40 protein-coding genes and 1 pseudogene (2 of these 41 running past the window's edge) are annotated in these 57,671 nt (G+C 74.2%); 25 read left to right on the top strand and 16 right to left on the bottom strand.

Annotation, left to right across the window (positions count from 1 at the left end; all coding sequences use genetic code 11):
* The 5 genes from lanKC to ACOBQU_RS02980 form a co-directional block, all read right to left on the bottom strand.
* Positions 1–1,690, bottom strand: the 5' portion of a protein-coding gene (gene lanKC / locus ACOBQU_RS03000) for a class III lanthionine synthetase LanKC (RefSeq protein WP_423634217.1). Its footprint begins 560 nt before the window's first position; the window shows 1,690 of its 2,250 coding nt (coding positions 1–1,690); the start codon lies at positions 1,688–1,690; its stop codon lies beyond the left edge, outside the window.
* The gene (locus ACOBQU_RS02995; protein ID WP_423624335.1) at positions 1,687–2,076 is read right to left on the bottom strand and encodes a hypothetical protein; all 390 of its coding nucleotides are present in this window, start codon (positions 2,074–2,076) and stop codon (positions 1,687–1,689) included. Before ACOBQU_RS02995 ends, lanKC begins: the two co-directional genes overlap by 4 nt.
* Before the next feature lie 703 nt (positions 2,077–2,779).
* Positions 2,780–3,364, bottom strand: a complete 585-nt coding sequence (locus tag ACOBQU_RS02990) for a hypothetical protein (RefSeq protein ID WP_423634215.1) — start codon at positions 3,362–3,364, stop codon at positions 2,780–2,782.
* Positions 3,365–6,001: 2,637 nt separating this feature from the next.
* The gene (locus ACOBQU_RS02985) at positions 6,002–6,613 is read right to left on the bottom strand and encodes a hypothetical protein (RefSeq protein ID WP_423624334.1); all 612 of its coding nucleotides are present in this window, start codon (positions 6,611–6,613) and stop codon (positions 6,002–6,004) included.
* A complete protein-coding gene (locus ACOBQU_RS02980; protein WP_423624333.1) occupies positions 6,610–7,098 on the bottom strand; it encodes a radical SAM protein in 489 nt (162 codons plus the stop codon). Before ACOBQU_RS02980 ends, ACOBQU_RS02985 begins: the two co-directional genes overlap by 4 nt.
* A gap of 304 nt (positions 7,099–7,402) precedes the next feature.
* Between ACOBQU_RS02980 and ACOBQU_RS02975 the strand changes: the two genes are divergently transcribed.
* Positions 7,403–9,436 carry a sensor histidine kinase gene (locus tag ACOBQU_RS02975; RefSeq protein WP_423624332.1) on the top strand — a complete coding sequence of 678 codons (2,034 nt, stop codon included), beginning with the start codon at positions 7,403–7,405 and terminating at the stop codon, positions 9,434–9,436.
* Positions 9,437–9,455: 19 nt separating this feature from the next.
* Entirely contained in the window at positions 9,456–10,127 is a 672-nt protein-coding gene (locus ACOBQU_RS02970; RefSeq protein ID WP_423634213.1) for a response regulator transcription factor, read from the top strand.
* Between the two features lie 88 nt (positions 10,128–10,215).
* Here the strand turns inward: ACOBQU_RS02970 and ACOBQU_RS02965 are convergent, their stop codons facing one another.
* Positions 10,216–12,144, bottom strand: coding sequence for a collagenase (locus ACOBQU_RS02965; RefSeq protein WP_423634211.1), 1,929 nt, complete (start codon positions 12,142–12,144; stop codon positions 10,216–10,218).
* 342 nt (positions 12,145–12,486) lie between these two features.
* Between ACOBQU_RS02965 and ACOBQU_RS02960 the strand changes: the two genes are divergently transcribed.
* The 8 genes from ACOBQU_RS02960 (at position 12,487) to ACOBQU_RS02925 (ending at position 18,337) form a co-directional block, all read left to right on the top strand.
* Entirely contained in the window at positions 12,487–13,014 is a 528-nt protein-coding gene (locus ACOBQU_RS02960) for a GNAT family N-acetyltransferase (protein WP_423624331.1), read from the top strand.
* Between the two features lie 601 nt (positions 13,015–13,615).
* Positions 13,616–14,836, top strand: coding sequence for a cytochrome P450 (locus tag ACOBQU_RS02955; protein ID WP_423634209.1), 1,221 nt, complete (start codon positions 13,616–13,618; stop codon positions 14,834–14,836).
* Entirely contained in the window at positions 14,836–15,096 is a 261-nt protein-coding gene (locus ACOBQU_RS02950) for a ferredoxin (protein ID WP_423624330.1), read from the top strand. The genes ACOBQU_RS02955 and ACOBQU_RS02950 overlap by 1 nt, the downstream gene beginning before the upstream one ends.
* A gap of 176 nt (positions 15,097–15,272) precedes the next feature.
* Entirely contained in the window at positions 15,273–15,779 is a 507-nt protein-coding gene (locus tag ACOBQU_RS02945) for a GNAT family N-acetyltransferase (RefSeq protein ID WP_423624329.1), read from the top strand.
* Between the two features lie 163 nt (positions 15,780–15,942).
* A complete protein-coding gene (locus ACOBQU_RS02940; RefSeq protein ID WP_423624327.1) occupies positions 15,943–16,422 on the top strand; it encodes a hypothetical protein in 480 nt (159 codons plus the stop codon).
* A gap of 184 nt (positions 16,423–16,606) precedes the next feature.
* The gene (locus ACOBQU_RS02935; RefSeq protein WP_423624326.1) at positions 16,607–17,191 is read left to right on the top strand and encodes a DoxX family protein; all 585 of its coding nucleotides are present in this window, start codon (positions 16,607–16,609) and stop codon (positions 17,189–17,191) included.
* A gap of 103 nt (positions 17,192–17,294) precedes the next feature.
* Positions 17,295–17,984, top strand: a complete 690-nt coding sequence (locus ACOBQU_RS02930) for a TetR/AcrR family transcriptional regulator (protein WP_423624325.1) — start codon at positions 17,295–17,297, stop codon at positions 17,982–17,984.
* Positions 17,981–18,337, top strand: coding sequence for a DoxX family protein (locus ACOBQU_RS02925; protein ID WP_423624323.1), 357 nt, complete (start codon positions 17,981–17,983; stop codon positions 18,335–18,337). The genes ACOBQU_RS02930 and ACOBQU_RS02925 overlap by 4 nt, the downstream gene beginning before the upstream one ends.
* A gap of 10 nt (positions 18,338–18,347) precedes the next feature.
* Here the strand turns inward: ACOBQU_RS02925 and ACOBQU_RS02920 are convergent, their stop codons facing one another.
* Positions 18,348–19,376 carry a LacI family DNA-binding transcriptional regulator gene (locus ACOBQU_RS02920; RefSeq protein WP_423624321.1) on the bottom strand — a complete coding sequence of 343 codons (1,029 nt, stop codon included), beginning with the start codon at positions 19,374–19,376 and terminating at the stop codon, positions 18,348–18,350.
* Positions 19,377–19,638: 262 nt separating this feature from the next.
* Between ACOBQU_RS02920 and ACOBQU_RS02915 the strand changes: the two are divergent.
* Positions 19,639–20,480: pseudogene (locus ACOBQU_RS02915) on the top strand (nucleoside hydrolase); the annotation flags it as partial.
* A 101-nt stretch (positions 20,481–20,581) separates the two neighbouring features.
* Positions 20,582–22,030 carry an MFS transporter gene (locus ACOBQU_RS02910; RefSeq protein WP_423624319.1) on the top strand — a complete coding sequence of 483 codons (1,449 nt, stop codon included), beginning with the start codon at positions 20,582–20,584 and terminating at the stop codon, positions 22,028–22,030.
* 94 nt (positions 22,031–22,124) lie between these two features.
* On the opposite strand, the gene ACOBQU_RS02905 is transcribed toward ACOBQU_RS02910, so the two are convergent.
* On the bottom strand, positions 22,125–25,730 hold the full coding sequence (locus ACOBQU_RS02905) for a thioester reductase domain-containing protein (RefSeq protein ID WP_423624318.1): 3,606 nt from the start codon (positions 25,728–25,730) through the stop codon (positions 22,125–22,127).
* A gap of 260 nt (positions 25,731–25,990) precedes the next feature.
* Between ACOBQU_RS02905 and ACOBQU_RS02900 the strand changes: the two genes are divergently transcribed.
* Together ACOBQU_RS02900 and ACOBQU_RS02895 are read left to right on the top strand one after the other, a co-directional pair.
* Positions 25,991–26,518 carry a hypothetical protein gene (locus ACOBQU_RS02900; protein ID WP_423624316.1) on the top strand — a complete coding sequence of 176 codons (528 nt, stop codon included), beginning with the start codon at positions 25,991–25,993 and terminating at the stop codon, positions 26,516–26,518.
* A gap of 193 nt (positions 26,519–26,711) precedes the next feature.
* Positions 26,712–27,410: an alpha/beta hydrolase gene (locus ACOBQU_RS02895; RefSeq protein ID WP_423624314.1), complete on the top strand. Its 699-nt coding sequence runs from the start codon at positions 26,712–26,714 to the stop codon at positions 27,408–27,410.
* Here ACOBQU_RS02895 and ACOBQU_RS02890 read toward each other — a convergent pair.
* The gene (locus ACOBQU_RS02890; RefSeq protein ID WP_423624313.1) at positions 27,350–28,291 is read right to left on the bottom strand and encodes a LysR substrate-binding domain-containing protein; all 942 of its coding nucleotides are present in this window, start codon (positions 28,289–28,291) and stop codon (positions 27,350–27,352) included. The two genes, ACOBQU_RS02895 and ACOBQU_RS02890, sit on opposite strands and share 61 nt — an antisense overlap.
* A gap of 230 nt (positions 28,292–28,521) precedes the next feature.
* On the opposite strand from ACOBQU_RS02890, the gene ACOBQU_RS02885 reads away from it, so the two are divergent.
* From ACOBQU_RS02885 to ACOBQU_RS02875, 3 genes are all read left to right on the top strand, one after another.
* Positions 28,522–28,989, top strand: a complete 468-nt coding sequence (locus ACOBQU_RS02885; protein ID WP_423624311.1) for an XRE family transcriptional regulator — start codon at positions 28,522–28,524, stop codon at positions 28,987–28,989.
* A 70-nt stretch (positions 28,990–29,059) separates the two neighbouring features.
* Entirely contained in the window at positions 29,060–29,590 is a 531-nt protein-coding gene (locus ACOBQU_RS02880) for a hypothetical protein (protein ID WP_423624309.1), read from the top strand.
* Positions 29,587–30,864: an MAB_1171c family putative transporter gene (locus ACOBQU_RS02875; RefSeq protein ID WP_423624307.1), complete on the top strand. Its 1,278-nt coding sequence runs from the start codon at positions 29,587–29,589 to the stop codon at positions 30,862–30,864. Before ACOBQU_RS02880 ends, ACOBQU_RS02875 begins: the two co-directional genes overlap by 4 nt.
* 93 nt (positions 30,865–30,957) lie before the next feature.
* Here the strand turns inward: ACOBQU_RS02875 and ACOBQU_RS02870 are convergent, their stop codons facing one another.
* From ACOBQU_RS02870 to ACOBQU_RS02860, 3 genes are all read right to left on the bottom strand, one after another.
* Positions 30,958–31,836 carry a class I SAM-dependent methyltransferase gene (locus ACOBQU_RS02870; RefSeq protein WP_423624305.1) on the bottom strand — a complete coding sequence of 293 codons (879 nt, stop codon included), beginning with the start codon at positions 31,834–31,836 and terminating at the stop codon, positions 30,958–30,960.
* A gap of 158 nt (positions 31,837–31,994) precedes the next feature.
* On the bottom strand, positions 31,995–32,423 hold the full coding sequence (locus tag ACOBQU_RS02865) for a hypothetical protein (RefSeq protein WP_423624303.1): 429 nt from the start codon (positions 32,421–32,423) through the stop codon (positions 31,995–31,997).
* A gap of 48 nt (positions 32,424–32,471) precedes the next feature.
* Positions 32,472–34,295, bottom strand: a complete 1,824-nt coding sequence (locus ACOBQU_RS02860) for a hypothetical protein (RefSeq protein WP_423624301.1) — start codon at positions 34,293–34,295, stop codon at positions 32,472–32,474.
* A 376-nt stretch (positions 34,296–34,671) separates the two neighbouring features.
* Between ACOBQU_RS02860 and ACOBQU_RS02855 the strand changes: the two genes are divergently transcribed.
* A complete protein-coding gene (locus ACOBQU_RS02855) occupies positions 34,672–36,252 on the top strand; it encodes a M20/M25/M40 family metallo-hydrolase (RefSeq protein ID WP_423624300.1) in 1,581 nt (526 codons plus the stop codon).
* Positions 36,253–36,361: 109 nt separating this feature from the next.
* Positions 36,362–36,778: a hypothetical protein gene (locus ACOBQU_RS02850; protein WP_423624298.1), complete on the top strand. Its 417-nt coding sequence runs from the start codon at positions 36,362–36,364 to the stop codon at positions 36,776–36,778.
* Positions 36,779–36,846: 68 nt separating this feature from the next.
* On the opposite strand, the gene ACOBQU_RS02845 is transcribed toward ACOBQU_RS02850, so the two are convergent.
* From ACOBQU_RS02845 to ACOBQU_RS02830, 4 genes are all read right to left on the bottom strand, one after another.
* On the bottom strand, positions 36,847–39,423 hold the full coding sequence (locus tag ACOBQU_RS02845; RefSeq protein ID WP_423624296.1) for an ATP-binding protein: 2,577 nt from the start codon (positions 39,421–39,423) through the stop codon (positions 36,847–36,849).
* A gap of 29 nt (positions 39,424–39,452) precedes the next feature.
* Positions 39,453–39,869 carry a hypothetical protein gene (locus ACOBQU_RS02840; RefSeq protein ID WP_423624294.1) on the bottom strand — a complete coding sequence of 139 codons (417 nt, stop codon included), beginning with the start codon at positions 39,867–39,869 and terminating at the stop codon, positions 39,453–39,455.
* 226 nt (positions 39,870–40,095) lie between these two features.
* Complete coding sequence (locus ACOBQU_RS02835) at positions 40,096–40,857, bottom strand: calcium-binding protein (RefSeq protein WP_423624292.1); 762 nt, start codon at positions 40,855–40,857, stop codon at positions 40,096–40,098.
* Between the two features lie 252 nt (positions 40,858–41,109).
* Positions 41,110–41,523, bottom strand: a complete 414-nt coding sequence (locus tag ACOBQU_RS02830) for a DUF6299 family protein (protein ID WP_423624290.1) — start codon at positions 41,521–41,523, stop codon at positions 41,110–41,112.
* Between the two features lie 642 nt (positions 41,524–42,165).
* On the opposite strand from ACOBQU_RS02830, the gene ACOBQU_RS02825 reads away from it, so the two are divergent.
* From ACOBQU_RS02825 to ACOBQU_RS02800, 6 genes are all read left to right on the top strand, one after another.
* Positions 42,166–45,870, top strand: a complete 3,705-nt coding sequence (locus ACOBQU_RS02825; RefSeq protein WP_423624289.1) for a hypothetical protein — start codon at positions 42,166–42,168, stop codon at positions 45,868–45,870.
* A 2-nt stretch (positions 45,871–45,872) separates the two neighbouring features.
* Positions 45,873–50,012: a hypothetical protein gene (locus ACOBQU_RS02820; protein WP_423624287.1), complete on the top strand. Its 4,140-nt coding sequence runs from the start codon at positions 45,873–45,875 to the stop codon at positions 50,010–50,012.
* Between the two features lie 489 nt (positions 50,013–50,501).
* A complete protein-coding gene (locus ACOBQU_RS02815; RefSeq protein ID WP_423624286.1) occupies positions 50,502–51,662 on the top strand; it encodes an ATP-grasp domain-containing protein in 1,161 nt (386 codons plus the stop codon).
* A 298-nt stretch (positions 51,663–51,960) separates the two neighbouring features.
* Positions 51,961–54,708 carry an alpha/beta fold hydrolase gene (locus ACOBQU_RS02810; RefSeq protein ID WP_423624284.1) on the top strand — a complete coding sequence of 916 codons (2,748 nt, stop codon included), beginning with the start codon at positions 51,961–51,963 and terminating at the stop codon, positions 54,706–54,708.
* A 56-nt stretch (positions 54,709–54,764) separates the two neighbouring features.
* Positions 54,765–55,760 carry an NAD-dependent epimerase/dehydratase family protein gene (locus ACOBQU_RS02805; RefSeq protein WP_423624282.1) on the top strand — a complete coding sequence of 332 codons (996 nt, stop codon included), beginning with the start codon at positions 54,765–54,767 and terminating at the stop codon, positions 55,758–55,760.
* 108 nt (positions 55,761–55,868) lie between these two features.
* Positions 55,869–57,671, top strand: the 5' portion of a protein-coding gene (locus ACOBQU_RS02800; RefSeq protein WP_423624280.1) for an aminotransferase class I/II-fold pyridoxal phosphate-dependent enzyme. 42 nt of this gene lie beyond the right edge of the window; only the first 1,803 of its 1,845 coding nucleotides appear in the window; its start codon is at positions 55,869–55,871; the stop codon falls past the right edge of the window.

Raw genomic sequence — 57,671 nt, 5'->3', positions numbered from 1 at the left:
CGAGGTCCCGGGCGAGCGCGGTCGCCGCGAGCCTGAGCCACCGGTGGTCGTCCGACGCGGCGTGCAGCCGGGTGAACAGCAGCGCCGGACCCGACCAGCCGTCCATCAGGCCCACCGCGTCCGCCGGGCCCGGCAGGTTCTGGCCGCCGGTCAGCACCCGCGCCAGGCGCTCGCCCGCCTCCTCGGCGGCGGCCGCGTCACCGAAGTGCAGCCGCGTCAGGCCGATGCCCGCGAGCCCGCCGAACAGGCCCCCGCCGCAGCCGTCGAGCGGGATGCCGTCGAGGCGGGCGAGCGCCTCCCGGGCGTGCGTGGGCCGCCCCAGCTCGGCCAGCACGTACGCGACGCCCGCGAGGCCGTCGTACAGGCCGGGCCGCGGCCAGCGGACGCGCCGGGCGGCGCGCACCAGCCAGTCGACGTGCTCCTCGAACGCCGGGTACGCGGCCCGGCCGGTGATGTGCAGCGCGTGCAGGACGCCCGCCGCGCCGAACGCGAGGGACGCGCCCTGGTGGTCGAACTGCCGTACGTCGCCGGGGAACAGCCGGTCCTCGCGCTCCGGGGTCGCGCTGAGCAGGATCGCCTCGGCCATGGAGTCCAGGGCCGCGCGCCCGTCGGCGCCGGGCACCTCGGGCCACGCGGAGTCGTCCGGGGGCGTGTCGTCGCCGGGGTGGCGCCAGTCCGGCGGGGGCGCGAGCCGCTCCCGCAAGTGCGCGGCGAACTGCGGCGGCAGCGGGAAGCGGCGCTCCGCCCAGGCCGTGAGCTGCGCGTACTTGGTCCGGTCGAAGCGCAGCAGCGGTGTCAGCGGACAGAACAGGGCGAGGCCCACGGCCGCCAGCGCGTAGCGGTCCACGGCGCGCCCCGAGCGGGCCCACCCGGCGGTGAACCCGGCCGTGCCGAGCGAGGGCGCCCGGTCGTCGCCGTCCTCGACGGCGGTCTCGAAGTCGACCAGGCACACGCTGCCGTCCGGGCGCACGATGACGTTGCCCGGCTGGAGGTCGCCGAAGACGACGCCCCGCGCGTGCAGCGCGCCCACCGCCTGCCCGATCCGGCCGAGGACGTCGCGGGCCCAGCGGGTGTACGCCGCGAGGTCGGCCTCGTCCGCGCCCTCGCGGAACAGCGGGTGGCGTCGGCCGATCGCCTCGTGCAGCGTGTCGCCCTCGACGAACTCCTCGACGAGGAAGTGGTGTTCCCAGTGCCGGGTGCGCGCGTACAGGCGCGGGACGCAGGGGAGCCCGGCGAGCCGCTCCAGCATCGCCTCCTCGTGGGCGAGGCGGGCCACGGCGTCCGCGCCCCGGTCGTCGAGGCCCGCGTGCGGCCGCGCCTCGCGCAGCACCACGCGGCGCCCGGTGCCCTTCTCCACCGCGCGGTAGACCCCGCCGCCGTTGGAGAAGTGCAGCGCCTTCTCCACCCGGTACGGGAAGCCCCCGGACGCGGCGCGGAACGCGTTGATCCGCCCGGCGAGGAACGCGGGCGGCTCCACCCACGGCGGCACCCGGAAGGACGTGCCCCGCACGTCGGGCACCAGGGTGCCGTCCGGGCCCTCCATGGCGGGAACGTACCCGCCGTCCGGCGCGAAGCAGTAGGCGAGGGCGAAGCCGCCGTAGCGCACGTACAGCGGACCGTCGTCCCAGCGCAGGTCGCTGAGCACGTACGGGCCCTGGACGCCGCGCAGCAGCGGCGCGAGGCCGGTCAGGGTCTCCTCCAGCTCCCGCTCGTCGGCGGGGTAGACGGTGACCAGTTTGCCCCGGCGGGGCGCGGCGCCTGCTTGCTGTTGACGTGGTGCAGCAGGACAGGGCCGCGCAGGAACTTGAAGCAGACGCCGCGCCGCGTGCAGTACTCCCAGACGGTCTCCACGACGTCCTCCGCCCGGTCGGCGGTGGCCGAGGCGTGGATCTTCCAGCCCTGGCGGGGCAGTGCGGCGTCGGCGCGGTGGATGTTGACCCAGCCGCCGCGCTCGGTGCGCAGCCAGCCCGCGGGCGGCGGGCTCGAGGCGCGTGCGAAGCGCTGTCCGGCGTCGTCGACGCGGTCGAGGGCGTCCACGAAACAGGGGTCCGCGACGAGGTGGCCCTGAGCGAGCATGGTGAGTGTTCCTCCCGGAGGTCCCGGTCCCGGTGGGGGCGATCGCCCACCGGCCGCGGAGAGGCCGCGACCGGCGGGCGTCGGGGTGGTGGACGGAGCGTCACGCGACGCCGCGCGCGCTCTCATAGCTGTTGGCGCAGGGCCACAGGGAGGTCGTCTCCTCCTCCAGCTCCTGCAGTTCGAGGATCTCCGCCATGTGCGTCACCTCCTCTCTCCGTTCTCCGGTCGGTCGTGCGGCGCCGAACCCGGACCGTTCGGTGCGTCAGGACACGCCGAGGCTGCTGTGGTTGCTGTTGGCGCAGGGCCACACGGAGGTCGTCTCCTCCTCCAGCTCCTGCAGTTCCAGGATTTCCGCCATGGGTGTCACCCCCTTCCTCTCTTCCTTCGCCTTGCGGTCAGCCATGAGGTGGCTGCGGCGCTGAACCCGGACCGTTCGGCGCGTCAGGACACCGCGTGGCTGCTGTGGATGCTGTTGGCGCAGGGCCACAGGGAGGTCGTCTCCTCCTCCAGCTCCTGCAGTTCGAGGATCTCCGCCATGTGTGTCACCCCCTTTCTCCGCTGTCCGGTCGACAGTGAGGCGCCGACCCAGACCGTTCGGCGCGTCAGGCGACTCCGTCGGTGCTGTGGTGGCTGTTGACGCACGGCCACAGCGCGGGCGTCTCCTCCTCCAGCTCCTGGAGGTCGAGGATCTCCGCCATCCGAATCACCTCCCCTCGCCGTCTCGTGGGGCCGGTGGCCGCGGGTCGAGGTAGGGCAGGACGGGCCCGCCCTCCCCGAGCGCGGAGTCGAGGGCGAGCAGCACGCCCGCCGCGCCGGTCGCGAGGTCCGCGGACAGCCGCCGCATCCGGAATCCCGGGAACGCGAGGTGCCCTTGGTAGCCGCGCGCGTACCAGGCGAGGCGGCGCACCTGGGTGCGTACGGCGTCCTGGTCGCCGCGGCCGCGAGGGTCATCGCAGGCGTGGGCGCTGTCGGCGCTGTCGGTGGCGGCGAGCACGGCGATGCCGCCCGCGCGGCCCCGCAGGAGGCCCGCGTTGCGCACGTACAGCGCCCGGCTGGTGTGCCGCACGGCGGCGAGCACGGCGGCCCTGCCCTCGTCGGGCCGGTGCCGCAGCAGCGCCCGCAGCGGGAAGGCGAGCCCGCCGCTGCCGCCGTGCAGGTACGGCAGGTGGTGGCTGCCGTCGAAGAGCGTGAGGGCCCCGTCGGGGCCGGTGGCGCACCGGTCGGTGTCGTGGCCGAGCGCGCGGTCGGCGAGCGCCAGGTAGCGGGCGGCGCCCGTCTCCTCGTACAGGTGCAGGAAGAGCAGCGCGATGCCGGAGCCGCCGTGCAGCAGGCCGTACGGCGGGGAGTGCCGGGCCGTGGGGTGAGGGGGCCGTCCGTGACGAGGGCGGCGAGGCCGTCGGCGGTGCGCAGGGCGGCGTCGTGCGGCGCGGTGTCGCCGGTGGCGTGCGCGAACCGCAGCAGGTTCAGGGCGATTCCGGCCCTGCCGCCCGCCAGGTCCGGGCGGACCACCCGGGCGTCGAGCGGGCGGGAGCGGTCGAGGAGGGCGAGGGCCCGGTCCCGGTGGCCGAGCAGGTCGAGGGTGAGGGCGACGCCGTGCAGCCCGTCGTAGAGGCCGGGCCGGGGGTCCGCGTCGCGCTCGGCGGTGTCGGCGAGCCAGGTGACGTACGCGTCGGGGACGGCCGCGCCGACCCGGTGGAGGGCGTAGAGCACCCCGGCCGCTCCGTACGCGAACGACGTGCCGCCGAGCGCGGTCGGGCCGTACGGCGTGCCGGGGAAGAGCCGGTCGGTGCGCTCGGGCGTGGCCATGGCGTGGATCCCGGCCACCAGCGAGGCGCGCAGGGCGGGCCAGTCGGGGCGCTCCGCGGTGAGGGCCCGCACGGCGGCGTCGCCGCCGTCGTTCCCGTCTCCGCCGTTCGCCCCCAGGCGCCCCAGCAGGGCGGCGCCGAACCCCTCAGGCACCGGATAGAGCTGGTCGACGGCGCTGGTGAGGACCCGCAGCGGCGCGGTGCCCCGGTGCGGCACGGGCAGCAGCAGCCACAGCCGCAGCGCGTCGAGGAGGTGGGCGTGGGCGGCGGCGGCCCCGAGCCCCGCGGGGGCGACGAAGCCCTCGTCGTCCTCGTCGGCCACACCCGGCGGCTGGTCGTCCGCCACCGGGGCGGCCGCGTCGAGGCGGGTGAGGACGACCCGGCCGTCCTGGCGGAGCGTGATGTGCTCGGGGTGGAGCGCGCCGAGGCGCACGCCGCGGGCGCGCAGCGCGTCCAGGGCGTCGGCCACCCGGTCGACGACGCCGAGCGCCCACTCCGCGTAGTCCGCGGCCTCCTTGTCCGCGCGGTCCTGCGAGGTCAGCGGGAACGCGGCGGCCGCGGCCCGGGCGAGGCTGTGGCCCCGCGGGTGCTCGACGGCGAGGAAGTGGTGCCCCACGCGGACGTGGCGGCCGAGCACGCGGGGCACGCAGTCCAGTCCCGCGAGGCGGTCGAGCAGCGCGCGCTCCCGGTCGAGCCGGGTGATCGCGTCCTCGCCGCGCGTGTCGAGCCCGGCGTGGGGGCGCGCCTCGTGCAGCAGGACCTGCCGCCCGGTGGCGGTGTCGACGGCGCGGTAGGTGCCGCCGCCGGTGGTCAGGGACACGGCGCGCACACCCCGGTAGGGGAAGGGGGTGTCCGGCGCGGTGTGCAGCGCCACCAGGTCGGCGGCCAGGACCTCGGGCAGCGCGACCCAGTCGGGGAGGCGGAACACCGGGCGCCGGTCCTCGGGCACGAGCGTGCCGTCGGGCCGTTGGAGCGCGGGCACCAGGTCGTGCTCGTCGCCCGGGGCGGCGGGGTGGCCACCGGCGGGGTGGCGCCGGTGCTCGGCGGCGGCGTAGCGCACGTACAGCGGACCGGACCGATGCCGCAGACAGCCCGGCACGTACGGGCCCGGAAGGGGTTCGAGGAGCGCGGTGAGGTCGGCCAGGGCCGTGGTGAACGCGGCCTCGTCCGCCGGGTACAGGACGATCAGGTCGGCGCTGGTGAGCCGGTCGGCGCGGACGTCGGCGAGGGCGCGGGCCGCGGTCAGGCTCCGTACGAGGTCGCAGGGGACGCCGTGGCGCACGCAGTACTCCCGGACGATCTCGGCCGCCCGCTCAAGCCGCGGCAGCGTCACGGACACGTGGATCCGCCAGCCCTGGCCGGGCGGCTGAGCCGCGCTCGGCCGCAGCCGCACCCACCAGCCGGTGTCCGCGCGCTCCCAGCCGCGCGGCGGCTGGCGCAGGACGGCGGAGAGCCGGTCCGGGGCGTCGGCGAGCCGCTCGGGGAATTCGAAGAACGTCGGATCCGCGCGGTAGAAGCGGGCGTAGTCCTGGAGTTTCATCACGGTGCGGTACCTCAAGGCGGAAGAGGGCCCGGGGAATCGGGCAGCCGGGAGAACCGGACGGAATGCGGACCGGTACGGGCGGGGGGAGGTCGGGATTCGGACGTGCGGGGCACAGGAATCGGAACAGGGCCACGGAGAGCCGGTCGGTGTGGAACGGGGGAGTTCTCAGGGCCGGGGAGGGGAGGAAGCGGAGGAACGAGTGGAGCGGAAAGGCGGGAGTCGGGAGGCCAGAAGTCGAACAAGCGGGACGTCGAACAGACGAGGCGCCGAGCGAACAGGACGTCGGGTGAACAGGACGTCGGGCGGACGGCAAGTCGCGGAGCCGGAAAGCTGGAGAACCGGAGAACCGGAAATCCGAGCGGTCGAAGAGCCGAGCGGTCGCGGAACCGGAAGTGCCGGGTAGCGGATGGAAATTCGGAGAAACGGAGGGCGCGGAGCTGACGTTCGCGGGGCTGACGTTCACGGAGCCGACGACCGCGCGGCCGACGCGTCACGGCGGGTGGTGTCTCACGGCGGGCCGTGCGTCATGACCGGTGGTGCGGAGCCGGAGGGGCGCGGGAGCCGTCGCGCGGACGGCTCAGGCCGAGGTGTGCCGCCGCGGCCCCGGCGCGGCCGCTTCCACCGGCATGACGAACTCCGGTGGGTTCGTGCGGACCGTGCGCCGCTCGAAGCGGGCGAGGTCGTCGGGGGTGCCGAAGTGCCGGTCCATCCGCCGGACGGCCCGCGCCCACGTCTGCATCGAGCGCACGGAGGACAGGGTCTCCACCACGAACGGGTCCTCAAGGCGCTCCAGGGTGCGCTCCCACAGCACCTGCCCCGGCTCCTCGAGGAGGCTGCCGACCGTCCCCTCGTACACGGGAATGCCCCGGACCCTGCCGTCCGGCTCGACCTGCATCACCAGCGTGTCCACGCGCTGGGCGACCCGCTCGGGGTGCATCACCAGGTTCTGGTTGTCGGTGGTGTGGACGGACACCGACGGGGGCGCGAGCTGCCGCAGCCGGGCGCGGAACTCCTCGCTGACCAGCTCGGCGACCTGGTCGTCGTCGAGCAGCTCGGCCGCGCAGAACTCCTCGCGGCTGGCCAGCCCCTCGGGCACCGCGACGTTGAAGCAGAGCGTGCTGAGGTGCGGGAAGCGGTGGGCGATGTCCGACGCGAAGTCCGGCACCTCGGGGAAGTTGCTGCGGATCACCACGCAGTCGATGCCGAGGCGCGGCCGCCCCGTCCGGCCGCGCCCCGCTCCCCGCAGACCTCGTCGAGCACGGCGAGGGCCGCGAGCACCCGGCCGAAGGAGCCCTGGCGGCCCCTGATGCGGTCGTGCACCTCGGCCGTCGCCCCGTCGAGGCTGACGATCACCTCGTCGAACCGGTCCGCGAGCCGTTCCGCCAGGGCCCGGGTCATCACCCAGCCGCTGGTGTTGATCGACAGGTTCACCCCGGCGGCCCGCAGCCGGTCGGCGACCTCGAACAGGCCGCGCACGACGAGGGGTTCGCCGCCGGAGAGGGCGACCACGCGCGGCCGGAGCGCGATGAGCGCGTCGGCCACACGCAGCATGTCCTGCGGACCGAGCTGCCGCGACGGCCGCCGCCCCGATTCCGAATAGCAGTGCGAACACCGCAGAGGGCAGGCGTACGTGGTGTCCCAGACGACCACTTCCGGGCCGGAACAGCGAGTCATGGCAGCCACCCGTTCTCGAAGAATCAGTCCTTGCGAGTTCCGTTCAGAGTGTTCTGCCTGCCGCCATTCCGGGGGACCCGGGCACCCCCCAACTCCGACTGGAGGTTTTCCTCCAGAGGCGATGGCGGCCCCATTCCATAGACGCCCGTCGCGGGCGCCGCCGATAATGTCGCGCGTGACCGGCAGAAGCAGGGCCACCGGCGGAAGCACGGCGACCGGCGGAAGCGGGATGACCGGCGGCAATGCGGCCACCGGTGGAAGCGGGGCGACCGGCGGATATGCGGCGGTCGGCAGAAGCACGGGCATGCGTCTCGTCGCCGTCTTCGGCGGAGCGTGCATGCTCTGGGCAACGTTTATCGGGACGACCCAGTTGGAGAACCGCTTCGTTCTGCCGTGGGTCCTGGGATCCGTACTCCCGTGCTATTTCGCCGGACTCTTCACCTGGTGGCACGCCCCGTCGAGCCCGGTGGCCCGGCGGCTCCTGCTGCTCGGCGCCTGGCTGTCCATCGCGCTGGCCATCCGCCACACCACCAACCTGATGGTCCGTCAACTCGGCTGGTATCTACGCCCGCGGATCGTCGGCTCCGCCGTGCCGCTCGACATCGCCCTCCAGTGCGTCCACCAGGTGTGCAACCTGGTGGTGAGCGTGCTCATCGTGCGGCTGCTCGCGCTGCTGCCCGACGGCCGCCCCGTCTTCCGCTACGAGCGCTGCCTCCTGGGCGCGCTGTGGGGGCTGCTGGCGCTGCCGGTCGTGCTGCCGCTCGCCGGTCTCTCGGAGCGCGCCGTCTACTACGTCGTCTTCTACTACCCGGAGGCCTGGCTGCCCGGCGTCGGCGCGGCGCTGCTCGCCGTGCGCTGCCTGCGCGCCCGCGCCACCGGCCGCGCCAACGTGGCCGCGCTGCTGCCCGTCGCCGCGATCGGCGCCGTCGCCCTGCTCGGCCGGGGCTCCGCCCGGCTGTTCCGGGCCTGGCAGGGCGAACAGGGCGTGCTCTATCTGATCGGGGCGCTGCTCGGCGCCCTGCCCTATATCTCGGTGTCCGTCACCCTCGTCTACGCCGCCTTCCGGCACCGGCTGCTCGGCGTCGACATCGTGCTGCGCCGCTCGGCCGTGTACGGGTCGCTGTGGCTCATCATCAACAGCTGGTACCTCGGCATGGCCCTGACGCTGGGGCTCACCGCCGGGCTGTTCTTCCCCGTGGGCCTGTCCCTGCTGGTGGCCGTCGTGGCCACCGCGCTCTTCCGGCCGCTGCGGGACCGGCTCAACGCCCTCGTCGAGCGGCGGGTGTTCGGCAAGCGCCTGAGCAGGTTCGAGCTGCTCGTCCAGTTCAGCACCACCCTGGAGCACGCCTACGCCCTCGACCGGCTCGCGCCGCAGCTCGCCACGGGCCTGCGCGACGGCCTCGACCTGGAGTGGGTGCGCGTCCGGCTCGGCGGCGCCGGGCTGCCGGTGTCCGCCGCGGAGTCCGGCGAGCCGCCGCCCGACGCGCGGCCCGTCGCGGAGTTCCCGCTGTTCTACGGGGCGGACACGCTCGGCGTGATCGAGTACGGGCCCAAGGCCGCGGGCCGCTGCACCCCGGAGGACCACGCCATCGGCGGCACCCTCGCGCGGTCCGCCGCCCTCGCCGTGCACAACGTGCGGCTCGCCGCCGAACTGAGCGCGCACGCCGACGAGATGCAGCGCCAGGCCGCCGAACTCGCCGCCTCGCGCGCCCGCATCGTGCACGCCCAGGACACCGAGCGCCGCCGCATCGAGCGCCGTCTGCACGACGGCATCCAGCAGGACCTGGTGGCGCTGGTCGCCAAGCTCGCCCTGGCCCGCAACCGGCTGCACCGCGGCAAGGACATCGACACCTCCCTGACCGAGATGCAGGACGACGCCTACCGCGTCATCGACGAGCTGCGCGAACTCGCCCACGGCATCCACCCGCCCGTCCTCACCGACCAGGGCCTGGTCGCCGCCGTGACCTCCTGCGCCCGCCGGATGCCCGTCCCCGTCACCGTCCAGAGCCAGGACTCGCTGACCGGCGCGCGGTTCGCCCTCGACATCGAGGAGTCCGCGTTCTACCTGGTCTCCGAGGCCCTGACCAACGTCCTCAAGCACGCGGGCGCCAAGCACGTCACCGTCCGCCTCACCCGCGACGCCGGGCGGCTCCAGGTCGAGGTGGCCGACGACGGCGCGGGGTTCCCCACGGCCACCACCCACGGCTCCGGTCTCACCGGCATGCGCGACCGCACCGAGGCCGTGGGCGGCGAACTGACCATCACCAGCCGCGCCGGCACCGGCACCGTCATCCGCGCCCGCCTTCCGGAGCGCGTCCGAGAGGAGACCCGTGCCTGACCCCGCGAGCACCACCCCGCTGCGCGTCGTGATCGCCGAGGACCACTACCTGGTGCGCGAGGGCACCCGGCGGCTCCTGGAGGACACCGGCGAGGCGGACGTCCTCGCCGCCGTCGGCACCGCCGAGGAACTCCTCGACGCCGTCGCGCGGCTGCTGCCGGACGTCGTCGTCGCGGACATCCGCATGCCGCCGGGCCACCACACCGAGGGCATCGCCGCCGCCCACGCCATCCGCGCGGCCCACCCCGGCATCGGCGTCGTCGTGCTCTCCCAGCACGCCAACGAGAACTACGCCTTCGACCTGTTCCGGCGCGGCACCGACGGCCTGGCCTACCTCCTGAAGGAGCGCATCGGCGAGGTCGACGAGCTGGTGCGCGCCCTGCACGAGGTCAAGGCCGGGCGCTCCGTCGTCGACCCGCGGATCGTGGAGGTCCTGATGGGCAGCCACGCCCGCGCCGCCGACGCGCCGCTGTCCCGCCTGACCCGCAGGGAGCTGGACGTCCTGCGGCACATGGCGGAGGGCAAGACCAACCGCGCCATCGCCGCCTCCCTCCAGCTGTCGGAGTCCACGATCGAGAAGCACGTCAACTCCACCTTCGCCAAGCTGGGCCTCGCCGAGATACCACAGCTCCACCGCCGCGTCAGCGCCGTCCTGGCCTATCTGCGGCACACCCCGCCCGGCCCGGGGTGAGCCGCGCACCGCCGTCGCCACCGCCGTCGTACCAGGAGGCAGGGGGCGGGCCCCGTCGAGCGGGGCCCGCCCCTGGCGCTGGGGGAGGTCAGCGCGTCGCGCCCGGCAGCGTGCCGCAGTCGCCGCCGTGGCAGCGGCGCAGCCAGTCGGCGAAGTCGGCGTCGTAGCGGGTGCCGATGGTGCGGGTGAGCAGGTCGCGGGCGGCGGCCCAGTCGCCGCTGCGGTAGTGGCCGAGGAGGGCGGCCACGTCCTGCGGGTGGTACTGGAGCAGATAGCGCACCGCGAGGTAGCCCCACCGGTAGGTGCGGTTGGTGTCGGTGTTCTCGTAGGTGGTGTCGAAGAGAGTGCTGAGCTTGTAGGTGTTCTTCCCCGCCTCCTCGATCGCCGCGTCGTAGGGGACGCCGCGGTAGGAGTAGGAGATGTACTCGGCGAAGCCCTCCACCCACATCACGGTGGGCGTGGTCATGTTCTGCTCGAAGTCGCCGTACATGTTGTAGCGGCCGTCGAGGTAGTGCGTGTACTCGTGGTTGAGGTTCCAGATCTGGGCGTCGGCGGCCTCGTAGGCGATGAAGCGCGGCAGGTTGCCGACGCGTGACGGGTCGCCCTCCAGGTACATGCCGCCGTTGTTGGTGTCGATGCCGTACACGATCCCGGCGTAGGTGCGGTAGTCGTCGGCGGAGTCGAAGGCCACCACTTCGAGGGTGGTGTTGTGGTCGTCGGCGACCGGCCCGCTGTCCTTGGCGACCTGGTGGAAGTAGGCGTCCTGCCGCTGGAGGCTGGAGCAGGTGGCCGACAGCTGCGCGGCGGTCAGCTCCTGGGCGACGATCTTCAGGGCCGGGCTGCAGGTGTGCCGGACCGTCAGGACGGCGTCGCGGACCCGGTTCTGGAGGTCGCAGGTGCCGTAGGACGAGCAGTTGGCCTTGTCGTACGCGTCGGTCATCTCGGCCACGCCGATCCACAGGGCGGCGGTGCGGCCCGTGAGGGAGCTGCGGTCGAGGAGTTGCTTGGCCAGCGGGCGGACGGTGGGCGCGAGGTCCGCGTGCTGCAGGAAGCGGCCCAGCTCCCGGCCCGCGTTGGACGTCAGGTACGACCGGTCGGTGCCGAGCAGGTCGCCGTGGGCGACGGCGAAGTCCCGCAGCACGGTGAGCACGCTCGGGTCGGACCGCACGGCGGAGACGAACTCCGGCAGGTAGTGGCCGCGGAACAGCACGGTGTAGGTGTTGTTGACCGCCGAGAGCATCCAGTAGAAGCGGTCGTACGAGGAGTCGTACGACGTCAGCAGCTTCTTGACGACGCGCAGGTAGCGGGCGTTCTCGCCCGAGCTGTCGATCAGGGTGACGGACTCGGCGAGGATCTCGCCGTTGCCGTCGTTCACGTCGTAGGCGCGGGGCGCGGCGAAGAAGGCGTCGAGGGCGGGCCTGACGGCGCGCTTGAGCGCCGTCCCGTAGGCGCCCACGTCGCCCGGGTAGGCGTACTGCACGTAGTAACCGGCGCGCAGGTACAGCACCAGCTGGAGCGTGGATGTGCTGTTGTCTCCCGGGTACTTGGCGGCGGTGGCGCGCAGGGCGTTCGCCACGGTCACCATCTGCGGTTCGCGGAACAGGGCCCGCGCGGTGGCGCCGGACTGGCTGAACAGCGTGTAGACGCAGGTCTTGTCGACGGACTTGATCTGCTGGATCAGGGCGGTGCCGGTCTTCGAGGCGAAGTCGTCGACGCTGCACCGCGGCGCCTTCCCGGGCCGCGCGGTGGCGGTGATCCGCTCGCGCTGGGCGGCGTCAGGGGTGGCCTGGCGCGGCGGTCGCTGGGCGATGCCCACCGTCGGGTCGGCCACGCGCCCGGCGTCGGGGGCGAGTTCGGCCGCGACCGCGGCGGGAGTAGCGGGCCGCGGCGCGACGCCCGGCCGTGGCGCTGACGCCGGGGCGTCCGCGCCCTGCGCGCGCCCGGCGGGCACGAGCAGCGTGATGCCCAGACAGGCGGCGAGAACGGCGGTGAGGAGAGGCGAGAACCTTCTCCTCATGGTCCCCGTGGGGGTGTCGGTGGGGGTGTTGGCAGTCAAGGTGGCCCTCCGGCCGGTCGGCTGCCGTGCTGAGGCACGGCGATGGGGGGTGCGGACCGTGTGAGGTACGGGAGTTCGACCCGTGCATGTCATGCACACGGTCAATGTGTGACATGTACCATTGCACACATCACATTGCTTTGAGAACCCTTCGGTTGCCCCGAAGGGGGAGGCCGACGACTTGACGGCCCGTCACCTCCGTGAGCGCTGCGGCTCCTGGCCGCCGCGGGCGGTCTTCCGGCCACGTCGCGCCGAGCGGAATACCGGTTGCGCGACGGCGAGACGGGCGGCGACAGTCGCCCCGTGGGACGCAACGTGCAACCGGAGCTGTCGGACGGCGTGATCGCCCTGACCCCCCTGACCCTCGACGACCTCGACGCGCACCTGGCCGGTGAGGACGACCAACTGGTGCGCTGGCTCAGCGGCGGACCGAGCACGCGCGACGGCACCGCGGCCTATCTGCGCCACTGCATGGACCAGTGGGCGCACGGCGGCACCCTGCGCGCCTTCGGTGTCCGCGCGGGGGAGCACGGCACGCTCGCGGGCACCGTCGACGTGCGCCTCGCCATGCCCGGCTGGCCCACCGGGGAGGTCAACATCGCCTACGGCCTCTACCCGCGGTGGCGCGGGCAGGGCCTCGCCACCCGCGCCGTCGCGCTCATCGGCCGCTACGCCGCGGCCGAGGGCGCCAGCGTGGGCGTGATCCGCGTGGAGCCGGGCAATCCGGCGTCGGCGGCGGTGGCGCGCCGCGCCGGATTCGGCCACGCGGGACAGGAGCGCGACAACGACGGTGTCCTGCTCGAACGGTACGTACGGGCCCTGCGGCCCTGACCCGCACGGCACCGTCGCGATCGGGCCAATCGGGGCGGGAGGCGGCCGGGGTGGATACGGCGGTGGGGCGGCGTGGGGCCCCGGTGAGTGCGAGGTGGTGGAGTTCCCTCGCGATGCCGTTGACGTGGTCAGGCCAGCATGATTCGGCCGTAACCGGGCTACTGCGGCCACGCGTGGCCAAGTTGGCCGAACCCGGCATGGTTCGGATAGCTGCAAGGGGCATGAAGTGGAGATCGGGACACGTCGCCTCGGGCTACCGGGAGCCGCTGGACCCGCACGGCAGCACGCCGTCGGCCACCGAGACCGGCCCGCACGGCCCTGGGGCGGCATGTCCGCACGGCGTACGAGGCGTACGTGTACGGAGGCGTACGTGTACGCGGCGTACGCGGCGTACGAATCGACCAGCGTGACGCACGACCGCACGACCGCACGACCGGACCACCGCACGGCGCACGACGCGCACGAGCGCGAGGGCGCGACCACACAGCGCGCCACCCGCGCCACCCGCGCCACCCGCACCACCCGCACCACCCGCACCACCCGCACCAAGGCAACGGCACCACCGCACGGCGCTACCCGTACCAGTGCTCCGGAGGCCCCCATGGCGCATGCCGCCCCCTTTCCTCAGGACCGCACCTGCCCCTACCACCCGCCCACCGGATACCGCCCGTTGAGCGAGCAGGGCCCGCTCAGCCGCGTGACCCTCTACAACGGCACCGAAGCGTGGCTGGTCACCGGCCACGCCGAGGCGCAGGCCCTGCTCAGCGACCCCCGGCTCTCCGCCGACCAGCTGCACCCCGCCTTCCCGAACGTCGCCGCCCGCTTCGAGCGCATCCGCAAGGAGCCGGTCGCCCTGCTCGGCGTCGACGACCCGCTGCACAACAGACAGCGCCGCATGCTGATCCCCACCTTCGGGGTCAAGCGCGTGGCGGCCATGCGCCCCGGCATCCAGCGCGTCGTCGACGAGCTGCTCGACGACCTGCTCGCCCAGGGCCCGCCCGCCGACCTCGTCAACGCCTTCGCGCTGCCCGTGCCGTCCAAGGTCATCTGCGAACTCCTCGGAGTGCCCTACGCCGACCACGAGTTCTTCGAGGACGCCTCGCGCCGCATCCTGCGCGGTGACACGCCCGACATCGCCGAGGAGGGCCGCGACGACCTCAAGGCGTACCTCGGCGAGCTGATCGACCGGAAGCAGAAGTCCGCCGCCGACGGCGCGGAGCCCGGGCCCGACGAGGGCGTGCTCGACGAACTCGTCCGCGATCGGCTCGGCACCGACGAGCTGGACCGCGAGGGACTGGTGCGGCTCGCCCTCGTGCTGCTGGTCGCCGGGCACGAGACGACCGCCAACATGATCTCGCTCGGCGCCTTCACGCTGCTCGAACACCCCGACCAGCTCGCCGCCCTGCGCGCGGACCCCGGCCTCATTCCGGGCGCCGTGGAGGAACTGCTGCGGTACCTGGCGATCGCGGACGCCATCTCGCGGTTCGCGACCGCCGACATCGAGGTGGCCGGGCAGACCATCCGCGCCAACGAGGGGGTGCTGCTCGCCGCGTCCGCCATCAACCGCGACGACGCCGTCTACGCCGACGCCGACGACCTGGACGTCCAGCGCAACGCCCGCCACCACCTCACCTTCGGGTTCGGCATCCACCAGTGCCTGGGGCAGAACCTGGCCCGCGCCGAGCTGGAGATCGCCTTCCGCTCCCTGCTCGCCCGCGTCCCCGACCTGCGCCTGGCCGTGCCCGCGCGGGAGGTCCTGTTGAAGCCGGGCGACAGCATCCAGGGCCTCATCGAACTGCCCGTCACCTGGGGGCGCGGCTGATGCGCGTCACCATCGACGGCGACCGCTGCATCGGCGCGGGCCAGTGCGTCCTGACCGCCCCGGGCGTCTTCACCCAGGACGACGACGGCTTCAGCGCGCTGCTGCCGGGGCGTGAGGACGGGGCGGGCGACCCGATGGTCCGCGAGGCGGCCCGCGCCTGCCCGGTGCGGGCGATCACCCTCGTCGACGAGTCCGAGTCCGAGTCCGGGGCCAAGTCCGAGTCCGAGGACCGGGCCGAGCTGGTCGACACGGGTGACTGAGGGCGACTGAGCGGCGACTGACGCGTGCGGGCGGGGTGCCTCCCGCCGCCCCACCCGCACGCAGGCCGCCCAGGCCGGGCCGCCCCCGGGAGCACTCCGGCCGTCAAGGGAGCGCCCGGGAGCGCCCGGGGCGTAAAGGAAGCGCGTCGGCCCGGACCGCGCGGCAGAATTGGATCATGCGCATACGACCGGCACACGCCGACGACCTGCCCCTGCTCCAGGACCTCGAACGAGCGGCGGGCCGCTGCTTCCACGACGTCGGCATGCCGGAGATCGCCGACGACGAGCCGCCCGCCCTCGACGACCTCGCGGCCTACCAGCGCGCCGGGCGCGCCTGGGTCGCGGTGGACGACGCCGACCGGCCCGTCGCGTACCTCCTCGCCGACCACGTCGACGGGGACCTGCACGTCGAGCAGGTCTCGGTGCACCCGGACCACGCCCGCCGGGGCATCGGCCGCTCCCTCCTCGCGTACGCCGCCGACCGCGCCCGCGAGCAGTCGCTCCCGGCGTTGACCCTGACCACGTTCACGGACGTGCCGTGGAACGCGCCGTACTACGCCCGCTGCGGTTTCGCCGTGCTCGACGAGTCCGCGCTGGGCCCCGGCCTCCGGGCCGTCCGCGCGAAGGAGGCCGAGCACGGCCTGGACCGGTGGCCGCGGGTCTGCATGCGGCGCCCGGTGTGAGCAGCCCGACGCGAGCGCCCCGACGCGGGAGCCCCGACGCGAGACGTCCAGCCTGCGACGCCCGGCCTGAGACGTCCGGTCTGAGACCCGGTCGCCTTCCGGGGCGGATGTGGCCAGTTGGGGTCTACAGGGCGGGCTTGGTCCGGACCTAGGATCGGTCGGTATGGGCGGGCGAGACCTCCGCGGGCCGCCGCTCCGGAGCCGGGGCGGCCGGACCGGGGGCGCTGCCCGGCGCACCGCCGCGGTCGGCGCGGCCCCGCGCCTGCTGGCGCTCGCCGTCTGCCTGCTCACCCTGCTCAGCGCCGGGACGGCGTCGGCCGCCGCCGTCGCGCCACCCCCGAAGCCCGCCGCCGTCTCGGCGGCGCCGACCACCCGGGGCGCCGGGCCGCCCGTCGGGAAGGCGACCGTGCCGCCGCCCGTCGACGCCGTGCTGCGGCCCGGCGACAGCGGCTGCCAGGACGGGGGCGTGAGCGGGACGCCCCGCGGGGCCGCGGTGCCGTGCCCCGAGCAGCCCGGCGCGCCCGACCCCCGGCCCGCGCCGCCGGGCCACGCCCCTGACCCGGCGCCCGCCGTGCCACGCGGCACCGCACCCGCGGACGCGGCGTCCGCCGACCCCTACCGAACCCGCGTCATCAGAACGTAGAGGGGCGCTCTCCACCCTCGCTCCGTTCCGCCGTCACGTCCGCGTACTCCCGTACTCCCGTACGCCTGTACGCCCGCGTCCGGCGCCCTCCGCTCCGCCGCGACGCTCCCCGAGCACCTCCCGGCCCCACCGGCCGACCCCCACCCAAGGCCCCACCCACGGCCCCACCCAAGGAGAGATCCGCATGTCGTCCTCCTCCCGTCCCCCGGAGTCCTCCCAGGCCCCGCCCACGCCCCCCGCCCCCGCCACCCACCGCGCCGACCCCGGCGCCGCCGCCGTCCAGCCGGGCACCGACCTCGGGCTCCTGCTGCTGCGCGGCACGGTCGGCCTCACCATGGCCGTCCACGGCTCGCAGAAGCTCTTCGGCTGGTTCGACGGCGGCGGCCTCGACGGCACCGCCGACCACTTCGCCGCGGACGGCTACCGGGCCGCCAAGGCCATGGCCTGGGTCGCCGGGCTCACCGAGACCCTGTGCGGCCTCGGCCTCGCCCTCGGACTGCTCACCCCGCTCGCGGGCGCGGGCATCCTCGGCATCATGCTCAACGCCACCGCCGTGAAATGGGACGGCGGGTTCTTCAGCCCCGAGGGCGTCGAGTACGACCTGGTGCTCCTGGCGGCCGCCGTGGCGCTGGCCCTGACCGGCCCCGGCCGCGTCGCCGCCGACCACCTGCTGCCGGGCCTGCGCGCGCACAGCTTCGCGCGCGGCGTGGCGGCCGTCGCGCTGGGGGCGATCTCGGCCGCGTTCGTCCTGGTGGTCCTGCGCGACTGAGCCCGGCCGCTCGCGAGCGCCCGGGGCGCACCGTCTCGGGCGCACGCCACCGCCGCCCCACCATTATGGAACCGCCAGTCTCGATAACTGATATTGTGAGACCATGAGTTCCGTAAATGAAGACGATCCGCCCCGCCCGGGGCGGCCGCGGTCCGCGGGCGTCGACCGGGCCGTGGGGCGGGCGACGCTCGAACTGCTCGCGGAGACCGGGTACGCCGGGCTGCGCATGGACGCGGTGGCGGCCCGCGCCGGTGTCGGCAAGGCCGCGCTGTACCGCCGCTGGCCGTCCAAGGCCGCCCTGGTCCTGCGCCACCTGGTCGCCGACCTGGCTCCGCGCACGCCGGTGGACACCGGCGGTCTCCGCGGCGACCTGCGCGTCCTGGCCCGCGACACCGTCACGCGCATGACGCACCCGCGCGTCCGGCCCGTGCTGCCCGAACTGCTCACCGAGCTGGTGCGCGACCCCGCGCTCCAGCAGGTCTTCGCCGACGCCTGTCTGATCCCGGAGCGGGACGCCGTGCGCGCGGTGGCCGAACGGGCGGTGGCCCGGGGGAAGTTGCGCCGGGCGCCGGACGTGGAGTGGGCGCACGCGCAGCTCACCGGGCCGGTGTTCGTCTGGCTGCACCTGCTGCGCGAGCGGGCCGACGAGGCGACGGCCGACCGCCTCGCCGACGACGTGGCCGCCGCGTGGCTGGCGCGGGAGGGGCGACAGGCACCGCAGGGCCGGGCGAACGGCCGGGCGGAAAGGGCCGAAGCGGAGGCGACGGCGGAGACGGAAGGTGACGCGCGGTGAACGGGTGGCTGTGGGCGGGGCAGGTCTTCCTTGCGGTGGCGTTCGCCGGGACGGGCCTGTGGAAACTGGCGGTCCCCAAGGAGCGGCTGCGCACCCCCATGCCCTGGGTGGACGACCTGTCCCAGCGGGCGGTGCACGGGATCGCGGCGCTGGAGGTCGTCGGCGCGGTCGGCGTGGTCCTGCCGTGGGCGCTGGACGTCGCGCCCGTCCTGACGCCGCTGGCGGCGGTCGGCCTGGCCCTCGTGATGGTCGGCGGGTTCGCCACCCACATCCGGCGGCACGAGTACGCGCGGTCCCTGTCGAACGTGCTGTTCCTGGTGGTCGCCGTACTGGTCGCGGCGGGCCGCTTCTAGCCGCCGCGGGTCAGGGCGCGGCGTCCGCCCCGGTGTGCCGCGCGCGGCACGGCCCGCTCGATCCCCGTACCACCAGCTCCGGCGCGAGCCGTATCGTCCGGCTCGGCCGGGCCGCGTCGCCGTCGAGGCGGCGGGCCAGCAACCGCGTGGCCTCGGCGGCCAGTTCGGCCACCGGCTGGCGGACCGTGGTGACGCCCGGCGCGGACAGGGCCGCCATCGGGATGTCGTCGAAGCCCGTCACGGCGACATCGCCGGGCACGTCGGCGCCGCGCTCCTGGAGGCGCTGGAGGGCGCCGATCGCGATGAGGTCGTTGGCGCACACCAGGGCGTCGGGCCGCTCGTCCCACACCCGGTCGACGGCGGCCCGCCCCCACGCCACGGAGAAGTCGCCGAGCACGGCCCGCCCGGCGGCCTCCGCGCCCAGGGCCCCGGCCGCGAACGCCGCGCGCCGCTCGGCCGCCGCCGACGCCGTGCCGCCCGCGCCGACGAACCAGACGCGGCGCCGCCCGGCGGCGGCCAGGTGGTCGAGGACCAGGGCCATCCCGGCGGCGTTGTCGACGGCCACGGAGTCGGCCACGCCCGGACCGCAGCCGCGGTCGAGGAGCACCAGCGGCACCCGGGCCGCCGCCGCGGCCACCGCCTCCCGGCTGCGGCGCTCGTCGGCCGGGACGACCAGGAGCGCGTCGACCCGGCGGCTCAGCAGGTCGTCGATGTGCCGGGCCTCCGCGGCGGGGTCGTCGTCGCAGTCGGCGAGCAGCACCGCGCGGCCCCCGGCGTGCAGGGCGTGGGTGAGCGCGCGGACCAGGGCCGGATAGAACGGGTTGGTGATCTGCGGCAGGACGAGGCCGACGGTGCCGGTGGCGCGGCCGCGCAGGGCGCGGGCCGCGTGGTTGGGGCGGTAGCCGAGCGCGGCGGCGGCCTCGCGGACCCGGCGCGCGGTCTCGGCGCCGACGGGGCGCGTCCCGGCGAGCACTCGCGAGACGGTGGCGACGGAGCAGCCGCAGGCCCGGGCGACATCCCGCAGTGTCACGTCAGCCACCCCTGGGCCCACCCCTTCGCCGCGTTTCGGAGAACGTTATCAGCGGGCCCGGCCGTCGCCAGGGTTCTCACGGAAGCGCGCGAGCGCGCGGCCGGTGCCGGGAACAGGCATAAAAGCGCTGGTCAACGCCCCACTTCACGCTGGTGGCGAGGAGCTTCACGGATCGTTGACATAATGCGCACCTGTGCACAAAGGCATCGGAGAACGTTTTCCCGAGGTGCCGCACCGCCACAGCAATCCAGCCGAACGAAGAGGTTCCGCGATGGCCAGAAAGATCATCCTCGACTGCGACCCCGGACATGACGACGCGATCGCCATGCTCCTGGCGCACGGCAACCCCGACGTCGAGCTGGTCGCGGTCACCACCGTCGTCGGCAACCAGACCCTGGAGAAGGTCACCCGCAACGCCCTGTCGGTGGCCCGTGTCGCGGGCATCACCGGCGTCCCCTTCGCCGCGGGCTGCCCCGGCCCCTCGTGCGCGACATCGAGGTCGCCCACCAGATCCACGGCGAGAGCGGCCTGGACGGGCCCGTGCTGCCCGAGGCCCTGCTGGAGCTGGACGAGCGGCACGCCGTCGACCTCATCATCGACACGGTGATGTCCCACGAACCCGGCGAGATCACCCTCGTCCCCACCGCGGGCCTCACCAACATCGCGCTCGCCGTGCGCAAGGAGCCGCGCATCGCCGAGCGCGTGCGCGAGGTCGTCCTCATGGGCGGCGGCTACCACACGGGCAACTGGAGCGCCGTCGCCGAGTTCAACATCAAGATCGATCCCGAGGCCGCGCACATCGTCTTCAACGAGCGCTGGCCCGTCACCATGGTCGGACTCGACCTCACCCACCAGGCCCTCGCCACGCCCGAGGTGCGCGAGCGCATCGCCCGCGTCGGCACCCGCCCGGCCGCGTTCGTCGGCGAACTCCTGGACTTCTTCGGCGCCATGTACCTCCAGGCCCAGGGCTTCGAGGCGCCGCCCGTGCACGACCCGTGCGCCGTCGCCTACGTCATCGACCCGAGCGTCATGACCGTCCGCAAGGCCCCGGTGGACGTCGAGCTCACCGGCACCCTCACCCTCGGCATGACCGTCGCCGACCTCCGTGCCCCCGCCCCCGCCGACTGCCACACCCAGGTCGCCGTCCAGCTCGACCACGGGCGGTTCTGGGACCTGGTCGTGGACGCCCTGGAGCGCATCGGCGAGGTGCCCGCGTGAACGCCTCCTTCACCGAACCCGCCGCGCCCGCGGGCACCCCGGGCCGCCGCCCGGTCCGCGTCTGGGTCCTGGTCGTCGCGCTCCTCGCGGCGTGCTTCGCCTTCCAGCTCAACGCGAGCATGCTCAGCCCCGCCCTGAAGAACGTCGAGGACTCCCTCGACGCCACCTCCGCCGAGGTCGGCCTGACCCAGACGGCGTTCTTCACCTCCGCCGCGCTCTTCTCGCTGTTCCTGCCCCGCCTCGGCGACCTCGTCGGCCGCCGACGCGTGCTCGCCGCGATGATGGTCCTCATGGCCGTCGGCTGCGTGGTGGCCGCGCTCGCGCAGAGCGTGCCGATGCTGTTCGTGGGCCGCGTCATCCAGGGCGTGTCCGGGCCGACGGTCCCGCTGTGCCTGATCATGCTGCGCAACGAGGTCCACGAACCCAAGCGGTACGGCACCCTGCTCGGCGTCATCACCGCCGTCAACGGCGGCATCGCGGGCGTCGACTCCATCGCGGGCGGCTCCCTCGCCGACCACTACGGCTTCCAGTCGGTGTTCTGGGTGATGGCCGTCGTCGCCGGTCTCGCCGCGGTCCTCGTCGCCACGCTCACCCCGGAGTCCACCGCCGCCACCGCGGGCGACACCCGCATGGACTGGCGCGGCGTGGCCCTCCTGGTGGTGTCCGTCGGCGCCGCCCTGATCGCCCTCAACGAGGCCGGGAAGCTCGGCGCGGCGAACTGGCCGCTCGTCGCGGGCCTCGCCGTCGTCGCCGCGCTCGCCTTCGCCGCGTTCTGGCGCGCCGAGGACACCAGCCGCCACCCGCTGGTCGCCACCCACCACCTGCGCCAGCGCTCCACCTGGGCGCTGCTGCTCACCACCGTCCTCACGATGACCGGTGTGTTCGCCGTCATGAACGGCATGATCCCCGCGTTCGCGCAGAACGCGGACGCCGGATTCGGCATGACCGCCGAGCAATCCGCCTGGTGGACGCTGACCCCCTACGCCCTCGCGGGCCTCGCCATGGGCCCCCTCGCCGGGCGCCTCGCCGCCACCCACGGCTACGGCAAGGTACTGCGCTTCGGCCTGATCGGCTCGGCCGCGACGGTGGCCCTGATGCTGATCACGCTCCAGGCCGACTCCCGGCCGCTGCTGCTGGTCTCGTCGGTCCTGATCGGCGTCGCGTACGCGGGCGTCGCCAACATCGTCCTCAACGGCCTCGGCATCGTCCTGTCCCCGAAGGAGAACCCCGGCTTCCTGCCCGGCCTGAACGCGGGCGCCTTCAACCTGGGCGCGGGCCTGAGCTTCGCCGTCCTGTACGCCGTGCAGACCGCGGCCGAACCGGCGGACAAGACGTCGTCGGCCGGGTACGCGGCGGGCATGATCGCGGGCGTGGCCCTCATCGCCGTCGCCTTCGCGACGTCGTTCCTGATCCCCAAGCCGGTGGCGGCGGAGACCGACGACTGACCGGCCACCGGCGCCCTGCGCCGGTCGCGCGAGGCCCCCGTCCGCCCGGCGGACGGGGGCCTCGTCGTGCGCGTACGAGGGCGCGGGCGGCCGGTCAGGGGAGCTGTCCGGCCTGGCCCAGGCGCTGCCAGAAGCGCCGGATCATCCGCTCGTCGAGGTCGGGGACGGCCACGCCGAGCCGGTCGAGGGCGCGCAGGGTCCGCTCGTTGCGGAAGGTGTCCGACGGCGGCTCCGCGGCGCCGCCCAGGACGTCGCCGCGCCCGTCGGCGTCCTCGGCGTACTCGAAGTACTCCTGGAACACCGTCAGGTACGGCAGGAACGGCAGCTCCCGCCCGGCCTCGGCCGCCCGCCGCAGCCGCCCGAACCACTCCACGACCGGCACCGGCTCCGAGCGCGTGCCGCGCAACTCGTCCAGGACCCGCAGGAACGGCGCCGGGCCGGTCTGCCGGGGGTGGTGCACGTGGTGCGCGGCGCCCGCGCCGGGGCCTTCGGCGCTGAGGGCGAGGGCCACCAGGGCGCGGGCCGCGACGTCCGCGGGCAGCAGGTCCGCCGAGAGCACCGAGCCCCGCGGATGGCAGCCCAGGGCGGCGCAGCTCACCAGCAGACGGCAGAACATGTCGTCCGGGTTGACGGCGCCGCGCTCCGACTCCGCCCACACCCGGCCGAGCCGGTACACCCGCGCCGACGCGCCGCGCGCGGCGGCCTCCCGCACCATCAGGTCCGCCACCCACTTGCTCGCCCCGTAGCCGTCGGCGCGAGCGTGCCGCGCGTCCGCGACGGGGGAGTCCTCGGTGAGGGTCCGGGGCGTGTCGGCGGAGCCGAAGACCCCGAGCGTGGACACGTGGTGGAAGCGCTTCGGCGTCCCCTCCGCCGCGAGCCGCAGCAGCGTGCGGGTGCCCGCCACGTTGGCGGGCTTCAGACGCTCGTACGACGACAGGTGGTGCACGTACGCGCCCGCGTGGACGATCGTGTCGACCCGGTCGCACAGCCCTCGCCAGCGCGCGGCGCCGACGCCGAGCCGGTCGTGCGCCAGGTCGCCGGGCACGATCCGCACGCGCCCGCCCCCGCCGTTCGTGCCGTCCGTGCCGTCCGTGCTGTCTGTGCCGAGGGGCGCGTCGATGCCGTACGAGGCGAGCACGGCCCGCAGGCGGTCGCGGCCCGCCCGCTCCGAGTCCGCCCGCACCAGGCAGTGCACGTCCGCCTCGGTCCGCCGGAGGAGTTCGCGCAGCACGAAGGCGCCGACGAAACCGGTCGCGCCGGTGAGCAGCACCTGACGCGGCCGGGCGGCGAAGCCCGGGGCGCCCGGGAAGCGCAACTCGGGCGCGAGCCGCGCCTCCGTGACCGGCACCACCGCGGCGCCCCCGCCCGCCGCCCCGCGCTCCACCAGCGCGGAGAGGCCGCCCGGGTGCGGGGCGTCGAGGAAGTCCCGCACGTCGACGCGCGCGCCGAGTTCCGCGGCCACGCGGGCGAGCAGGCGCACGGTCAGCAGCGAGTGCCCGCCCAGGGCGAAGAAGTCGTCGTCGACGCCGACCCGCGCCACCCCCAGCACCTGCGCGAACAGCGCGCACAGCGCCTCCTCGCACGGCGTGCGCGGCGCCCGGTACGCGGCGCCGCCGACGGCCGGGCCGGGGTCGGGCAGCGCCCGCTGGTCCAGCTTCCCGTTGGGGGCCAGCGGCAGCCGGTCCAGGGCCACGAAGGCCGAGGGCACCATGAAGCTGGGCAACCTGCCGGACACGTACGCCCGCAGCGCCCCGGTGTCCACGGCCGCGCCGGTGACGTACGCGAACAGGCGCGTGCCCGAGGGCGTGGCGCGGGCGACGACGGCCGCGCCGGTCACGTCGGGGCGGGCGGTGAGGGCGGCCTCGATCTCGCCGGGTTCGACGCGGAAGCCGCGGATCTTGATCTGGGAGTCGGCGCGGCCCACGCACTCGATGACCCCGTCGGCGCTCCAGCGGGCGAGGTCCCCGGTGCGGTACATGCGGCTGCCCGGCGGACCGTAGGGGTCGGGCACGAAGCGGGCCGCAGTCAGGCCAGGGAGCCCGTGGTAGCCGCGGGCCAGGTGCCCGGCGACGTACAACTCGCCGACGACCCCCGGCAGCGCGGGGGTGAGGGCGGGGCCGAGGACGTAGGCGCGCATGTGGGGCAGGGGAGCGCCGATGGGGGCGCTGCCCGTGCTGGTGCCGGTGGGACGGCCGGTGGTGGATGTCATGCGGGAAGGACTCCGTCTCGCCGTGGACGTGGACGTTCCGGGCGTACGGGAAGGCCTCCCGGACCTGGTGCGCGGCCGGGCGCGGAACGCCCGTCGGCAGCGATCAACGGCCGCCCGTGGAAAGGCAGTTAACGAAGGAGTGATCCCCCGTGTCCAGGCGGACGCGCTCTGCGGCAGGCGCGGGAGCGCGGAGGGACGCCGGGCTGTGGCGGGCGGGCAGCGAGGGGTGTCCTGGCGGCGAGACACCGGACCGCCGCCCGGTGCCCCGACCCGCGCCCGCCTAGTCCACCAGGCGGTCCGCCAGATAGCGCTGGAACTGCCACAGGGGCGCTCCAGATGGGAGAAGCGCCCACCGGACGGCGCCGGTCCGGTGGCCAGGCCGCGCTGCACCCCGCGCACGGCCACCAGGTCCTCGTCCTGGATCGCCGCGAGCTGCTCGCGGGAGGCCGCCACGTACGCGTCGAAGTCCGGCCGCTCCCTGGCCGCCGCCGGGACGAGCACCGTGAACACGGCGTCGTGCGTGTCCGGGCCGGTGGGCAGCCAGCGGGCGAGGGTGACGCTGTCCGGCAGCAGGGCCATCGCCAGGTTCGGGAAGACGCCCGCGACCGTCATGCCGGTGAGCTGCCGGGCCCCGAGGCCCGGGATGAGCGGGCCCGCCACCGGCCCCTCGCCGTCGAGGCCGGTCAGCGCCTCGGCCGCGAACGGGGTGTACATGCTGAACCCGCGCCCCTCGCACTCGTCCACCCTGGTGTCCTTGCCGGGGACGACGCGGTCGAGGGACTGCGCGTGCGTGCCCATGTGGTGGTAGTTCTCCGAGCCGTTCTCGAAGGCCACCTTCCAGTTCGCGGGCACGCCGTCCCACCGCATCGTGTACGCCACCTCCAGGTCCGCGAGGCGGTACGGCGCGATCCGCGCGCCCAGGTCCGTCAACTGCCCGGCGAGCGGCGGCACGTCGGGGTCGCCGCTGACCATGAGCAGCCCGTGCCACACCTCCAGGCGGTACCGCGGCAGACGGCACGCCGCCCGGTCGAAGGCGACCTGGTTCATCAGCGGGGCGCCCGCGAGCTGCCCGGCGTACTCGCCGTTCAGGCGGTACGTCCAGGTGTGGTACGGGCACGTCAGGCGCTTCAGGGTCCCCTGCTCGGGGTGGGTCTCCGGCGGCAGGACGTCCATGAAGCGGTGCCTGCACACCCGGGACAGGGCGTGCAGGTCGCCGTGCTCGTCGCGCGTGACGACCAGCGGCTCGCCGAGCGCGTCCGTGCGCAGGTAGTCACCCGGCCGGGCGACCTGGGAGACATGGCCGACGCAGAGCCAGTCGCGGCGGAAGACCCGGTCCAGCTCCAGGCGGTGGAAGGCCGCGTCGGTGTAGGCGCGGGCGGGCAGGGTCTCGCCGCGCTCCAGGGGCAGCGCGGCGATCCGGGCCAGCTCCCCGAGCAGCGGGCCGAGGGCGGCGCCCTGGGCGGGCGTCGCGTCGTAGGTGTCGTACAGCATGGTGCTACCGCTTTCGTTCGAAGGCCGGTGAGGCGGGCGGGAGCGGACGTCCGCCTTCCATGCTGGTCCGCCGCCGGGGCGGGCACATCGTGCGCCGTGCCGAGCCCGTCGCTACATCGATGGGTCTACTGCCCGGCGCGCGCTCTCCTCCCGGAGGCCGGGTCCGGGCAGCCATGCGCTTGACCTCAAGCGCGGTTGACGTCACAGGATCGCGGTACGTCCCGCGACATCGCGGTACGCCTCGTGAAAGGAGGGCGGGCGTGACCACGCACCACTCGCCGTACCGGCCCCGCGGACCACGGGAAGGCGGTGACGGCGCCCCCGCGGCCGACCCGCCCGGCGCCTCGGCGGACCGGGAGGCCGCGCGCCGCGCCATCGCCCTCGTCGGCGCCTATGTCCGCGAGGACGCCGCGGCCGTGAGCGCGGCCCTGGACGGCGCCGGACCTGCCGTCGCCGCGCGGCTCGTGTGCGTCACCGGTGACCTGCTGCGCCTGGTCGTCGGCATGGTCCTGGCGGGACCGCGCACCCTCACCCCGGCCGACGTGGTCCGCGCCGCCGACCGGATCGCCGCAGCGGGCCCGCCGCACCATGAACTCGCCGCCTCCCAGGCCGTCCGCGCCTGGGCGGACCGGGACGACGCGGGCCTGCGCGCGCACTGGGCGGACGCCGCGGCGGGCGCCCACGGCACGGCCGTCCTCGCGGCGGCGCTCGCGGTGGGCGCGTGGGGGAGGGAGCCCTTCCTCGGGCTGCTCGGCACGTTCGGGGAACTGGCGGGGCGGCACGGCTGAGAGGCCGCGGCGCGGACCTTTCCGGGCGGTCGGTCCGGGCCCCGCCGGGCGGTCGGTCCGGGCCCTGCCGGGCGGTCGGCCCGGGCCCCGCCGAGTCCACCGCGCCCGGGTCGCGGAGCCCCGGCGCTCCGCTTAGCGTGGGACCGGACATCGTTGACAGAGGGGGGTGCACACACGGATTGGTGTGATCTCCATGGCAGGAAAGCCCGCCGTCGTTCTGGTGCACGGGTTCTGGGGCGGCGCCGCCCACTGGGCCAACGTGATCGTCGAGCTGAACCGGCGCGGCTTCGACGACCTGCACGCGGTGGAGAACCCGCTCACCTCGCTCGCCGACGACGCCGAGCGCACCCGCAAGATGATCCGGCAGATCGACGGGCCCGTGGTCCTGGTGGGCCACTCCTACGGCGGCGCCGTCATCACGGAGGCGGGCGACCTGCCGGGCGTCGCCGCGCTCGTCTACATCGCCGCCTTCGCGCCGGACGCGGGGGAGAGCCCCGGACAGATCAGCCAGGAGAAGCCCCCGGCCGCGTTCGACAACATCGCGCCGGACTCCGACGGCTACCTGTGGATCAGGCAGGACGCGTTCCACGAGAGCTTCGCCCAGGACCTGACGCCCGACGAGGCGCTGGTCATGGCCGTCACGCAGAAGGCCCCCCTCGGCTCGACGTTCGGCGACACCGTCACCGCCCCCGCCTGGCGCGCCAAGCCGGTCTGGTACCAGGTCTCCACCCAGGACCGCATGATCCACCCGGACAACGAGCGGCGCATGGCGCAGCGCATGAACCCGCGCAAGACCATCGAACTCGACGCGAGCCACGCCTCGCTGGCGTCTCAGCCCGGCGCGGTCACCGACCTCATCGAGGCGGCGGCGGACGAGGTGGCGGGCGGCTGAGCCACCGCCCCGCGCGCCGCGAAGGGGTAGGAGCGCAGGGCCGCGCGGACGGCGTCCAGGGCCGACCGCGCGTAGTCCCTCGGCACCCGGGACGACACGGCGAGGCCGGTCGCGACGGGCCCGGGCGGCGCGGGCAGCAGCGGGTGGACGGCGGTCGGCAGCCCCCACGTCGCGTCGGCGTTCGCCACCAGGCAGCCGATGCCGAGGCCCGCGTGCAGCGCGGCGCGCACGCCGAGCAGGTCGGCCCCCTCGTACGCGCTCGTCCAGGGCACCCGGGCGGTGGCCAGGGCGGACAGGGTCTGCCCGCGCAACCGGCTCGGCTCGGTGAACAGCACCAGGGGCAGCGGCGCCCCCCGCCCGACCGCCGGGCGGCCGAACCAGCCCAGCTCCAGGCGTCCGATGCCCACCACGTGGTAGTCGGTGCCCGCGACCGGGTCCAGGAGCAGGGCGAGGTCCAGGCTGCCCGCGCCGAGCTGCTCCGTGAGCGCCTCGCTCGGCCCGGTCCGCAGTGTCACCCGGGAATCGGGCGCCACCCGCTTGAGCCCGCTCAGGACGTCCGGCAGGGCCTCGCTGAGCTGGTCGCAGATGCCGAAGGAGATCCGCAGGCCGTCGCGGGGCGGCTTGAAGCGCGCGACCGCCTCGTCGTTGAGTGAGAGCATCTTGCGCGCGTAGCCGAGCAGTTCCTGGCCCGCGGGGCTGAGCCGCAGGTTCCGCCCGGTCGCGGCGAAGACCGGCTCCTTCAGGAAGGAGTCCAGGCGGCGCATCTGCTGGCTCACGGCGGGCTGCGACAGGTGCAGCGCCTCGGCGGCGCGGCTGAAGCCGCCCAGGTCCACGATGGCCGCGAGCGTCCGCAAGGTGCCGATCTGAAGGTCGTGGTTCACCCGTTACCCCCGTGTCCCCCGTGCTCGTGTCCGGAGCCCACCGTCGCCCCGCCTCCGGTCATCGACTGGTGAACGATGGATCCGCACAACCGTCGTACATGAGTCAAGACTCGTCTGTCCGGGACTGTAGGCAGGGCGCGCAACGGGTGTCAACTGACGTACGATGCGCTCCAATTGGGCTTCCACGCCAGTGTGGAGCCGGTGGACGTCCGGAGGATGGAGGCGTGGTCGTGACCGACGCACACGGCGCGGCAGGGGGCACGCTGGCGGCCAAGCTGAACCATTTGTTCGCCTCGGTGGTCCCCGCGGGCCGCGGCCCCTACAGCTCGGAGGAGGTGGCCCGCGCCATCACGGCCGACGGCATCCCCATCTCGGGCAGCTACATCTGGCTGCTGCGCCGGGGCCAGCGGGACAATCCGACGCTGCGCCACTTGGAGGGCATGGCACGGTTCTTCGGGGTCCCGCCCGCCTACTTCTTCGACGACGAGGTGTCCCAGAAGGTCGACGCCGACCTCAAGCTGCTCTCCGCCCTGAAGGACGCCCGGGTGCAGCAGGTCGCGCTGCGCACCGTGGGCCTGTCCGCGCAGACGCTCAGCTCGATCACCGAGGTGATCGAGCGGGTCCGGGAGCTCGAAGGGCTCCCCCGCACCCCGGACGACGGGCCCGCCCCGCCGCCCCCGGGCACACCAGACTCCTGAGCGCCGGGCCCGTCGGACTCCTGAAGTCCGGGCCCGGCGCGACCCGCATCCGAATACGGGGGAAAGATCCGTGAGTTCTCGTGCGCTGAGCCGCCGGTGCCGCGCTCTCGTCCGCGGCCTCGGCATCACCGGCCCGTTGACCACCCGGGACCTGTGCGACCGCGTGGCGCGCCACACGGGCCGCCCGGTCCGCCTGGAAGCGGTCTCGCTGCCGCCCGAGGGGCCGTACGGACTGTGGGTCGCGGTCGGCGGCACGGACTACGTCTTCTACGAGCGGGAGACCAGCCCGCTGCACCAGGAGCACATCGTCGCCCACGAGTTGGGGCACGTGCTGTGCGACCACCGCTCCAGCGCCACCGTCGGCGACGAGGCGGTCCGGCTGCTGCTGCCCACCCTCGACCCGGGCATGGTCCGGCGGGTGCTCCAGCGCTCCCACTGCGGCACCGAGGAGGAGCAGGAGGCCGAGGTGATCGCCTCCCTGATCCTGCAGCAGGCGCACCGCGGCACCCGGGAGCCCACCTGGACCGTGCCGTCCGGGTCCGCCGACGTGATCGAGCGCCTCGACCGCTCGCTGCGCCACGCGCCCGAAGACACCGCGTGAGCACCCAGTCGCTGCACGCGGCCTGCGCTGTCGTCGCCTGGCTTGCGTTCGGCTACAAGCTCAACGCCCTGCGCAAGGCGCCCCGCGACAGCGCGCTCATCGCGCTGTGCGGGGCGCTGCTGTTCGCCGCCCTCGGCTACACCGTCTCGCACCCGTCCGTGTACGAGCACGTCGACAGGGCGCTCGGCCTCCCCAACAGCGCGGCCCTGCTGGCCCTGTGCTGCATCGTCACCATGCTGACCTGCCAGCAGCTCGTGCTCATCTTCTGGGCTCACCCGCCCGCCGCGGCCCGCCGCAAGGCACTGCCCCGGGTGCTCGCCGCCCTGATCGTGCAGGGCGCGCTCGTCAACTACTTCCTGATGACCTCGCCGTCCGAGCAGGACTTCTCCCTGCGCAACGCGAGCAACGTGCCCTTCGCCGTCTTCCTCTGCGCCTACTTCCCCTTCTTCACCGTGGCCGACCTGGAGACGGGCCGCATGAGCTGGGACTACGCCAAGGTCTCGCACCGGCTGTGGCTGCGCCGCGGGCTCAGGCTGGTCGCCGTGGGCGCCTGGGTGAGCCTCACCGTGGTCCTGGTCCGGGCCCTCGGCGTCTGCCTGTACGCCCTCCCCGTGGAGCTGGACCTGCGGCGGGCCGATCTGATCACCCGCCAGTGCGCGGACGTGGGGGCCCTCGTCCTGTACGTCGGCTGGACCGTGCCCGGCTGGGGCCCGGCCCTGAGCGCGCCCGGCCGCTGGCTGCGGGCGCGGCGCCAGTACCGGCAGCTGCGCCCGCTGCACACCGCGCTCGGCGAGCGGGTGCCCTCGGTCGTCCTCGCCGCGCCCGCGAACGGCCCCTGGGGCCGACTGCGCCCCTCCCACCTGGAGTTCAAGGTGTACCGCCAGGTCATCGAGATCCGCGACTGCCAGCTCGCCCTGCGTCCGTACGCCGATCCCCGCGTCGTGCGCGCCGCCGCGGAGCTGGGCGGCGCGGCCGGTCTGGGCGGGCGTGAACTCCAGGCCCTGGAGGAGGCGGCGGAACTCGCCTCGATGCTCCGCTCCCGCTCCCGCGGCGCCGCACCGGCCGCCGAGCGCGCGCCGCGCGCCGCCAGCGGACCGCAGGGCTCCGGCCTCGCCGCCGAGATCGACTGGCTGGTGACGGTGGCGCAGGCCGTCGAGCGCAGCCCGCACCTCGCCGCCGCCCTGGCCCGGACCGCGCCGGACGCCACGGACCTGGCGGACGCCACGGACCCGACGGACCCGGCGGCGGCCACGGCCAGGACCGAGCGCCGCTGACCGCCGCCTGCCGCCCGGGGCCCGGCTGCGACGGGAGATCGGGGGTGACCGGGGGTGACCGGGCGCGACTGGGGGGCAGGAGTGACCGGGGGCTCAGTCCGCGGGCTTGCGCACCACCACGGCGTGGTACGACGTGTGGTTCCGGGAGAAGGAGCGGAAGGGGCCCATCAGCGGATCGGTGTGGGTGAGCGCCTCGCTGCCGAACCGCTCCTCGATCTCCGCCCGCCGGTCCTGGTACAGCACGTTCATCAGCTCGACGGCCAGCACCGCGTTGGACGTCATGTCCTGCACCCGCAGGACGTCGAAGCCGGTCTCCTCGATCTGCTGGAGCAGCGTGGCGAACGTGGTGAGCGGCGGGGACGTCCACAGCTCCCGGTACGCCGCCTCCTCCTCCGCGCTGGCCCGGCCCCGCTGGGTGAACTCGGTCAGCAGCAGCCGCCCGCCCGGCTTGAGCACCCGGTACGCCTCCCGCAGCCCCAGGGGGCGGTCGGACAGGTGCGGCAGGCAGTCGATGGTCCACGCGGCGTCGAACGACGCGTCGGCGTAGGCGAGGTCCATCGCGTTGCCGTACGCGAAGTCGACGCGCTCGCCCGCCGGGTGGGCGGCGCGCCGCTCCTGACAGCGGTCGAGCTGCTTCTTGCTGACCGTGATGCCGGTGACCCGGGACCGCGTCCGCTCGGCCAGGCGCAGCGCGGGCGCGCCGGTGCCGCAGCCGATGTCGAGGACGCGGGAGCCGGGGGCGGGGTCGAGCTGGTCGATGAGCCACTCGGTCTGCCGGTCCTGCGCGAGGTCCGCCAAGCCCACCAGGGTGTTGACGGGTTTGTGCTCCCCGTGCGGCACGTACATGCCGATGTGCACGGCGCTCGATCCGAGCGTCATGGCGAGGAGGTCTCCGTACTGGTCGTACATCGCGCCGACTTCCTCGGGCGTCGGAGCCGAGTCGTCCGTGGTGCCGGGGGTGTTGGCTGTCATGGTGCGTCTCCTCCCTGACAGCGTGGAGCGTGCCTCCGCGCCGCCAAGGACATTGCACCTGGCACAAGCGCGCTGCGTGAGGGCGGAGTTGAGCCATGATGTCACCGGGGCGGCGCGAAGGCGCGCACCGGCCGCCCCGGGGCCCGCCGTGCGCGCGGTCAGGCGCCGTCGGGCTCCGCCCGCTCCACCCGCACCGACTGGTCTCCGTGCTGGTTCATGATCACACGGCCGTGGCCCTCGGCCCGGCCGTACTGCCGGTAGGTCGCACCGCCCCGCTCGGGCGGCGCGAACGCGGCGACGGCGGCCTGCAACTCCGCGGCGGCCTCCGGGTGTTCCTCCAGCAGGTCCTGGAGCCGGACGCGCCAGGCGAGCCGCGCCTGTGCCCGTGCCCGGTCGCCGTCCGTGCCGGTGGCCGCGGCCCGCAGCGCGTCGAGCCGCCCGGCCGCGGCCCGGGCGCGCTCGGGGTCACCCCGGCCCAGGAGGTGCACGAAGCGGTCGCGGGTGGTCTGCCAGGCGTCGGTGGTGGCCGCGCTGACGAGGCCCCCGGCTCCGGCGGCGGCCAGCGTGGCCAGCCAGTCTGCGCTCACGATCGTGCCCTTCTGTGTCCGTGCGGTGCTGACGTCCGCTGTGTGCCGCTACGGGGACTTCTGTGCCTTCCACGACCCCTTGGCGCTCTGGCAGGCCGTGGAGAACGTGCCGCTCATGGTGGTGCCGTCCAGGGTGCCGGTGAACGAGATCGGCACGGCGCTGTCCACGGTGCCGAAGGTGATGCGGTCGCCTTCGAGGGTGCCGGTGAGGTCGCCGTCGAGGTCGCAGCCGGTCTCGCTGACGGAGAGGCGGCCGCTGACGCGGTCGCTCTCGACGGTGAGCCGCGCGGTGAACCCGCCGCTGGCGAACCCGGCGCTCCACCCGCCGGTCCACTCCCCGTTGACCCGCGTCGCGGCGTCCGTGTCGCCGCCGGGCCCGGCGGAGGACGGGGAGCCGCTGGGCGTGGCGGCCGTGACGCGCAGACCGAAGTCCGAGTACCGGGCGGAGACCGCGTGCCCGCCCGGCCCCGGTGCCGCGTCGACGTCGAGACGGACCAGGCGCCCCTGTGGGTCGATGCGGGCCCGGAACGCCGTGGACGCGCTCCCCGAGGGCGCGGCCGGTTCCCGCGGGGCGCCCCGCGCGGCCGATGCCGGGCGGACCGCGGAGTCCTGTGCCCGGGCGAGCCTGCCGGAGAAGGCGCAGCCGGTGCGCTTCGCGGTGGACACCGCTTGGAGCATGCGGGCGGCCGCCGTGGGGTCGACGGCGTCGGCGAAGGCGCCGTCGGAGCGCACGAGCCGTCGGTCGGCACCGGCGGGCAGGGCCGTCCCGGTCGGCAGCCGGACCTTCCCCCGGTCGACGGTGCCCGCCACGTGAGGCCCGTCGCCGACCCGTTGGGTGAACCGCGCGGAGCGCGTCCTCGGGTCGGCCGCGCCCGCGACGTGGTGGGTGCCCCGGGTCACGGAGTACCGGAAGCTGGTCCGGCCCGTGCGCCGGGCGGCCTCCGCCAGCGCGGCGGGCGCGGAGCGGCCGTCGACCGCCGCGTCGCACGAGGCCCGCTCGTGGTTCTGGGTGACCACGACGCTGACCGTCGCCACGACGGCGATCGTCACCGTCACCACGGTGGCCACCACGGGGACGCTGACGCCGCCGCCTGTGACGCCCGCGACCACCTTGGCGAACCCGGAGGCGCCGGTCTTCACGACCGCGGTCGTGCCGGAGGCGGAGCCCGCGCCGCCGTGCCCCGCCGCGCCCGCCGCCACCGGGTCCGGCGGGTGGGGCGGCTGGGGTGGCGGGGGCGGTGCCGCGTCGGCCAGGGGCCCCTGCGGCAGGTCCCCGGCTCCGGCCCGCGCCGCGGCCTCGGAGGCGGCGTGCCGCGCGACGGTGACCCCGCCCGCCGCCGCGCCCGAGGCCGCGAGGCCGGTGACCGTGGCGGCCTTGCGGCGGCTCATCCGCCGGGGGCGCGGGGTCTGGCCGAGCAGCACCTGGTAGTAGATGTTGCCGTTCTGGACGGCGTTGACCGTGCCGTGTCCGCTGGCGGTGGCGAACTGCGCGGTTCCGGTGTCGGAGGTGTCGGCGGTGTCGGTGCCGTCCGGGGCGCCCGGTCCGGCCAGCAGCGCGTGCACCTGGGCGGTGAACCGGCGTGCCTGGGCCGCCCGTTCGGGGGCGCTCGCGAGGGCCGACGCGATGTCGTGCTGCCAGTGCGGTACGGCGTCGAGCAGGAAGGCGTCGAGGTCCGCGCCCTCGTGGCGCTGGGCGTCCGCCGCCCACGCCCGGACGCGGTCGGCCGCCGCGCTGTCGCCGCCGAGCAGGACGGCCGCCTCCGCCGAGGCCACGGGCCAGGCCGCGGTGCCGAGCGCGGCGGCCAGGTGCTCGGCCGCGTCGGCGGCCGGATCGTCGGGCCGGTAGCCGGGCCCCCAGGTGTCGTCGGCCATGACGGCGCCTCCCCCGATCTGTACGCCGCTGACCCCGCGAAGCTAGCAGCGGGAACGCGGGGCGCGGACCCCTTCCGGGGCGGCTGGACGCCGCGGTGGCAGCGAAGGGCGCGCGCAGGGGGCGCGCCCTGAGCGGAGCGCCCTGGAGGAGCGGATTCCGCACGTCCGTCGCGCCGGAGCGGGCACGGCAGGGGAGTGCGGGGCGAGTGCGGAGGAGTGCAGGGAGTGCGGGGCGAGTGCGGAGGAGTACAGGGAGTACGGGGGGAGTGCGGGGGAGTGCAAGGCAGTACAGGGGACGAGGAGGAGTTTCGTACGAGAAGCACGGGGCGGCCGAGGGCGTCTTGCCAGGGGTTGATGAGTGCATGACGATACGGGCATGGCGAATCCCGACGCGGACACGGCACGTTCCGGCACGGGCGCGGCCCCCGGCAGCGGCGAGAGCCCCGGCGCGGACCTGGTGGACTCCGGTGCCGACCTGGTGAATCCCGGCGCGGACCTGGTGGACCCCCGCGCGGACCTGGTGAACTCCGGTGCGGGCGCGGTGGATCCGGCGGGCACCTCCCGCCGTACCCTCCTGACCGGCGCCGCCGCGACCGCGGCCGCCGCCGTCGCCGCCCAGACCGCCCCGGCCGCCGCCAGCGCGGGCCGGGGTGCCGCCGGGGACGGCCGGATCGCCGTCCAGCCGCCGTCGCGCGCGCTGCGCGCCCTGCTGCGCGAGATCGACCACCGGCGCATCGAGGCCACCGTGCGGCGCCTGGTCGCCTTCGGCACCCGGCACACCCTGTCCGCGCAGGACGACCCGGAGCGGGGCATCGGCGCCGCGCGGGACTGGATCCTCGCGCGCATGCGGGAGTACGCGAAGGCGTCGGGCGGGCGGATGAGCGTCGAGCTCCAGTCGTACGTCCAGGAGCCGGGGCCGCGCGTCCCGAGCCCCACGCGGATCTCCAACGTCGTCGCCACGCTGCGCGGCACCACGTCCCCGGACCGGATCTACGTCGTCTCCGGGCACTACGACTCGCGCGTCAGCGACGTCATGGACTTCACCAGCGACGCCCCGGGCGCCGACGACGACGCGTCCGGTGTGGCCGTGGTCATGGAGCTGGCCCGGGTGTTCGCCACCCGCCGGACCGGCGCGACGCTGGTGTTCGCCGCGGTGGCCGGTGAGGAGCAGGGCCTGTACGGGGCGGCGCACCTGGCGGAGCGGTTCAAGAAGCGCGGGGCCGACGTGCAGGGCATGTTCACCAACGACATCGTGGGCAGCTCCACCGCCGACGACGGCACCCGCGACCCGCACACCGTCCGGCTGTTCGCCGAGGGCGTGCCCACATCGGAGACGCCCCAGGAGGCGGAGGTCCGCCGCTCGGTCGGCGGCGAGAACGACTCCCCGGCCCGCCAGCTCGCCCGCTTCGTACGCGAGGTCGCCGACCCCGAGGCGACCGGCATGACGGTCCGCGTCGTCCACCGGCGCGACCGCTACCTGCGCGGCGGCGACCACATCCCGTTCCTCGAACGCGCCTACCCCGCCGCCCGGTTCACCGAGCCCGCCGAGGACTACGCGCACCAGCACCAGGACGTGCGCGTCGAGAACGGCAAGCAGTACGGCGACCTGCCCGAGTTCTGCGACTTCCCCTTCACCGCGCGTGTCGCCCGCGTCAACGGCGCGGCCCTGTGGAGCCTGGCCCAGGCCCCCGGGACGCCCCGGGGCGCGAAGATCCTCACCGCGGCCCTCACCAACGACACGGAACTGGTGTGGGAGCGCGGCAGCGAGCCGGACCTCGCGGGCTACGAGGTGGTGTGGCGCGAAACCACCGCCACCGAGTGGACCCACGTCATCAAGGTGGGCGACACCACCCGGCACACCGTCGACCTGTCCAAGGACAACGTGTTCTTCGGAGTGCGGGCGGTGTCCCGCTCGGGCCTGCGCAGCCCGGTGGCCTTCCCGGCGCCGCAGCGCTAGCGCCGCCGCGCCCGAGGCCGCGAGCCCCGGACCCCCGGCACCGCGCTGAACTGCGCTGATGGCGCGGCGGCAGATTGACTTTGCGTGTCCTTTACTGTTGTCTGCCCGCATGAACAGACGCATCCGCACCACCGTGTGCACCCTTGCCGCCGCCGGTCTCGCGCTGAGCCTCGGCGCCTGCTCCGAGGCCGAGGAGAAGGCCGTCGACGCCGTCGACAAGGTCGTGAACGAGACGTACGAGGTGACCTACGAGGTCTCCGGCAAGAGCGTCGAGGAGATCGAGTTCGCCGCGGGCGAGGGCTCCGCGGCCAACCCGAAGCTGGAGAAGGAGTCCAAGCCCACGCTGCCCTGGAAGAAGACGGTGACGCTGCGCGGCATCATGCCGCCCACCGTCGTCCCGATCTCGACGGACCTCACCGGCGCCGACCTCACCTGCAAGGTGATCTACAAGGGCAAGGTCATCAAGGAGGCCTCCGGAGAAGGCGTCGCGACGGGCTGCATCGCCGTCTCGCCCCTCGGCAAGTAGCGGCACACCGAGCGGGGCCCGCGCCCCGCTCAGCAGGTCGGCCCGGTGCCGGGGCCGTCAAGGGGCCGCTACCCGTCCGCGCCCGGCCCCTCGGCGTCCAACCCCGCCAGATACGCCGCCGCGGCCCCGGCCTCCGCGACCCGCAGACGCTCGTACAGGCCCACGGCCCGCCGCAGTTCGGCCACCCCGGCAGCCCGGTCGCCCAGCCGCACCCGGCAGCGCGCCGACCCCTCAAGGGCGTGTGCCTCGTCCAGCGGGCTGTGGGTCTCGCGCGCCAGGCGCAGCGCCGTGTCGAAGGCGGTGAGCGCCTCCCGCTCGCGGCCGGACCGGGCGAGCAGCGCGCCCAGGTGGTGCCACGCCTCCGCCTGCCCCTGCCGGTCGTCGATCCGCTCGTACAGGCCGAGGGCCCGCTGGTGCAGCCGCGCCGCCTCCTCGTGCGCGCCGTCCCCGAGGCTCCGTACGACACCGAGGTCGTTGAGGACGTTGGCCTGCCCCAGGGGCTCACCGATCTGGAGGAACAGGTTCAGGGCCCGCTCGTGCAGCCGTGCCGACTCCGCGTAGGCGCCTTCGAGCCGCCGTAGGACCCCCAGCTCGTGCAGCGAGTTGCCCTGCCCGAGCCGGTCGCCGAGCTGGCGGAACACGTCGAGGGCCGCCTGGTAGAGCCGGGCCGCCTCCGCGTGGGCGCCCTCGGTGCGCCGTACGAGGCCGAGTTCGTTGAGGCCCTGGGCCTGGCCGAGGCGGTCGCCGATGTGCCGGTAGAGGTCGAGGGCCCGCTGGTGCAGGCGGGCCGCTTCGGGGAAGTCGCCCTGGAGCCGCCGGGCGGCCCCCAGTTCGTACAGGGCGTTGGCCTGGCCGAGGCGGTCGCCGATCCCCTCGTACAGCTCCAGGGCCCGCTGGTGCAGGTCCGCCGCCTCCGCGTAGGCGTCCAGCATCCGCCGGGCCACGCCCAGTTGGTTGACGGTGTTGGCCTGGCCCAGCGGGTCGTCCACCTGGCGGTAGAGGTCGAGGGCCTGCTGGTGCAGCCGGGCGCCCTGGGCGTGGTCGCCCGAGAGCTGGAGGACGTTGCCCAGCTCGTAGAGGGAGTTGGCCTGGCCGAGGGCGTCGTCGTCGAGGCGGTAGAGGCACAGCGCGCGGCGCTGGATGTCCGCCGCCTTCGCGTGCTCGTCCCGCATGCGCCGGATCACGCCCAGGTCGTGCAGGGCGTTGGCCTGCGCGGTCCGGTCCCCGGTGGAGCGCGCGGCCGTGACGGCCCGCTCGTGCAGCGTGGCGGCCTGGGGCCAGGGGCCCTCCCGCAGCAGGAAGGCGGCCAGGGCACCGGTCAGCTCCGCGGTGTACGCGGGCGAGACGGAGACGTCCAGGCAGGCGAGGAGGGTGGCGCGGTGGGCGCGCAGCCAGGAGAGCGCGGCGGTGTCCTCGGTGAACTCCGGCAGCGTCGAGTGGGGCGGGGCCGCCGCTCCGGGGCGGCGGACGCGGCTGATCCACCGGTCGGCCGCGTGGGCGGCGCGCCGGTAGTGGTCCAGGACCCGCTCGACGCCGAGCGCCCGCTCCCGGGGGGAGTCCTTCGCGTGCGCCAGCGTACGGGCGTAGGCGCGCAGCAGGTCGTGGAGGCGGTAGCGGCCCGGCGCGACCTCGTCGAGGAGGTGGTCGGTGTACAGCGCCTCCAGGCCGTGGCGCGCCTGGTCCGGCGGGATCCCGGCGAGCGCCGCGGCGGCGGGCGCGTCGACGTCGGGGCCCGGGTGCAGGCTCAGATAGCGGAACAGCCGCCGCTGGGGCGCTGTCAGCTCGTCGTAGGAGAGCGTGAACGCGGTGCGCACGGCCCGGTCGCCGCCGGTGAGTTCGCCGACGCGGTCGTGCGCCTGGGCGAAGTCGGCGGTGAACTCGGCGAGGGACCAGCGCTCCTTGTGCGCCAGACGCCCGGCGAGCAGCACGATGGCCAGCGGCAGCCGACCGCAGAGCCCGACCGCCTCGGTCACCGCCGCGAGGTCCGCCCGGTCGGCGGGGTGCCGGTGCGCGGTCGTCAGGAACAGCTCCACGGCCTCGTCGTCCGCCAGCGGCGCCAGCGGCAGCGGATGGGCGCCGTCCAGGGCGACCAGGCGCCGTCTGCTCGTCACCAGGGTGAGGCAGCCGGGCCCGGCCGGGAGCAGCGGGCGGATCTGGGCGTGGTCGGCCGCGTCGTCCAGGACGAGCAGGACGCGTCTGCCCGCGAGCCGGTCCCGCCAGAGGTCCGAGCGGCCCTTCAGGGTCGGCGGCAGGTTGCGCGGATCGATGCCGAGGCCCGTGAGCAGCACCGCGAGCACGTCGACCGGGTCGGCGGCGGAGCGGCCGGGGGCGTGGGCGTGCAGGTCCTGGTAGAACTGCCCGTCGGGGAACCGGTCGGCGAGCCGGTGCGCCGCGTGCGTCACCAGGGCGGTCTTGCCGACGCCTGGCATCCCGTCGACCGTGTGCACCGCGAGCACCCGGCCGGGCGTGGCGGCGTCGAGCAGCCAGCGCAGCTCGGCCTCGCGGCCGGTGAACCCGGCGACGTCGCGCGGCAGGCCGTGCGTGACCGCGGGCCTGACCGGCGGCGGCGCCTGGAACGTCATGCGGTACACGTCCCCCGCCACCTGCTGCAGCTCCCCGCCGAACACCGTCCCGCGCTGGTCCACGTGGACCGCGGGCGGCTCGTCCGGCGGGGTCAGGCTTTTGGGCCGCGGGGGTCCCCGTGCAGGTCGCGGCCGACGTTGACATTGATGCCGCCGTGCACGGTGGAGGTCTGGAAGACGGCGTACACCTGGGCGCGCCGGTCCGCGCCGAGGGCCGGGGCGAGCAGGTCGTCCAGGAGCTGACGCAGCTCCCCGGCCGCCTCCGGGTGCTCCCGCAGGAGCGCCTGGAGCCGCAGTTGCCAGGCCCCCTCCAGGGCCCGCACGGTGGCCGGATCGTGCGCGGCGGCGCGCAGCTGCGCCCGCAGCTCGCCCAGGTCGTCCCCGATGGGCTCGGGCTCGGAGCGCACCCTGCGCCACAGGTCCGCCATGGCGTCCCTGACCTGCTGCCACGCGTCCGTGGCCATCGCCCCCACCAGCGCCGAGCCCGCTGCCATCGCGACCTGGTCCATGCCGTCCCCCGAACGGTTCGCGTACCCACCCGCCCTGAGCGTGCCGTCGTACGGCGGTCCGCGACATGGCCCAAAAGGCATCGAACAGGGCCCGAACGGCCCTCATGGCGAAAGCGCCGGACGGGCTGGGAACAGTCCGTCCGGCGCTTGAGGACGAGGCGCCACGTGGGGGGTAAGGGGCGAAGCCCCATCCGACCCGGCGGTACCAGGTGCCGCGCGGCGAGGGTCAGCGCACGTCGACCGCGTCGCCGGTGGCCTTGACCGCCCCGGTCGTCGAGTTGCCCGCGAACACGTAGCGGTACGACCCGTCGACGCTGGCCTTGACCGTCGTCTTCAGGTTGCCCCGGCTGTCGGCCTTGACGGTCTTCACCGCGGTGTACGCGGTGGCGCCCTTCTTCTTGAACTCCAGGGTCGCGGACTGGCTGCCGTAGGCCGCGTACTTCTGCGTCGACCAGTTGGCGCGGGTGAGCGCGCCGGTGATCGTGAGGGTCTTGCCCTTCTTGACCGGCTCGGGCGAGGCGTTCACCGTGAGCTTCGCGGCGCGCTGGACCTTGAACGAGGCGGCCTTCTGCGCGAGCAGGCTGTCGTCGTCGTTGGCCACCAGGAACGCGTCCACGTACCAGGTGCCCGCGGGGGAGTTGTCGAAGAAGTCGGTGTCCGGGTCGAGCGTGAACGTCGCCGTGCACGTCGAGGTGGTCGCGCTCGACGCCTCGCACTTCACGGCGCCCGTGGGCATCGCGTAGTTCGTGTCGGGGCCGTACAGGGTGATGTCCTCGGCGGCCTTGATGCCGGAGTCGTCGGTCGCCGTCACGGCCACCTTGAACGTCTTGCCCGCGGACGTGCCGAGCACGATCGGCTTGCCGTCGCTGACGGTGATCTTGTCGATCTTCAGGTCGCCGTCGACGGCGACGGCGCCGGGCGCGGCGAAGCCGACGGCCGCCACGGCCAGCGCCGAGCCGAGCACGGCGAGACGGGTGCGGTGCTGCATGGGTCCCCCCACAGATGATGCCGGGGCGGATGACACCCCGGCGACAGATGTGAACAGGGTGACCTTACGTTCTTCACGTCATGTTCATCACCGTGGTGATCGCCACGTGTGTCGCGTACAACCCTTTGCGGATGTGCTGTGATCCACGACGTGAAGTCCCGTGGGGAGCAGGGTTTTTGGGGCGGAAAGGGAACCGGGGCGTCCGGTGTGGTGTCGTGTCCTTTCTGTGGAGACCGTGTGACGCCGGGGTCCTCAGCGCAGCTCGACGGCCTCGGCGTCATGGGCGAGGAACCGCGGCCAGGGCAGCCCCTGCGCGGTGGACAGCTTCACCAGATGCGCCCTCACCTCCGCGCGCCCCGGCGCGAAGTCCCGCACGGAGACCCGGCCGCTGTTCGTCCACGCGCGCACCTGCCCGTCGCACACCGCCCGCGTCCCGCCGATCCCGGCCGACCGGCCCCCCTGCGTCAGCGTGCTGCCGACGAACACCGGACCCGAAGTGCCGTCGTCCAGACACCGGTAGGTGCCCGAGAGCGTGACCGTGCCGTCGGACGCGACGGTCCCGGTGGTGTGCACGGACAGGCCGTCGGCCGGGCCCGCGTGCGCGGGAGCGGCGGCCGCGAGGACGACGGCGCTCGCGGCGGCGCCGAGAACGAGACGGAAGCGCATGGCTGAAGCCCCTTTCGGAGGTGATCTCGGGTGTTCTAGGAGGTGGGGGAGGTGCCCGCCAGGGATACCGGATCGCCGCCGGGCCGCCGGGCACCCTCACCCGACCGGGGACGAGTCGAGGTCCGACGGGCGCAACGCCACGCACGACGACCGCGAAGCGCGTTCACCCAATGGGGTGAAGTACGGATGTTCGGTGGTCCCCTCGCGCGTGCTGTCGGCGATCCTGAGGCGGAAGTGTCGGTCGAGCAGGGGGAGGGGGCAGGCATGAGGACAGCGCGCCATGCCCTCATGGCCTTCACGGCCCTCCCGCACGGCCTCCCCTCGCGTCGCCGATACTTCCTGATACGGCCGAAAATGTCGGGGCCGACCACCCCGGAAGTGCTGTAAAACCAAGGTCACGCGCCCCAGACCGCGTCAGCGCACCGCAGCGCCACCCCTCACCGCAGCGCCACCCTCACCGCGGAGTCCGCGCGCCCCGGCATGCCCGCCGCGCCTCGGCACACGCGACTCCACCACCCCAAGGGCGACCGGCTCACGCGCCGACGACTCCGCCCCTCCCGCACGTTCCGGACATCCACCGCGGCCCGCCGCGAGCCAGCTCCATGGCGCGCGGGGCCCGCGGACTCGTCACCGGGGGAACCCATGGCCGCGCCACCACCACCCCAGCCCTACCGGCTGCTTCGCGCCACCGACCTGCTCGACCTCCACTTCCGCTTCCTGGGACTGCGCCTGGACCGGCCCCTGCTCGGCCCCCGCCGACTCATCCGGCAGGACCCCGCGCAACCGGCCCACCTCGTCGTCACCTTCGGCCCCCAGCACGTCGCCGAACAGGCCTTCTTCGAAGTCAGCCCCGGCATCCCCGACGCCGCGGGCAACGAACCCCACAAACCCCCGCCCGTCGCCTCCCGCATCGGCGGCCGCAGCGTCCTCGTGTTCGCCGTAGGCCCCGACGACACCATCGAGTACACCGAAACCGGGCTGCTCACCGCCATGCGCACGCTCCCGCTGCGCGTCGTCGACGCCGCCCGCGCACCAGCCGCCGCCACGAGCCTGCGCCAGCTCCTGACCGACCGCCCCGACGACGCCTTCCAGGCGCTGCGCCTGGCCCGCACCGCCGCCGAACTCGCCGCGCGCCACGGCCCGCACGGCCCCTTCGACGCCGGGATCCTCACCGCGCCGGACCCGGGCGACGCCGCCGAGGACCCGGCGGCCACCGGCCCCGCCCCGGCCCTCGCCCCCGGCCCCGAGAACCCCCTCGCCGACCCCGACAACCCCCGCACCGGCATCGAACTGCCCTACCGGCTGCTGCTGTCCCCACCCGCCACCGCCACCTGGACGCACACCACCGCGCTGCCCGACCCCGGCGGCCGCGTCGAACTGTGGCACACCCGCATGCTGGCCGCCGAAGCCCGCGCCGTATGGACCCGCGACCCCGGCTTCGACCCCGCCGACCCGCACCCCCTCAGCGAAGGCGGCAACGAGTTCAGGATGGCCCTCGACCGCAAGGACCGGTCGTCCGTGGTGCACCTGTCCGCCAACGCCAACCTGCCCGGCGGCACGTTCACACCCCGCCCCATCGGCGTGGACCACCTCATGCTGTCCACCCTGGGCGGCTGGCTCGACTCCCTCGGCCGCTGGGACCGGCCGCACCCCCACTTCGACGTCACCCAGTGGCGGCACCGCGCCGCCCTCGGCCGTGACCACTACGTCCGCGTCCAGTACCGCGGGCGGCTCTTCCCCTTCGGCCACCTCGCCGAACTCGTCAAGGTCACCGAGCGCAAGTTCGACCACGGCCGCCCCGACCAGGCCGCCTACCTCACCCAGCGCTACTTCGTCATGGTCCGCGAACCCGTACGCCGGTACGGACGGCCCGAGGACATCGGCGACCAGAAGCGCCTGCACCGCCTCTTCCCCTTCGACAGCGTCCGGCTGCTCACCCTCGTCACCCCCGACCTCCTCGAACCGAAGACCCTGCTCGACCCCGTCCCCGGAAAGCCGGACGAGGGCCTGGTGTTCTTCCCCGGCACCACGGGCGAGGACCCGTTCCTGTTCCAGGTCAGCACGACCGACCGCGACGGCCGCCTCCTGGAGTTCCGCACGCCCATGGCGTTCGTCGGACACCTCGTACAGCAGGACCCGGCCAAGGTCGAAGCGGTCATCGCCCGCTACAACAGCAGGCTCGCCACCCCCACGGCCGGACCGCCCGACCTCACCGAGCGCGACACGCGGTGCGTCGTCGCGGACCTCCGCGGCCAGCCCCTCGCCTACGCCCCGGGCAACCGGCCCGACGACACCACCCTGACCACCGGGCAGCTCGTCTGGGGCGCCACCACCACCCCGGCCATCCTCGGCCTCGACCCCGCCGACCACCCCCGGTACCTGCCCACCGTGCGCTGGGCGCGCGCCGTCGTGCCCGCGCTCGCCCGCTTCGGCACCGGCTCCGGCGGCGACCAGCCGCAGTCCGTGCTCTACCCGCAGCCGTACGTGGACGGCGAGTTCGGCGAAGCCAACAAGGGCCAGGTGTTCATCGAACTGGTCACCCCCTTCGACCTGACCTTCCGCGGCGGCGGCCAGAGCGCCGGAGCCCTCGCCCAGCCGAACTTCGCCGTCGCAGGCCTGTCCCGGCTCACCGGCCCGGTCGCCGCCACCACCGCCGCACCGCTCGGCCCCGCCGCGGGCCCCGTCGACAAATGGGCCAAGCTCGCCCAGGGCACCTTCAACCCGGCCGACTACTTCGGCACGGTCCTCGACGCGCTGCTGTTCGGGATGTTCCCGCTCAAGGAGATCCTCAGCGAGGCGGGCCTCGACAAGCTGAAGGCACCGCAGTTCCTCACCGCCACCGTCAACGCCGTCACCGGACTCCTCAACGACCTGCGCGGACTGCGCGACCTGCTGGCCTCCGTCCAGGAGCGGTTCCCCGAGACCGCCGACCGGGTCCAGCGCGTCGTCGCCACCGCCACGGCCTTCACCCAGGTCCTCGTCGCCTACCTCACCAGCCACCTGGAGGGCGCGCCCACCCCGACGCCGTTCCGCGACGTGGAGAACGCCTTCGACGCGTTCTCCGCCGCCCTCGCCGACCTGCGCCTCCACCTGCCCGCCGCCGTCGACGCCGGGGTCCGCCAGGTGCTCACCAAGGTCGCCGAACAGGTCGGGACCTGGGAGAACGGCGTCGGCGACGCCGTCGCCCTCAAACAGGCCATCCAGCTGGCCGCGCAGGGCGCCAAACTGCCCGACGTCGTCCACTCCCGCCTCCAGTGGCAGCCCGACATCACGGCGTGGACACCGGGCCGGAGCGCCCCGCCGCGGCGCGAGGAGGACGCGGTGTTCTGGCCGCAGGGCCGACTCACCCTCGTCACGGACCTGCGCGGCTCCCTGCGCCCGGACGTGCCGCAGGCCGCCGACGTCACCTGCACCCTCGACCGGTTCAAGCTGCGCATGGTGCCCGACTTCCCGGCCCTCGTACTGAACTTCGACCGGATCCGGTTCACCATGCGCGCCGGGCAGAAGCCCGACGTCGAGGTGAAGTTCGCCGGGGTCGACTTCATCGGCCACCTCGCCTTCATCCAGACCCTGCGCAACCTCATCCCGCTCGACGGCTTCAGCGACCCGCCCGCGCTCACCGTCGACACCACCGGCATCCACGCGAACTACTCGATGCAGCTGCCCAACGCGGCCGTCGGCGTCTTCAGCCTGGAGAACCTCTCGCTCAACGCGAGCCTGTCCGTGCCGTTCATCGGCAACACCCCGCTCCAGGCCGGATTCTCCTTCTGCCGCCGCGAGGCGCCGTTCCGCCTGACCGTGTCGATGCTCGGCGGAGGCGGCTACTTCGGCATCGTCCTCACCCCCAAGGAGATCGCCGTCCTGGACTGCGCCCTGGAGTTCGGGGCCGCCGTGTCCATGAACTTCGGCGTCGCCAGCGGCAGCCTGTCGGTGATGGCGGGCGTCTACTTCCGGCTCGAAGTCGTCCGCGAACCCGGCCGCCCCGCCCGGCCCAAGGTCAAACTCGTCGGCTATCTGCGGGCCCGCGGCGAGGTCGACGTCCTCGGCATCGTCTCCGCCTCCATCGAGCTGTACCTGGAACTCGGCTACGAGGGCGGCTACGCGGTCGGCCGCGCCAAGCTCACCATCAGCATCGAGATCGGCTTCTTCGAGAAGTCGGTGACGATCCGCTGCGAACGGAAGTTCGCGGGCAGCGGGCAGCTCTCCGGCTTCGCGGGCGCCGCGCCCGCCCCGCAGCTCGCCCCGCCGTCCTTCACCGACCTCATGTCGCCGTACGACGACCCCGTGACCGGCCGCCGAGTGGACCCGGTCCTCGACTACTGCACGGCCTTCGCGGAGGTGGACTGACCATGGTGGACAGCATCCGGTGGACCGTCCTCCCCGACGGCGTCGTCTCCGGCGACACCGTCCAGGTGTCCGTGCTCGTCAGCCCCGCCCTGACCGGCATCAGCACGCTGCGCGAGTCCTCGTACTTCTCCAGGTGGCCGGAGAAGCTCGCCCAGACCCTGCTGCCCGCGCTCCGCCTGGAGTTCGACGGACCGGCCCACGCCGTCGTCACCGACCACGAGCCGACCGGCCGCTACCCGGAGGCCAGCCTCAGCGTGTGGCAGTCCCTGTTCCACGACGGCACGCCCGTCGTCCCGCCCCCGCCGCCGACGACCCTCGCCGCGGCCGGACCCCGCACCCTGCGCTCCTTCCCCGGCAAGATGGTGCACGACGAGGTCACCGACGTGTACCAGGCCGTCGCCGTGTACACCACGCGCAGCCGCGTCGGCGGCGAATGGGCCCGCCAGGAGAGCCTGCTGTGCGAGGAGCCGCCCACCGACCACCGCGGCTGGGAACTCCCCCCGCTGTACGTGCTCCCTGACATCGTCTCCGAGCAGGTCCTCGCCGTCGGCGCGAACATCGACGCCGGGTTCAAGAAGGTCGAACAGGCCCTGCGCCCCCACGGCGACGACCCGCACGCCGCCGCGGCGGACGACCACACCCCGCGCACCATGAACCGCGCCAGCGCCGTCTACACCGACGAGAACGCACGGCGCATGCTGCCCCTGGCCGAAGCGGCCCGCTTCTACGAGCGCGGCACGGCACCGGCCGCCGCGCTCGCCGCGGAGGAGGACCACGTCGTCGACTTCCACGAGGCGTGCGGGCTCCTCGGCGACTACCCGGAGCTGCAGCGCCGGTTCGGACTCGTCGTCGACCTGCGCTTCACCCTGCCCGCCCAGGCCGCCGACGGGGCCCGCGTGCGCGTGCGGTTCGACCTGGGCCTGCCGGACGCCGCCGAGCTGAACACCGCCGCCCGCTGCCCCTGGACGAAGGTCCGGCTCGTCCGCGGCAGCGCCTTCGAGGCCGCCCCCGGCACCTCGGGCCTGCTCACCGGGCGAATGCTGAACCTCGGCGCCCCCGACACCTGGCACCTCACCGAACTCGACGTCGACGGCGCCGCCCTGAAGCACCTCGACTACGCCCGCAGCGTCGACGCGCTGCGCCACGCCGACCTGCCCTCCCACCCCGGCACGGTCGCCCACCAGGCCGCGGGCACCGGCACCCCCGCCGCCCGGGGAGCGGGCATCACCCTGCTGCGCACCGACCGGGACCGGGACCTCGCCCGCCAGATCGGCGCCGACGTGGGCCGCCGGGTCAGCACCGCGGAGTCGGTGCTCACCGCCGAGGACCTGGTGCGCGGCTACCGCGTGGACATCGCCGCCGCCGACCCCGCGACCGGCGCGCTCGGACCGTGGCGCTCGCTGCTGCGCCGCCGGGGCCGCTACACGGTCCGCAGGCCGGGGCAGCCGCCCGTCGCCATCCCGGTCCGCCCCGACGAGGGCCTGGTCCGCGCCAGCGCCGTCACCACGGACGAGGCCGACGCCAACCAGCTGTACGGCCACCAGGCGGTGTTCGGCTGGCACGGCTGGAGCCTCGCCGCGCCCCGCCCGGGGCGGACCATCGGCGAGGACGGCACACCGCAGGCCCCCGCCCCGCCCGTCTCCCCTGACGTGCCCCTGGAGACGAAGTTCACCGCCGAGCCGGGCTCCCTGCCCGCCCTGCGCTACGGCCGTACGTACCGGATGCGCGCCCGCGTCGTCGACCTCGCGGGCAACGGCCTTGAGCACACGGCCAGCACACCCGACGCGGTCCGCTCCGAGGCGATCACCTACGGCCGCTGGGAGCCCGTGCCGCAGCCCGTGCTGCTGCCGCTGCTGCCGTTCAACGAGGGCGAGTCCACCGAGCGCCTGGTCATCCGCTCCACCGTCACGGACGACGGCCGGGACATCTCCCCCGAGGAGTACGCCCTGCTGCGCTCGGACGTCCCCGACCACGGGGCGGACTCCGGCGCGGACCACCTGGACCGGCGCTACAAACCGGTGGCGGAGCGGCACGTGGCGCCGCCGAAGACCGCCCTGCAGATGGCCGAGGAGCACGGCGTGTTCGACGCCGTCTTCGGCGCGGACAAGCCGGAGCGGCTGCGCGCGGAGTACGTCGCCGTCGCCTCCCGCGAGTCCGGCTCGTTCCTGGACACCAAGGTCCGCGACCCCGAGTGGCCGCACCTGGAGCACGACCTGCTCCTGGAGCGGACCATCCACATCGCCCAGCACGACGTGCACGACACCGCTCCCGTCACCCGCCTGCCGCTGCCCCGGCGCGGACACGAGCTGAAGCAGGGCGAGTTCGTGGTGCACAGCGGCGACCAGGTGATCCTGCCCTACCTGCCGGACGTCCTGGCCGAGGGCGTGATGCTGCGCGGCCTGCCCGGCGACCGGGAGAACCGCAAGATCCCCTTCCCCGGACCCTGGCCGCAGGCCAAGCCCTTCCGGATCCGCGTCAAGGAGGGCACCGGCGAGCCCCGCTGGTGGGGCATCGGCGACCGCGTCCTTGAGGTGTACCTCCCCAAGGGTGAGATCGCAGCCGTCCGCCTGAGCTGCTACCTGACCGCGGACAAGCTGCCGCTGCTGCGCCAGTGGAGCCTGCTGACCGCCTCCGACTACTGGGCCCAACTGCCCCAGGAGGACCGGGACTTCGTCACCCGCGCCAGCGCCGACGGGGAGAACTGGATGCTCACGCCCTGGGTGGAGATCACACTGGTGCACGCCGTCGAGAAGCCCGTCACCCCGCCGCGCCTGGCCGAGCTGACCGCCCGGCGCACCGCCGAGCAGACCGCCGCGCAGATCGGCCTCCAGCTCACCAGCCACGCCGAGAGCACCGGCCACGTGGAGCTGGACGCCCGCTGGAGCGAGTGGCTGGACGACGTCGCCCGGCCCGCGCCCATCCGCATCGACGGCCACACCCGCCTGGAGGACATCACCCTCGCGTACACCGACGACGTCGAACGCACCACCCGCACCCATGAGTTCGGCGACACCCTGCACCGCAACGTGCGCTACACCCCCACCGCCGTGACGCGCTTCCGCGAGTACTTCCACCCCACGCTCACCGAGAACCGCGCCAACGTCACCCGTCTCGGCCCGACCACCGAAGCGCTGCCGGTGCCCAGCTCCCGCAGGCCCGAACCGCCGGTGTTCGCCTACGCCGTGCCGACGACGCGCCCCGAGCGCAGCGTCGACCGCGAGCAGCTGAGCGTCACCCAGCGGCGCCGCACCGCGGGGCTGCGGGTGTACCTGAAGCGGCCGTGGTTCTCCTCCGGCGACGACGAGATGCTCGCGGTGGTGCTCGACCCGGGCACGGCCCTGCCGGACACGCTCGTCACACGCTGGGGCGTGGACCCGGTCTGGGGCGACACGACAGTGCTGCCCCGCCCGTCGGCCGCGCACTTCCCGAACGCGGACGAGCGCCTGACGGGCCTGACGCTCGCCGAGTCGTCCGGCACGGCACCGACCCTGGTGGACGCGGTGGCGTTCACACCGCGCTACCACCAGGAGCGGCGGCTTTGGTACGTCGACGTGGACCTGGACTTCGGGGCGGGGACGGCGCCCGCGTACTTCCCGTATCTGCGGCTGGCCCTGGCCCGCTACCAGCCGTACGCCGTGGACCCGCTCCACCTGTCGAAGGTGGAGCGCGCGGAGTTCGCGCAGGTGCTGCCGGAGCGGACGCTGACCGGGCGGCGCGTGGGCGACCAGCTCACCGTGCGGATGGCGGGCCCGGCCCCGTACAACGAGATCGGCGAGCTGAGCGGCACGGGCGCGGCCGCCGCGGGCGCGAGCCGCCGGGTCGTCGTCGCCCTGCAGAGCCGGGGGAGCGTGGGCGAGGACGACATGGACTGGAAGCCGCTGGGGGCGCCCGTCGAGCTGGCTTGCCGGGCCGAGGGCGGCGGATTCGTGTGGACCGGCGGCCTGACCGCGCCCACCGGGCAGGTGCTTAGCCTCTACCGGCTGCTCGTGCAGGAGTACGAGCTGTACCGCGCCGACCAGGACACGGCCACCGACACCCTGACGGTCGACGGCGCGCGGGTGCCCGCCGCCCGGCGCCTGGTGCACGCCGACTACTTCGCCCTGAACGTCGGCCTGCTGGGGCGGATCGACTTCGCGCCGTAGCGTCCGCGCGCCGCCCGCCCGCCCGTAAGCCCGCCCGAGCGGCGGGGGTGCGGGCGGGCGGCGCGCGGACGCGGCGGCGGTGTTCCGGGGAGTGCGCGGGCGGTCGGCCGAGGTGTTCCACGGGTGGCCGCCCGAGGTGTTCCAGGGGTGGCCGCCAGAGGCGTTCGCGGGTGAGTCACCGGGGTGTTTCCCGGGGCATGTGCGGACATGATCAATACGGCGAAAACCCCCCGATGGCCAGAAATGCCACAGCTGGTTCCGTTCTTGTCCAGAGAAGAATTTTACTTGTGATCGATGTCACGTCTTCCCCTGTAAAGGATCATGGTTCGTCCTGTCCCCACCGGCGTTTGCGTGTGGCACGATGCCCATGAATGCCTTGGCTTAAAGTAACCGATCGCAGCATGTTCCACGCACGTCCTGTCATACCGAGAGCAGATCCGTCAGAGAACCACTCGCTGGTTTGGCCGCTGTCATTCGGGGGATGCAAGAGTGCCAACGCTGATTGTCATCGGATACCGGAAAGACCTGGACGAAGCGGTGCGCCGCCGCGGTCTCGACCCGTTCTACCTCGTGCAGTCACCCGCGGCCCCGCCCCCGGAGCGAAGATACGCGTACGTCACCGACATGGAGAACGCCCAGGAAATACTCCGGGCCGTGCTCGCCGCCGGACTCGACGACGTGGCCGGGGCGCTCACCGTCCACGAAATGGGCGTGTTCGGCGCCGCCTATCTCCGCCAGCAACTGGGCCTTCCGGGAAACGCGGACTCCAAGAAGACGCTTTACTTCCGCGACAAGTGCCTTCAGAAGAGCGGCCTGCCGCCGCACATCAGACGAGCCCGCTGCCGCCACGTCCCCAAGGGTCTGCCGTACGCCCAGCTCGCCCGGGAACTGGGCGACGTCTTCGTCATCAAACCGGCCACCGGAGCGGGCGCGTTACGGACCAATGTCGTCCGCTCCCAGCAGGAGTACGAGCAGGCCCTGAAGGTGCTGCCCGACCAGTCGGACGTGGAGGTCGTCGCCGAGTCCTTCGTGGACGCCCCGGAGGTCTACATGGACGGGGTGTTCACCGGCGGCGAGCTGCGCTGGTCCTCCATGACCCGGTACCACCACTCGCCGCTGACCGCCGCCCAGGGCGGTGTCCTGGCCGCCCACGTCCTCGACAAGCGGCTGCACCCGGCCCTGTTCGAGGAGACGGAGGCGCTCGCCCGGCACGCGCTGGGCGGCCTGGGCGCCCCCGACTGCGTGTTCCACCTGGAGGTGTTCGCCGAGGACGCGGGACTGACCTTCGGCGAGTGCGCCATCCGCCTGCCCGGGGCGCTGTCCCCGGACGTCAACAGACTGACCCACGGCGTCGACCTGTTCGACGTGGAAATCAGCCTCGCCCTCGGCGAAGGAGTGACCCGACACCTACATGACCACACCCCTGACCGTTTCTACGGCTATCTTCTTCTGCGCCGCTCCAGCGGCCGTAAATTGACGCAGCAGGACTTTGAACGCGCCTTCCACTTTGATGAGATCCAGTACGACTCGTCGCCCGACGCACCCGTCGGCCCCTATGGCCGCGTCGGACAGGCCATCGTGTCCGACCGGGACGAGCTGAGGCTCCAGAAGACGATCGAAGACATCGTGCGCTTCAACGAACTCGGATGAGGTCACAGATTCCGTCCTGACCGCGTCACGGCGCCCGTCCGTCGCCGCCCGTCATCGACCGCGCACGCTTTCACCGTCGCACCGATTCACCGTTTCACCGTGCGGAAAACGATGCCCGGCGCGGTTTCCGGGTTCCGCGCCGAACTGGCCCGGCGCGCCCGCCATGAGCGGCCGCCAGCGCCCTGCCGTCGGCCGCGCCCCGGAACAGGGCCCGCCGCGCCACCGGAATCTCCTCAACCCCATCCGTGATGGACATCGAGGGCGCCTTTGCGCCCTTCCCATCGGAGGTCTCTTTCCCATGCCGGAACACACCACGGTTTCGACCCTGCCGCAGCTCCTGGAAAAGGCCGCCCGTGACACCACGCGCGGCATCACCTTCGTCGAAGGCCCCGCCCTTTCCTACGCCGAACTGCGCGAGAGCGCCGAGCGCGTATCCGGCGGGCTGCGCGGCCAGGGCGCGCGCCCCGGCGACCGCGTGCTGATCGCCGCACCCGAACCCGACCCGTTCTTCCGCGCCTTCTGGGGCTGTGTCCTCGCCGGGCTCGTGCCCTGCCCGGTCGCACCGCCCTCCGACCCCTCCCGCTGGCGGCCCCAGCTGGAGCACCTGCGCCAGCTCCTGGCCGACCCCCTCGTCGTCACCACCAAGGACACCTACGGAGACCTGCCCGACCTCGGACTGCGCACCGTCACCGTCGAGGAGCTGAGCCACGGCACGCCCGGGCCCGCCGCACGCCCGACGCCCGCACCCGACGACCTCGCCCTGCTGATGCTCACCTCCGGCTCCACCGGATCGAGCAAGGCCGTCCGGCTCACCCACGCCAACCTGCTCGCCGCCCAGGCGGGCAAGGCCGGAGCCCTCGACCTGGGGCCCGACGACACCGGTCTCAACTGGATATCCACCGACCACATCGCGGCCATCGAGGCCCATCTGCTGCCGATGTGGGGCGGCGCCGACCAGGTCATGGCCACACCGGCGACCGTCCTCGCCGACCCCGTGGAGTTCCTGAGGCTGCTCGCCGCCCACCGGGTGCGCGTCACCTTCACCCCGAACTTCCTGTTCGGGCAGATCAACCAGGCCCTCGCCCGGCGCCCGCCCGCGCGGACGGACCTCGACCTGTCGGAGGTGCGGCACATCATCTCCGGCGGCGAGGCCACCGTCACCGCCACCGTGCGCGACTTCCTCGCCGCCCTCGCCCCCTACGGGCTGCGCGAGGACGTCGTCGTCCCCGCGTTCGGGATGACCGAGACCTGCGCGGGCAGCGTCTTCAACCGCGAGTTCACCACCCGCGACCTGGACACGGAGTTCCCGCCGCTCGGCCACCCCGTGCGCGGCCTGCGCATCCGCGTCACCGACGACGACGGCACCGTCCTCGCCTCCACCGACGCGCCGGGCGGGAGCGGCGCGGGCGCCGTGGGCGAGGTGCAGCTGTCCGGGCCGATGGTCACCGGCGGCTACTTCGCCAACGCCGAGGCCACCGGGCGGGCCCTCACCGCCGACGGCTGGTTCCGCACCGGCGACCTGGGCCGCCTGGACGCCGACGGCCGCCTGAGCCTGGTCGGCCGCACCAAGGACTCCATCATCGTCAACGGCGTCAACTACTACAGCCACGACCTGGAAGCGGCCCTCGACGAACTCGGCGACGTACGGCGCGGACAGATCGCGGCCTTCCCGATCCGGCCCGAGGGCGCCGACTCCGAGCAACTGGCCGTCGCCTTCGTGCCCTCCGGCGACCCCGCCGACGACACAGCCGTGTACCGCGCGCTCGTCGCCATCCGCAGCTCCACCATCATGCACTGGGGGTTCCGCCCCCAGCTGATCCTGCCCGTCGCCGAGGACCAGATCCCCCGCGGCAACCTCGGCAAGGTCCAGCGCGGCCGCCTGCGCACCGCCGTCGAACAAGGCCGACTGGCCGCCGCCGCCCGCCGGGCCGACGAGGTCACCACCCGCTTCCTCGGCGCCCCCGAACCGCCGGAAGGCGAGGCCGAGACCGTCCTCGCGGAGGTCTACGCCCGCGTCCTGGACACGGCGAAGGTCCCGGTGACCGCCAGCTTCTTCGACCTCGGCGGCACCTCCCTCGACGTGCTCCGCCTGAAGCTGGAGATCCAGCGGGCGTTCGGCATCGCCGACGTGCCGATGGCGACGCTCCTCCAGGCCCCGACCGTGCGCGCGCTCGCCGCCCGGCTCACCGGCGGTCAGGGCGCGGGCGGCGACGCCGCCTACGACCCGCTGGTGCCGCTCCAGGTCACCGGCGACGGCACCCCGCTGTTCTGCGTGCACCCCGGCCTCGGCGAAGTCCTCGTGTTCGTCAACCTCGCCCAGTACTTCACGGGCGAGCGGCCGTTCTACGCGCTGCGGGCCCGCGGGTTCGGGCAGGGCGAGACGCACTTCGGGTCGTTCGCCGAGATGGTCTCCACGTACGCCGACGCCATCCGCCGCACGCAGCCCCGCGGACCGTACGCCGTCGCGGGCTACTCCTACGGCGGGGCCGTCGCCTTCGAGATCGCCAAGCGGCTCGAAGCCGACGGCGACGAGGTGAGGTTCGTGGGCGTCTTCAATCTGCCGCCCAGCATCTCCGGCCGCATGAACGAGATCACCTTCACCGACGGCGCCATCAACCTGGCCCTGTTCCTCGCACTGATCGACGCCGCCGACATCGAGGCCCTCACCGCCCGGCTGCGCCCCCTGCCCGAGGCCGACCAGCTGGCCCACCTGATCGACCAGGCCCCCAAGCGCCGCCTGACCGAACTCGACCTGAACGTCGAGCGGTTCACCGCCTGGGTGCACCTCGCGCAGAACATGGTGCACCTCGGCCGCACCTACGAACCCTCCGGCGCGGTCGAGCGGGTCCAGGTCTTCTACTGCACCCCGCTGCGCGGCACCAAGCAGGAGTGGCTGGACAACCAGCTCCGCCAGTGGGACGCGTTCACCCGCCGCCCCAACCAGTACACCGAGGTCGACGGCGAGCACTACACCCTGATGAGCCCCCAGCACGTCCAGACCTTCCAGGCGACGCTGCGCCGCGCACTGGACCGCGCGCTCGACTGACCTCGCGGGATCGAGGACGGGCAGCGGCAACGGACGACACGACCAGGAGCCAGAACATGCGAGGTAGGAAGATTCTCATCACCGGCGGCACCGGACAGGTCGCGCGACCCGTCGCCGAGGCGCTCGCCGCCGACAACGAGGTGTGGTGCCTGGGCCGCTTCGGTGACCCGGCCGCCCGCAAGGAACTGGAGGAGCGGGGCGCCCGCACCTTCGTCTGGGACATGGCCGACGGCGACCTGGACGGACTGCCGCGCGACTTCACCCACGTACTGCACTCGGCGGTGCACCGCGGCGACAGCGGGGACTTCGACGGCACCATGCGCATCAACTCCGTCAGCACGGCGCAGCTGATGACGCACTGTGCCTCGGCGGAGGCCTTCCTGTACGTGTCGTCCGGAGTGGTCTACGACCGGGCCGACCCCCTGCACCGCTACCGGGAGAGCGACCCGCTGGGCGGGGCCACGCCATGGCTGCCGACGTACCCCATCGCCAAGTTCGCCGTCGAAGGCGTGGTGCGGGGTCTCTCCGAGACGCTGGGCCTGCCGTCGGTGATCGCCCGGCTCAACATCGCCTACGGGCCGTACGGCCACGGCGGCGTCCCCGTGATCCTGTTCCGGGAGATGCTCAAGGGACAGCCGTGCGCGGTCCCCCGCGAGGGCCAGAACTACTGCAACCCGCTGCACACCGACGACGTCGTCCGGCAGGTGCCGCTGCTGTGGGCGGCGGCCCGCACGCGCGCCCAGGTGGTGAACTGGGGCGGGGACGAGGAGGTCGGCATGACCGACCTCCTGGAGTACATGTCGTCGCTCACCGGAGTGCCGGTCCGCCTGGACCGCGGCGACCGCAGCCGGGCCACCGCCCTGTTCGACCACACCCTGCGCCGGGAGCTGATCGGCGACTGCGCCGTCGGCTGGCGGCACGGCCTCGCCCGCACCCTGGCCGAGCTGTTCGAGGAGTACCGCGACCGCATCGAGGAGCACCTGGCCGCCGAGCCTCCCGGGGGCCAGGCCCCCGCCGGACCCCGTACGGCCGCCGACGGCGAACGGAGCTGACATGCGCAGGCCCACCGACATCCACGCGCTCCAGCAGGCGCTGTGCGCCGCCCTCGGCACCGCCGACCCCGTCTGCCCCCAGCCCACCTCGCCCTGGAAGCAGAGGCGTTGGCGGCCCCGGGCGGTGACGCGGGCGAGCGCCCCACCCTGCTGGGCGGCGGCGCCCCGTACGCACCGACCACCCCCGCCCCCACCGCCCAGGCCCTCGACGCGCTGCTCGCCCGCGCGGCGGAGCTGGACGTGCGGCAGGTCCTCGTCCCCGCCGTGCGCCGCACCGACGACGTCGGCGCGCTGCGGGACGCGGGCCTGGCGCCGGTCGCCGCCGCGCCCGAGCGCGTCGTGCGGCTCACCGGCGACGTGGCCGACGTGCTGCGGTACCGCGTCGGCGAGGACCGCCTGCGCGCGCTCCAGGAGCGGCACCGCGCGGCGGCCCGTGACCTCACCTGGGAGCGCGTCCCGCTGACCGCGCTCGACGGCACGCCAGCGGTGCGCGACGCCTTCGCACGGCTCCACCGGGGCGGCACCCACGGGCACTTCTACGGCGCGCGGGCCCTCGACGCCCTGGCCCGGGGCGCGCTCGCGGACCGCGCCACGCTGTTCGTACGCCGCCGAGGGGACACCGTCGTCCAGGCCGGTCTGACGGTGGTCGCGCACAACGGCCGCGGGCTGTATCTGCTGACGCACGCCACCGCCGAGGACGACCCCGCCGCGCCCGGGCACCTCCACGAGGCGGCCGTGTACCACCTGCTCCTGGACGCCCAGGAGTCCGGCCTGGGCTGGGTCCACCTCGGCCGGGGCGACGCCGACGCCGCGCGCGGCCTGGGCGCCGACCTGTTCGTGCCCGTCGACCACTGGCTGAGCGCCCCCGACCGCACCCCGCCGCAGGCCCCGGCGGGGGAGCCGGAGCTGTCCCGGTTCGCCGCCCCGCCCGTCACGCGGGTGCCGGTGCCGGGGCCCGCGCGGTTCCGCCGCCAGCCCCGGTTCGACACCATCGACCTGGCGAGCAACACCAACCCCTTCCTGGAACCGGAGAGCATCTACCCGCACCTCGACACGACCGAGCTGGCCGAGACCTATCTGCGCGCCATCGGACGGCTCCCGGGGCACGACGGCGTCGCCGCGCTCAGCCCCGAGCACGCGCTGTTCACCAGCGGCGCGGTCGACGGCGTCATGCTGCTGCTCGCCGCCCTCGCCTCGCCCGGCGACGGCGTCTGCGTGACACCGCCCACGTTCCCGCTCTACACCCACTTCGCCCACCTGCTGCGGCTGCCCGTCACCGAAGTGCCGCTGCGGGGCGAGGACGTGAACCAGCTGGACACCGAACGCGTACTCGCCGCCGACCCCCGGGTGACGATCCTCTGCGACCCGAACAACCCGGTCGGAACCCGGCTCGACCGGGCGCGGGTGCTCGACCTGCTGGCCCGCACCAGCGGCGTCGTGGTGATCGACGAGGCCTACGTCGAGTTCAGCGAGGAACCGTCGTACGCCGGACTCGTGGCCCGGCACGACAACCTGATCGTGCTCAGGACCCTCTCCAAGGGCTGGGGCCTCGCCGGTGCGCGCTGCGGCATCGCCCTCGCCGAGCCGGGCCTGATCGAAGCGCTGCGGCGGGTGCAGGTGCCCTTCGGGTTCACCGACGCCTCCCAGCGCGCCGCCCGCGACCGGCTCACCCACGCGGACGCGGCACTCGACAGCGTCCACCGTGTCCGCGCCGAACGCGACCGCATGGCCGCGACGTTGCGCGAACACCCGGCGGTGGACCGGGTGTTCCCCTCCCAGACCAACTTCCTGCTGGTGCGGCTCCACAAGCACGAGCGCGTCATGGAGGAGCTGCGCGACGCGGGCATCGTCGTCGCCGACACCGGCCGTGTCATCCCCGCCACCTGCCGCGTCACGATCGGCGACCGGCGC

The organism is Streptomyces sp. G45 (genome assembly GCF_049542095.1).
Taxonomy (GTDB): Bacteria; Actinomycetota; Actinomycetes; order Streptomycetales; family Streptomycetaceae; genus Streptomyces.
The sequence above is the reverse complement of the archived record's forward strand: the minus strand, read 5'-3'. Positions and strand labels throughout refer to the sequence as shown.

Excerpts from the sequence above, each read along its gene's own strand:
- ACOBQU_RS02835 (WP_423624292.1), bottom strand. The coding sequence starts at position 40,857 with ATGCAGCACCGCACCCGTCTCGCCGTGCTCGGCTCGGCGCTGGCCGTG.
- ACOBQU_RS02965 (WP_423634211.1), bottom strand. The coding sequence starts at position 12,144 with ATGAGGAGAAGGTTCTCGCCTCTCCTCACCGCCGTTCTCGCCGCCTGT.
- ACOBQU_RS02995 (WP_423624335.1), bottom strand. The coding sequence starts at position 2,076 with ATGCTCGCTCAGGGCCACCTCGTCGCGGACCCCTGTTTCGTGGACGCC.
- ACOBQU_RS02840 (WP_423624294.1), bottom strand. The coding sequence starts at position 39,869 with ATGGACCAGGTCGCGATGGCAGCGGGCTCGGCGCTGGTGGGGGCGATG.
- ACOBQU_RS02905 (WP_423624318.1), bottom strand. The coding sequence starts at position 25,730 with ATGCTGTACGACACCTACGACGCGACGCCCGCCCAGGGCGCCGCCCTC.
- ACOBQU_RS02955 (WP_423634209.1), top strand. The coding sequence starts at position 13,616 with ATGGCGCATGCCGCCCCCTTTCCTCAGGACCGCACCTGCCCCTACCAC.
- ACOBQU_RS02940 (WP_423624327.1), top strand. The coding sequence starts at position 15,943 with ATGGGCGGGCGAGACCTCCGCGGGCCGCCGCTCCGGAGCCGGGGCGGC.
- ACOBQU_RS02860 (WP_423624301.1), bottom strand. The coding sequence starts at position 34,295 with ATGGCCGACGACACCTGGGGGCCCGGCTACCGGCCCGACGATCCGGCC.
- ACOBQU_RS02825 (WP_423624289.1), top strand. The coding sequence starts at position 42,166 with ATGGCCGCGCCACCACCACCCCAGCCCTACCGGCTGCTTCGCGCCACC.
- ACOBQU_RS02855 (WP_423624300.1), top strand. The coding sequence starts at position 34,672 with ATGGCGAATCCCGACGCGGACACGGCACGTTCCGGCACGGGCGCGGCC.
- ACOBQU_RS02950 (WP_423624330.1), top strand. The coding sequence starts at position 14,836 with ATGCGCGTCACCATCGACGGCGACCGCTGCATCGGCGCGGGCCAGTGC.
- ACOBQU_RS02870 (WP_423624305.1), bottom strand. The coding sequence starts at position 31,836 with ATGACAGCCAACACCCCCGGCACCACGGACGACTCGGCTCCGACGCCC.
- ACOBQU_RS02930 (WP_423624325.1), top strand. The coding sequence starts at position 17,295 with ATGAGTTCCGTAAATGAAGACGATCCGCCCCGCCCGGGGCGGCCGCGG.
- ACOBQU_RS02935 (WP_423624326.1), top strand. The coding sequence starts at position 16,607 with ATGTCGTCCTCCTCCCGTCCCCCGGAGTCCTCCCAGGCCCCGCCCACG.
- ACOBQU_RS02980 (WP_423624333.1), bottom strand. The coding sequence starts at position 7,098 with ATGACTCGCTGTTCCGGCCCGGAAGTGGTCGTCTGGGACACCACGTAC.
- ACOBQU_RS02895 (WP_423624314.1), top strand. The coding sequence starts at position 26,712 with ATGGCAGGAAAGCCCGCCGTCGTTCTGGTGCACGGGTTCTGGGGCGGC.
- ACOBQU_RS02810 (WP_423624284.1), top strand. The coding sequence starts at position 51,961 with ATGCCGGAACACACCACGGTTTCGACCCTGCCGCAGCTCCTGGAAAAG.
- ACOBQU_RS02975 (WP_423624332.1), top strand. The coding sequence starts at position 7,403 with ATGCGTCTCGTCGCCGTCTTCGGCGGAGCGTGCATGCTCTGGGCAACG.
- ACOBQU_RS02945 (WP_423624329.1), top strand. The coding sequence starts at position 15,273 with ATGCGCATACGACCGGCACACGCCGACGACCTGCCCCTGCTCCAGGAC.
- ACOBQU_RS02850 (WP_423624298.1), top strand. The coding sequence starts at position 36,362 with ATGAACAGACGCATCCGCACCACCGTGTGCACCCTTGCCGCCGCCGGT.
- ACOBQU_RS02805 (WP_423624282.1), top strand. The coding sequence starts at position 54,765 with ATGCGAGGTAGGAAGATTCTCATCACCGGCGGCACCGGACAGGTCGCG.
- ACOBQU_RS02830 (WP_423624290.1), bottom strand. The coding sequence starts at position 41,523 with ATGCGCTTCCGTCTCGTTCTCGGCGCCGCCGCGAGCGCCGTCGTCCTC.
- ACOBQU_RS02820 (WP_423624287.1), top strand. The coding sequence starts at position 45,873 with ATGGTGGACAGCATCCGGTGGACCGTCCTCCCCGACGGCGTCGTCTCC.